The sequence below is a fragment of the Dyella sp. genome (assembly GCF_035685805.1).
Lineage (GTDB): Bacteria > Pseudomonadota > Gammaproteobacteria > Xanthomonadales > Rhodanobacteraceae > Dyella_A.
On the sequence record NZ_DASSAB010000017.1, the window covers coordinates 1 to 57671 of the forward strand.

General features: G+C 69.3%; 48 protein-coding genes (1 of these 48 running past the window's edge). 32 read left to right on the top strand and 16 right to left on the bottom strand.

Translation table 11 applies throughout. From position 1 onward, the window contains the following. The 3 genes from VFG40_RS03725 to VFG40_RS03735 all read right to left on the bottom strand — a co-directional run. Positions 1–1489 (bottom strand): formate dehydrogenase beta subunit (locus tag VFG40_RS03725; protein WP_324895048.1); only part of this gene is annotated, 1489 nt, incomplete at its 3' end. Further along, positions 1486–2007: a formate dehydrogenase subunit gamma gene (locus tag VFG40_RS03730; protein ID WP_324895050.1), complete on the bottom strand. Its 522-nt coding sequence runs from the start codon at positions 2005–2007 to the stop codon at positions 1486–1488. The genes VFG40_RS03730 and VFG40_RS03725, both read right to left, overlap by 4 nt. A 14-nt stretch (positions 2008–2021) precedes the next feature. Then, positions 2022–3680, bottom strand: coding sequence for an OFA family MFS transporter (locus tag VFG40_RS03735; RefSeq protein WP_324895052.1), 1659 nt, complete (start codon positions 3678–3680; stop codon positions 2022–2024). A 327-nt stretch (positions 3681–4007) separates the two neighbouring features. Here VFG40_RS03735 and VFG40_RS03740 point away from each other — a divergent pair, with 327 nt between their 5' ends. Next, entirely contained in the window at positions 4008–6239 is a 2232-nt protein-coding gene (locus VFG40_RS03740; RefSeq protein WP_324895054.1) for an NADP-dependent isocitrate dehydrogenase, read from the top strand. Between the two features lie 165 nt (positions 6240–6404). Beyond that, positions 6405–7493 (top strand): TraB/GumN family protein, encoded by a 1089-nt coding sequence (locus VFG40_RS03745; RefSeq protein WP_324895056.1) that lies wholly within the window; start codon positions 6405–6407, stop codon positions 7491–7493. An 8-nt stretch (positions 7494–7501) separates the two neighbouring features. Here the strand turns inward: VFG40_RS03745 and VFG40_RS03750 are convergent, their stop codons facing one another. After that, entirely contained in the window at positions 7502–8446 is a 945-nt protein-coding gene (locus VFG40_RS03750; RefSeq protein WP_324895058.1) for an aldo/keto reductase, read from the bottom strand. A gap of 204 nt (positions 8447–8650) precedes the next feature. On the opposite strand from VFG40_RS03750, the gene VFG40_RS03755 reads away from it, so the two are divergent. The 3 genes from VFG40_RS03755 to VFG40_RS03765 all read left to right on the top strand — a co-directional run bounded on the left by VFG40_RS03755 (position 8651) and on the right by VFG40_RS03765 (position 11431). Next, positions 8651–9763, top strand: a complete 1113-nt coding sequence (locus tag VFG40_RS03755) for an S-(hydroxymethyl)glutathione dehydrogenase/class III alcohol dehydrogenase (RefSeq protein WP_324895060.1) — start codon at positions 8651–8653, stop codon at positions 9761–9763. Between the two features lie 209 nt (positions 9764–9972). Then, the gene (locus VFG40_RS03760; RefSeq protein ID WP_324895062.1) at positions 9973–10884 is read left to right on the top strand and encodes a class I SAM-dependent methyltransferase; all 912 of its coding nucleotides are present in this window, start codon (positions 9973–9975) and stop codon (positions 10882–10884) included. A gap of 10 nt (positions 10885–10894) precedes the next feature. Beyond that, positions 10895–11431, top strand: coding sequence for a pseudouridine synthase (locus VFG40_RS03765; RefSeq protein ID WP_324895064.1), 537 nt, complete (start codon positions 10895–10897; stop codon positions 11429–11431). 189 nt (positions 11432–11620) lie between these two features. Here VFG40_RS03765 and VFG40_RS03770 read toward each other — a convergent pair whose 3' ends face one another. After that, positions 11621–12415 (bottom strand): TatD family hydrolase, encoded by a 795-nt coding sequence (locus VFG40_RS03770; protein WP_324895066.1) that lies wholly within the window; start codon positions 12413–12415, stop codon positions 11621–11623. Between the two features lie 249 nt (positions 12416–12664). On the opposite strand from VFG40_RS03770, the gene VFG40_RS03775 reads away from it, so the two are divergent. The 14 genes from VFG40_RS03775 to hrpB all read left to right on the top strand — a co-directional run bounded on the left by VFG40_RS03775 (position 12665) and on the right by hrpB (position 30375). Next, a complete protein-coding gene (locus tag VFG40_RS03775) occupies positions 12665–14263 on the top strand; it encodes a M4 family metallopeptidase (RefSeq protein WP_324895068.1) in 1599 nt (532 codons plus the stop codon). A gap of 98 nt (positions 14264–14361) precedes the next feature. Continuing rightward, on the top strand, positions 14362–16617 hold the full coding sequence (locus VFG40_RS03780; RefSeq protein ID WP_324895070.1) for an ESPR-type extended signal peptide-containing protein: 2256 nt from the start codon (positions 14362–14364) through the stop codon (positions 16615–16617). 190 nt (positions 16618–16807) lie between these two features. Beyond that, entirely contained in the window at positions 16808–18541 is a 1734-nt protein-coding gene (gene gspE, locus VFG40_RS03785) for a type II secretion system ATPase GspE (RefSeq protein WP_324895072.1), read from the top strand. 1 nt (position 18542) lies between these two features. Beyond that, positions 18543–19760 (top strand): type II secretion system inner membrane protein GspF, encoded by a 1218-nt coding sequence (gene gspF, locus VFG40_RS03790; RefSeq protein ID WP_324895074.1) that lies wholly within the window; start codon positions 18543–18545, stop codon positions 19758–19760. A 52-nt stretch (positions 19761–19812) separates the two neighbouring features. Continuing rightward, entirely contained in the window at positions 19813–20238 is a 426-nt protein-coding gene (gene gspG / locus VFG40_RS03795; protein ID WP_324895076.1) for a type II secretion system major pseudopilin GspG, read from the top strand. Positions 20239–20279: 41 nt separating this feature from the next. Further along, positions 20280–20759 (top strand): GspH/FimT family pseudopilin, encoded by a 480-nt coding sequence (locus VFG40_RS03800; RefSeq protein ID WP_324895078.1) that lies wholly within the window; start codon positions 20280–20282, stop codon positions 20757–20759. Further along, the gene (locus VFG40_RS03805) at positions 20756–21211 is read left to right on the top strand and encodes a type IV pilus modification PilV family protein (protein WP_324895080.1); all 456 of its coding nucleotides are present in this window, start codon (positions 20756–20758) and stop codon (positions 21209–21211) included. Before VFG40_RS03800 ends, VFG40_RS03805 begins: the two co-directional genes overlap by 4 nt. Next, complete coding sequence (locus tag VFG40_RS03810) at positions 21208–21876, top strand: type II secretion system protein GspJ (RefSeq protein ID WP_324895082.1); 669 nt, start codon at positions 21208–21210, stop codon at positions 21874–21876. Before VFG40_RS03805 ends, VFG40_RS03810 begins: the two co-directional genes overlap by 4 nt. After that, entirely contained in the window at positions 21873–22745 is an 873-nt protein-coding gene (locus tag VFG40_RS03815) for a type II secretion system minor pseudopilin (RefSeq protein ID WP_324895084.1), read from the top strand. The genes VFG40_RS03810 and VFG40_RS03815 overlap by 4 nt, the downstream gene beginning before the upstream one ends. After that, entirely contained in the window at positions 22742–23902 is a 1161-nt protein-coding gene (locus tag VFG40_RS03820) for a PilN domain-containing protein (RefSeq protein ID WP_324895086.1), read from the top strand. Before VFG40_RS03815 ends, VFG40_RS03820 begins: the two co-directional genes overlap by 4 nt. Next, positions 23899–24522, top strand: a complete 624-nt coding sequence (gspM, locus tag VFG40_RS03825) for a type II secretion system protein GspM (RefSeq protein WP_324895088.1) — start codon at positions 23899–23901, stop codon at positions 24520–24522. The genes VFG40_RS03820 and gspM overlap by 4 nt, the downstream gene beginning before the upstream one ends. Beyond that, positions 24519–25268 (top strand): hypothetical protein, encoded by a 750-nt coding sequence (locus tag VFG40_RS03830; protein WP_324895090.1) that lies wholly within the window; start codon positions 24519–24521, stop codon positions 25266–25268. The genes gspM and VFG40_RS03830 overlap by 4 nt, the downstream gene beginning before the upstream one ends. Further along, positions 25268–27574: a type II secretion system secretin GspD gene (gene gspD / locus VFG40_RS03835; protein WP_324895092.1), complete on the top strand. Its 2307-nt coding sequence runs from the start codon at positions 25268–25270 to the stop codon at positions 27572–27574. The genes VFG40_RS03830 and gspD overlap by 1 nt, the downstream gene beginning before the upstream one ends. A 287-nt stretch (positions 27575–27861) precedes the next feature. Further along, entirely contained in the window at positions 27862–30375 is a 2514-nt protein-coding gene (hrpB, locus tag VFG40_RS03840) for an ATP-dependent helicase HrpB (protein WP_324895094.1), read from the top strand. Between the two features lie 278 nt (positions 30376–30653). On the opposite strand, the gene VFG40_RS03845 is transcribed toward hrpB, so the two are convergent. Continuing rightward, on the bottom strand, positions 30654–31565 hold the full coding sequence (locus VFG40_RS03845) for a DUF2167 domain-containing protein (protein ID WP_324895096.1): 912 nt from the start codon (positions 31563–31565) through the stop codon (positions 30654–30656). A 207-nt stretch (positions 31566–31772) separates the two neighbouring features. On the opposite strand from VFG40_RS03845, the gene VFG40_RS03850 reads away from it, so the two are divergent. Beyond that, positions 31773–34442 carry a bifunctional diguanylate cyclase/phosphodiesterase gene (locus VFG40_RS03850; RefSeq protein WP_324895098.1) on the top strand — a complete coding sequence of 890 codons (2670 nt, stop codon included), beginning with the start codon at positions 31773–31775 and terminating at the stop codon, positions 34440–34442. A gap of 32 nt (positions 34443–34474) precedes the next feature. Here VFG40_RS03850 and VFG40_RS03855 read toward each other — a convergent pair whose 3' ends face one another. Next, positions 34475–35875, bottom strand: a complete 1401-nt coding sequence (locus VFG40_RS03855; RefSeq protein ID WP_324895100.1) for a M20/M25/M40 family metallo-hydrolase — start codon at positions 35873–35875, stop codon at positions 34475–34477. Between the two features lie 113 nt (positions 35876–35988). Here VFG40_RS03855 and VFG40_RS03860 point away from each other — a divergent pair, with 113 nt between their 5' ends. Both VFG40_RS03860 and VFG40_RS03865 read left to right on the top strand, forming a co-directional pair. Then, positions 35989–37251, top strand: coding sequence for a TIGR03862 family flavoprotein (locus VFG40_RS03860; protein WP_324895102.1), 1263 nt, complete (start codon positions 35989–35991; stop codon positions 37249–37251). A gap of 131 nt (positions 37252–37382) precedes the next feature. Next, complete coding sequence (locus VFG40_RS03865; RefSeq protein WP_324895104.1) at positions 37383–37598, top strand: hypothetical protein; 216 nt, start codon at positions 37383–37385, stop codon at positions 37596–37598. A 103-nt stretch (positions 37599–37701) separates the two neighbouring features. Here VFG40_RS03865 and dbpA read toward each other — a convergent pair whose 3' ends face one another. From dbpA to VFG40_RS03890, 5 genes are all read right to left on the bottom strand, one after another. Next, the gene (gene dbpA / locus VFG40_RS03870) at positions 37702–39096 is read right to left on the bottom strand and encodes an ATP-dependent RNA helicase DbpA (protein WP_324895106.1); all 1395 of its coding nucleotides are present in this window, start codon (positions 39094–39096) and stop codon (positions 37702–37704) included. Positions 39097–39156: 60 nt separating this feature from the next. Continuing rightward, positions 39157–42411: a hybrid sensor histidine kinase/response regulator gene (locus VFG40_RS03875; protein WP_324895108.1), complete on the bottom strand. Its 3255-nt coding sequence runs from the start codon at positions 42409–42411 to the stop codon at positions 39157–39159. 265 nt (positions 42412–42676) lie between these two features. Continuing rightward, the gene (locus VFG40_RS03880; protein WP_324895110.1) at positions 42677–43396 is read right to left on the bottom strand and encodes a pseudouridine synthase; all 720 of its coding nucleotides are present in this window, start codon (positions 43394–43396) and stop codon (positions 42677–42679) included. 149 nt (positions 43397–43545) lie between these two features. Then, on the bottom strand, positions 43546–44322 hold the full coding sequence (locus VFG40_RS03885) for an ABC transporter permease (protein ID WP_324895112.1): 777 nt from the start codon (positions 44320–44322) through the stop codon (positions 43546–43548). A gap of 91 nt (positions 44323–44413) precedes the next feature. Continuing rightward, complete coding sequence (locus VFG40_RS03890) at positions 44414–45364, bottom strand: ABC transporter ATP-binding protein (RefSeq protein WP_324895114.1); 951 nt, start codon at positions 45362–45364, stop codon at positions 44414–44416. 93 nt (positions 45365–45457) lie between these two features. Between VFG40_RS03890 and VFG40_RS03895 the strand changes: the two genes are divergently transcribed. Continuing rightward, a complete protein-coding gene (locus VFG40_RS03895; RefSeq protein WP_324895116.1) occupies positions 45458–46204 on the top strand; it encodes an FAD-binding oxidoreductase in 747 nt (248 codons plus the stop codon). 291 nt (positions 46205–46495) lie between these two features. Further along, positions 46496–46846: a fimbrial protein gene (locus tag VFG40_RS03900; RefSeq protein ID WP_324895118.1), complete on the top strand. Its 351-nt coding sequence runs from the start codon at positions 46496–46498 to the stop codon at positions 46844–46846. 25 nt (positions 46847–46871) lie between these two features. Here VFG40_RS03900 and VFG40_RS03905 read toward each other — a convergent pair whose 3' ends face one another. The 4 genes from VFG40_RS03905 to VFG40_RS03920 all read right to left on the bottom strand — a co-directional run bounded on the left by VFG40_RS03905 (position 46872) and on the right by VFG40_RS03920 (position 52042). Further along, positions 46872–47801, bottom strand: coding sequence for a fimbrial protein (locus VFG40_RS03905; RefSeq protein WP_324895120.1), 930 nt, complete (start codon positions 47799–47801; stop codon positions 46872–46874). An 83-nt stretch (positions 47802–47884) separates the two neighbouring features. Beyond that, a complete protein-coding gene (locus VFG40_RS03910; RefSeq protein WP_324895122.1) occupies positions 47885–50680 on the bottom strand; it encodes a fimbria/pilus outer membrane usher protein in 2796 nt (931 codons plus the stop codon). Next, complete coding sequence (locus VFG40_RS03915; RefSeq protein WP_324895124.1) at positions 50677–51417, bottom strand: fimbrial biogenesis chaperone; 741 nt, start codon at positions 51415–51417, stop codon at positions 50677–50679. The genes VFG40_RS03910 and VFG40_RS03915 overlap by 4 nt, the downstream gene beginning before the upstream one ends. An 85-nt stretch (positions 51418–51502) precedes the next feature. Further along, positions 51503–52042, bottom strand: a complete 540-nt coding sequence (locus VFG40_RS03920) for a fimbrial protein (RefSeq protein WP_324895125.1) — start codon at positions 52040–52042, stop codon at positions 51503–51505. Positions 52043–52399: 357 nt separating this feature from the next. Here VFG40_RS03920 and VFG40_RS03925 point away from each other — a divergent pair, with 357 nt between their 5' ends. The 8 genes in view from VFG40_RS03925 to VFG40_RS03960 are tightly spaced (at most 38 nt apart) and all read left to right on the top strand, a layout consistent with a single transcriptional unit that may run on beyond the window. After that, positions 52400–53338 (top strand): alpha/beta fold hydrolase, encoded by a 939-nt coding sequence (locus tag VFG40_RS03925; protein ID WP_324895127.1) that lies wholly within the window; start codon positions 52400–52402, stop codon positions 53336–53338. Positions 53339–53342: 4 nt separating this feature from the next. Beyond that, complete coding sequence (locus VFG40_RS03930) at positions 53343–53975, top strand: hypothetical protein (protein WP_324895129.1); 633 nt, start codon at positions 53343–53345, stop codon at positions 53973–53975. Further along, a complete protein-coding gene (locus tag VFG40_RS03935; protein WP_324895131.1) occupies positions 53972–54376 on the top strand; it encodes a hypothetical protein in 405 nt (134 codons plus the stop codon). The genes VFG40_RS03930 and VFG40_RS03935 overlap by 4 nt, the downstream gene beginning before the upstream one ends. Next, positions 54373–54573 (top strand): helix-turn-helix transcriptional regulator, encoded by a 201-nt coding sequence (locus VFG40_RS03940; protein ID WP_324895133.1) that lies wholly within the window; start codon positions 54373–54375, stop codon positions 54571–54573. Before VFG40_RS03935 ends, VFG40_RS03940 begins: the two co-directional genes overlap by 4 nt. 2 nt (positions 54574–54575) lie before the next feature. Further along, positions 54576–56162, top strand: a complete 1587-nt coding sequence (locus VFG40_RS03945; RefSeq protein ID WP_324895135.1) for an alpha/beta hydrolase — start codon at positions 54576–54578, stop codon at positions 56160–56162. Continuing rightward, positions 56159–56332, top strand: coding sequence for a hypothetical protein (locus tag VFG40_RS03950; RefSeq protein WP_324895137.1), 174 nt, complete (start codon positions 56159–56161; stop codon positions 56330–56332). The genes VFG40_RS03945 and VFG40_RS03950 overlap by 4 nt, the downstream gene beginning before the upstream one ends. Then, entirely contained in the window at positions 56329–57063 is a 735-nt protein-coding gene (locus VFG40_RS03955; RefSeq protein WP_324895139.1) for an ABC transporter ATP-binding protein, read from the top strand. Before VFG40_RS03950 ends, VFG40_RS03955 begins: the two co-directional genes overlap by 4 nt. 38 nt (positions 57064–57101) lie before the next feature. Beyond that, on the top strand, positions 57102–57671 hold the beginning of the coding sequence (locus VFG40_RS03960) for an ABC transporter permease (protein ID WP_324895253.1). It continues 639 nt past the right edge of the window; only the first 570 of its 1209 coding nucleotides appear in the window; it begins with the start codon at positions 57102–57104; its stop codon lies beyond the right edge, outside the window.

Genomic DNA, 57671 nt, shown 5'->3' on the forward strand with positions numbered 1-57671 from the left:
CCGGCAGGGGCGTCAGGCCGCCGAGGGCGCAGAGCGATCCGACCTTCATCGTATCACAGAGGTCGTTCAGCAGCTCCAGGTTCTCGGCCCGCCGCTCGCCGGCGACGATCCTGTCGATCACCTCCACGCCGCGGGTGGAGCCGATGCGGCAAGGCGTGCATTTGCCGCACGACTCAATCGCGCAGAACTCCATGGCGTAGCGGGCCTGGGCAGCCATGTCCACGCTGTCGTCGAACGCCACCAGGCCGCCGTGGCCGACCATGCCGCCGATGGCGGCGAACGCCTCGTAATCCATCGGCGTGTCGAAGCGCGATGGCGGAATATAGGCGCCCAGCGGGCCACCGAGCTGCACGGTCTTGAGCGGGCGCCCGCTGACGCTGCCGCCGCCGAAATCCACCAGCAGCTCCTGCAGGGTCACGCCGAACGCCTTCTCCACCAGCCCGGCATGCTTGAGATTGCCGGCCAGCTGGAACGGCAGCGTGCCGCGCGAGCGGCCCATGCCGAAGTCGCGATAGAAGGCGCCGCCCTTGTCCAGGATGATCGGTACCGACGCCAGCGTGACCACGTTGTTGATTACCGTGGGCTTGCCGAACAGGCCCTCGATCGCCGGCAGCGGCGGCTTGAAGCGCACCTGGCCGCGCTTGCCCTCCAGCGACTCGAGCAGCGAGGTTTCCTCGCCGCAGATGTAGGCGCCAGCTGCCATGCGGACTTCCAGATGGAAGCTCCTGCCGCTGCCGCGGATGTCGTTGCCGAGGTAGCCGCCGGCCTGCGCCGCGGCGATCGCCGCGTTCAGCGCGTCGCGGGCGTGCGGGTACTCGCAGCGCAGATAGATGTAGCCCTGCGTGGCGCCCACGGCGAGGCCGGCAATCGTCATGCCCTCGATCAGCACGAACGGGTCACCCTCCATCACCATGCGGTCGGCGAAGGTGCCCGAGTCGCCCTCGTCGGCGTTGGCCACGATGTACTTCTGGTCAGCCGGTGCGTCGTGGCAGGTCTTCCACTTGATGCCGGCGGGGAACGCCGCACCGCCACGGCCGCGCAGGCCGGAGTCGGTCACCGCCTGCACGATCTCTGCCGGCGCCATGCGCAGTGCGTTGTCCAGCCCGCGGTAGCCGCCGTGGTCGCAGTAGTCCGACAGGCTGCGAGGATCGACGATGCCGACGCGGGCGAAGGTCAGCCGCTCCTGCCTGGCCAGGTACGGGATCTGCTCGGTGGGGCCATGGCCCAGGGCATGCGCGCCGCCGTGCAGGAAGTCGGCGTCGAACAGGCTGGCCACGTCCTCGGCCTGCACCGGCCCATAAGCCACGCGGCCGGCGTCGGTGACCACCTCCACCATCGGCTCAAGCCAATACAGGCCGCGCGAGCCGTTGCGCACCATGGTGACATCGAGCCCGCGACGGCCGGCCTCGGCGGCAATGGCCGCCGCCGTGGCCTCGGCGCCCAGCGAGAGAGCGCCGGCGTCGCGCGGAACGTAGACGGTAAAACTCATGTGGCCTCCCGGGCCGTCTTCAGCCAGGCATCGAACCGCTCGGGGGTGACCCGGCCGTGCAGTTCCTCGTCCACCAGCATCGCCGGCGAGCAGGCACAGTTGCCCAGGCAGTAGACCGGCTCCAGCGTCACCGCACCGTCGGGCGTGGTTTCGTGGAAATCGATGCCGAGGCGCTGTTTAACATGCGTCTCGAGCGCAGCCGCGCCCATCGCCTGGCACGACTCGGCACGGCACAGGTACAGCACCTGACGCCCGCCGGGCTGCGTGCGAAAGAAATGATAGAAGCTGACCACTCCGTGCACGTCCGCCCGCGAGAGGTTGAGCTCGCGGGCGATCAGTGGAATGGCGCCCTCCGGTACGTGGCCCAGCGCCTCCTGCACACCGTGCAGGATCGGCAGCAGGGCGCCCGGCTGATCCTTCAGCCGGGCCGTCACTTCAAGTACCGCGGCGTGACTCTGTGGCGAGAGCCACTTGGTGTTTTCCTGCGGACCGGAATCCGCGCGTGCCGCGTGCTTCATGGGAATCAAGCCTTTCAGAACAGGGCAGCTGCCTTGGCCAGAGCGATGTACAGACCGATCAGGAACGGTACACCTACCGCCAGCCAGAAGATCACGCCTGCGACACCGAAGTCACCGCGTGCCGCCGTCTCGGCATTGCCGCTGCTGCCGGTCGCCTCGTGCTGCAGGGAGCGCTCGCGGGCGAGCTCGTCCTCGGTCATGAACACCGATTCCTTGACCGGCCGCACCAGCAGGTTGCAGATCAGGCCGACGAACAGCAGGCCGGCCATGATGTACAGCGTGCGGTCGTACACCAGCGTCTTGGCCACGCCGGCATCGAGCTGGGCCTGGCGGATCGCGGCGATCAGGAACGGGCCGAAAATGCCGGCCGCCGACCATGCCGTGAGCAGCCGGCCGTGGATCGCGCCCACCATCTGGGTACCGAACAGGTCCGCCAGATAGGCCGGCACCGTGGCAAAACCACCGCCGTACATGCTCAGGATCACGCAAATCGAGATGACGAACAGGCCGGCCATGCCCAGATGACCCCAGGTCGGCAGCAGGCAGTACACGATGATGCCGAGGATGAAGAACGTGAAGTAGGTGTTCTTGCGGCCGATCTTGTCCGACAGCGAGGCCCAGAACAGGCGGCCGAGGCTGTTGAACAGGCTGATCAGGCCGACCAGGCCGGCTGCCGCTGCCACCACCGCCGCCTTCTGCGCCGGCGTGAGGTCCGCCGCCGCCTCGGTCAGGCCGGCGAGCTTGCCGCCGAACACGTCCTGCAGCATCGGGCTGGCCATCGAGATCACCGCGATGCCGGCCGTCACGTTGAGGAACAGCACGCCCCACACCAGCCAGAACTGCGGGGTCTTCCACGCCCGGTTCAGGTGCACGTGGCGCTTGGTGATCATGGCGCTGTCGTTGGACGCCTTGGGCACCCAGCCGGCCGGCTTCCAGCCCGTGGGGGCCACGCGGAAACCCATCGCGCCCAACGCCATGATGATGACGTACAGCACGCCCATCACCATCAGCGTGGAGGCCACGCCCTGGCCACCGCCGGCCGAGAAATGCTTCATCAGCGCCACGGCCAGCGGAGCGCCCACCATGGCGCCACCGCCGTAACCCATGATGGCGAAGCCGGTCGCCATGCCGCGACGGTCCGGGAACCACTTGATCAGCGTCGACACCGGGGTGATGTAGCCCAGGCCCTGGCCGACGCCGCCGAGCACGCCGCAGCCGAGGTAGACCAGCCACAGCTGATGCATCGACACACCGATGCCGCCCACCACCAGACCGCCGCCCCAGCAGATGGCTGCGATCACGCCGGCCTTGCGCGGACCGGCGTGTTCAAGCCAGCCGCCCCAGAGCGCGGCGGAGATGCCGAGCATGGCGATGAAGGTCTCGAAGATGTGCGTCACCTGCGGCACCGTCCAGTTGCAACTGGTGGTGGTGAGCGCGCCCATGAAGCTCAGGCTGGAGCACATGGCCGGGTCGGCTTCGGTGAGCAACTTGCTCATCGGCAGCCAGAACACCGAGAAGCCGTACGCCATGCCGATGCACAGGTGGATCGCCAGCGCCGCCGGCACCACCCACCATCGGTTGTAGTTCGGCCCCGCAATGGTGCTTTCCCTTGCCAAGAATCCCGCCGAGCCCCCCCGGCCCGTGGTCTCGCCTGCCGCCGGCACACTGGCCATAAGCTTCTCCCCTGCTTGGTGGAAAAATGGGTGTGCGCGCCCGGATTCCCGACAGGGACGCGCAGCATCCGGATCATGGCGTCGCCCCCCGGGCCGTGCCACTCGACATAGGTCGCATCACCCGATGGCAGTGCGATGACGGGTGTCGTTACCTGCTGCGCCGCAGCAACGGCGCCGCGCCGGTGCCGAGCGGCTTCGCGTCACCACACCGATGATCCGGAGGCTGACCGGCGGCAGGGCCGGCCAGACTTGCGTAACCGCAGCCCAGCCTCCATGGTTTGCGGCTGACCCACGCCACCCACCACCACTGCGCAGGTTTCCAGCCCCATGTCCGATACCCCCAAGATCATCTACACGCTCACCGACGAAGCGCCATTCCTGGCCACGCAGTCGCTGCTGCCGGTCGTGCAGGCTTTCGCCGCAACGGCAGGCATTGCCGTGGAGACGCGCGACATATCGCTGGCGGGGCGGATCCTGGCGCAGTTCCCCGAGTCGCTGCGGGAGGACCAGCGCATTGCCGACGATCTGGCCGAGCTCGGCGACCTGGCCACCACGCCCGCGGCCAACATCATCAAGTTGCCCAATATCAGCGCCTCGGTGCCGCAGCTGAAGGCCGCGATCAAGGAGTTGCAGGCGCAGGGCTACGCGCTGCCGGAGTACCCGGACGAGCCGCACGGCGACGTCGAACTGTGGAACATCCGCGCGCGCTACGACAAGGTCAAGGGCAGCGCCGTCAACCCGGTGCTGCGCGAGGGTAATTCCGACCGCCGCGCGCCGCCTTCGGTGAAGAGCTACGCCCGCAAGCACCCGCACAAGATGGGCGCCTGGAGCAAGGAGTCGAAGAGTCGCGTGGCGCACATGGACGGCGGCGATTTCTACGGCAGCGAGAAGTCCGCCACGCTGGACAAGGCCGGCGTGCTGAAGATCGAGCTGCACGGCGCCGACGGCGCGGTCAGCGTGCTGAAGGAAAAGGTCGCGGTGAAGGCCGGCGAGATCGTCGACGCGGCGGTGATGAGCCGCGCTGCACTGGCGCGTTTCGTCCAGGCCGAGATTGCGCGGGTGAAGGACGAGGGCGTGCTGTTCTCGCTGCACCTGAAGGCGACCATGATGAAGGTCTCCGACCCGATCATGTTCGGTGTGGTGGTGGGCGAGTTCTACAAGGACGTGCTGGCCAGGCATGCCGCCGAGCTGGAGCAGATCGGCTTTGACCGCAACAACGGCATCGGCGATCTCTATGCGCGCCTGGGATCGCTGCCGGAAGATCAGCAAGCCGCGATCAAGGCCGATCTCGCCGACGAGTACGCCCGGCGCCCGGCGCTGGCCATGGTGAACTCCGACAAGGGCATCACCAACCTGCACGTGCCGTCGGACGTGATTGTCGACGCCTCGATGCCCGCGATGATCCGCGACTCCGGCAAGATGTGGAACGCCAAGGGCGAACTGCAGGACACCGTGGCGCTGATTCCCGACCGCAGCTACGCCGGCATCTACCAGGCAGTGCTGGACGATTGCCGCGCACACGGCGCGTTCGATCCGGCCACCATGGGCTCGGTGCCCAACGTGGGCCTGATGGCGCAGAAGGCCGAGGAGTACGGCTCGCACGACAAGACCTTCCAGATCGCCACCGCCGGCACCGTGCGCGTCACCGACGCTGACGGCCGCGTGGTGTTCGAGCACGCGGTGGAGGCGGGCGACATCTGGCGCATGTGCCAGACCAAAGACGCGCCGATCCAGGACTGGGTCAAGCTCGCGGTCAGCCGCGCCCGGCTGTCGAACACGCCGGCGGTGTTCTGGCTGGACGCCGACCGCGCGCACGATGCGCAGGTGATCGCCAAGGTCGAGCGCTATCTGAAGGATCACGACACCGCCGGTCTCGACATCCGCATCCTGTCGCCGGTGGACGCCATGGCGCTGTCGCTCGCGCGCATCCGCAAGGGCGAGGACACCATCTCGGTCACCGGCAACGTGCTGCGCGACTACCTCACCGACCTGTTCCCGATCATGGAGCTCGGCACCAGCGCCAAGATGCTCTCCATCGTGCCGCTGATGGCCGGCGGCGGCCTGTTCGAGACCGGCGCGGGCGGCTCGGCGCCCAAGCACGTGCAGCAGTTCGTCGAGGAGGATTACTTGCGCTGGGATTCGCTGGGCGAGTTCCTCGCGCTGCAGGCGTCGCTGGAGTTCGTCGGCGAAGCCACGGGCAACGCCCGCGCCAAGGTGCTGGCCGACGCGCTGGACCGTGCCAACAGCCAGATCCTGGACCACAACCGCTCGCCGGCCCGCAAAGTGGGGCAGCTCGACAACCGCGGCACCCATTTCTATCTGGCCCAGTACTGGGCGCAGGCACTGGCCGGGCAGGACGAGGATGCCGCGCTCAAGGCCACTTTCGCGCCGCTGGCCCGGGCGCTGGTGGAGCGGGAGGCGACCATCATCGCCGAGCTCAACGCTGCCCAGGGCAAGCCGGTGGATATAGGCGGCTACTACCACCCGGATCTGGCGCGCGTGCGCGAGGCAATGCGCCCCAGCCGCACCTTCAACGAGGCGTTGGCCGCGCTGGGCTGAGCTCGGAAAAGGGCCAGCAAAAGGGAGCGCCTGCGGGCGCTCCCTTTTTCATGGGGTAAGGCCGGAGCCGGGATGCGGATCGTCGGCCCAGCGGAACCTGCGTATCGCGCGGCGGTCGGAGCTGTTCCCGTCGCCAGCGCGGGTTGCGACCTGAAAGGACATCTGATGCCCACTCCCATTCGCGCGCTCGCACTCGCCACGTTGCTGCTGGTTCCGCTGCTCGCGCGCGCGCAGACAGCGCCGGTACCGGCGGGCAGCGTGACCGAACTGGACGCGGTGACGGTGAACGGAGTGCAGCCCGGCCCGGGCCTGTGGCAGGTGCGGCGGGGCGGTCACGTGCTGTGGATCCTTGCCACGCTCTCGCCGCTGCCGGAGAAGATGCAGTGGCAGACGGCGGACGTTGAACAGGCCATCGCGGACTCGCAGGTGGTGCTGGGCTCGCCGGGGGCGAAGCTCGATACCGAGGTGGGCTTCTTCGGCAAGTTGTTCCTGCTGCCGTCGCTGCTCAAGGCGCGGAAGAATCCGGACGGCGCACGGCTGGTCGATCTGGTCAGTGCCGACGACTACGCCCGCTGGCAGGTGCTGAAGGCGAAGTACATCGGCCGCGACGGCGGCGTCGAGCGCTGGCGGCCGCTGTTCGCCGCCCTGGAGCTGTACCGCAAAGCGCTGAAGAAGAGCGACCTGGACAGCAAGGCCAGCGTCACCGACACCGTACGCGACCTGGCCCGCCGCCACGACATACCGCTGATCAACGTGACCTACCACCTGAAGGTGGACGATCTGCGCGGCGCAATCAAGGCGTTCACCCGCAGCGGTCCGAACGATCTGGAATGCTTCCACCGCGCGGTGAGCGGCCTGGAAACCGAGCTGCCGCTGATCCGCGCACGGGCCAACGCGTGGGCCACCGGCGACCTCGACGCGCTGCGCGCGTTGCCGGCCGATGGTGCGCGGCAGGCTTGCCTGGAGGCGATCACCGAAGCCGGCTTCGCGCGCCAGCTGGGGCTGGCCGATCTCCCCGCGCGGGTGCGTGACACCTGGCTGTCCGCGGCGGACAAGGCACTGCTCGACCATGCACAAAGCTTCGCCGTGCTGCCGCTGGAGGCGTTGATCGGGCCGCAGAGTGCGCTGCCGGGCTTGCGTGCACGCGGCTACACCGTGACCGCGCCCGACGAGGTGCCGGCGCCGGATGATGCCGACACCGGCGGCATGGCCCCCGCGGCGTCGACCGCCGCGACAGCGCCGCCGGGGCGCTGAGGCGGGAGCTAGGCGCTGGCGCGGTCCAGTGCCGCGATCTCTTGCGGCGACAGCACCAGCTGCGCTGCACCGAGCAGTTCGTGCAGCTGTTCCACGCTGGTGGCGCTGGCGATTGGCGCGGTGATGCCGGGACGGGCCATCAGCCAGGCCAGCGCCACCTGCGCCGGCGTGGCGCCGTGGGCGCTTGCGGCAGCATCGAGCGAGTCGAGGAGCTTCAGGCCGCGCGGCGTGAGGTATTTCTTCACCGCGCCGCCGCGCGCCGTGCTCTTGGCAAGGTCGGCCTCGCCGCGGTACTTGCCGCTGAGAAAGCCGCTTGCGAGCGAGAAGTAACTGATCACGCCGAGCTGTTCGCGTTGCACCAGCGGTTCCAGCGCGGTTTCGTAGCCGGCACGGTCGGCAAGGTTGTATTCCGGCTGCAGGCTTTCGTAACGCGGCAGGCCATGCTCGCGCGACACCGCCAGCGCTTCAGCCAGGCGGTCGGCCGAATAGTTGGAGGTGCCGATCGTGCGTACCTTGCCCTGTTCGATCAGCCGCGCGAATGCGCCCAGCGTATCGGCCAGCGGCACGCTGGCATCGTCCTCGTGCGCCTGGTACAGGTCGATGCAGTCCACCTGCAGGCGCTTGAGCGACCCCTCCACCGCCTGCTGGATGTTCACCGGCGACAGCCCCGGCTGTTCGCTCCATTTGGCCACCTTGGTGGCGATCACCACCTGCTCGCGCTTGCCGCTGCGCTTGAGCCACTTGCCGATGATCGTCTCCGATTCGCCGCCCCGGTTGCCCGGCGCCCACGAGGAATACATGTCGGCGGTGTCGATGAGGTTGAAGCCGGCATCGACGAAAGCATCGAGCAGCTCGAACGAGCGCGCCTCGTCGACGCTCCAGCCGAAGACGTTGCCGCCGAAGGCGAGCGGGGCGACTTGGAGTGGGGAACGACCCAGGGTGCGTCGCTGCATGGCAGACCTCTCTCGTCAGGATGGCAATCTCTGTACGTGGGTGCCGGGCGCGGTCGATCAAGCGCAGCCCGGCCCTGACCAAGGTCGATGGTCGCAACGCCGCGTGGGGCGCAGACGGCTTGCTAGACTTCCAGGCCGCGCCGCGCGGCTCGTCCCGCGACATCGGCCGGCCCCGCATTTACCCCACTCCGAGGAAACATCCCCATGAAGTCACGCGCCGCCGTCGCCTGGGAAGCAGGCAAGCCGCTGAGCATCGAACAGGTCGACGTGCAGGGACCGAAGGCCGGCGAGGTGCTGGTGCGCATCGTCGCCACCGGCGTGTGCCACACCGATGCCTACACCTTGTCCGGCGACGATCCCGAGGGCGCGTTCCCGGTGATCCTGGGCCACGAGGGCGGCGGCATCGTCGAGGAAGTGGGCGAGGGCGTCACCTCGCTTAAGGTGGGCGATCACGTGATCCCGCTGTACACGCCCGAGTGCGGCGAGTGCGAGTACTGCCGCTCGGGCAAGACCAACCTGTGCCAGAAGATCCGCGTGACCCAGGGCAAGGGCCTGATGCCGGACGGCACCTCGCGCTTCTCGGTCGACGGCAAGACCATCCTGCACTACATGGGCACCAGCACGTTCTCCGAGTACACCGTGCTGCCGGAGATCTCGCTGGCCAAGATCAATCCCGCCGCGCCGCTGGACAAGGTGTGCCTGCTCGGCTGTGGCATCACCACCGGCATCGGCGCCGTGCTCAACACGGCCAAGGTGACGCCCGGCTCCAGCGTGGCCGTGTTCGGCATGGGCGGCATCGGCCTGTCGGTGGTGCAGGGCGCGGTGATGGCCAAGGCGGCGCGGATCATCTGCGTGGATCTGAACCCGTCCAAGTGGGAAATGGCCAAGGCGCTGGGCGCAACCGACTTCGTCAACCCGAAGGACTACCCGGACACCCCGATCCAGCAGGTCATCGTCGACATGACCAACGGCGGCGTCGACTACTCGTTCGAGTGCATCGGCAACGTCCACGTGATGCGCTCGGCGCTGGAGTGCTGCCACAAGGGCTGGGGCGAGTCGGTCATCATCGGCGTGGCCGGCGCGGGACAGGAGATCTCCACCCGTCCGTTCCAGCTGGTCACCGGCCGCGTGTGGCGCGGTTCGGCCTTCGGCGGGGTGAAGGGCCGCAGCCAGCTGCCGGGTTACGTCGAGCGCTACATGCAGGGCGAGATCAAGATCGACGAGATGATCACCGAAGTGATGCCGCTGGAGGACATCAACCGCGCTTTCGACCTGATGCACCAGGGCAAGGTGATCCGCTCCGTGATCAAGTACTAATCAACCGCCCGGCCTGCGCGGCTGCGGGCGTCGCGCGGGCAAGGTGGTTCCTCGCTAGAATCCGCCGAGCGGGTTTCGGCGCCGGTCCGGCGCATGTGCCCGCGTCCGAGCCTGGCAACGGCACGTATCTGCACATTGTCGTCACCCTGGCGCCGGCAGCGTGCGCGGCGGGGTAGACGCTACCGGCGTCATTCAACACGGAGCCATCCATGACATCACGTTTCCCGGGCAGCTGGCTGGCCGCCGCTGCATGCACCGTGGCGCTCGCCGCACCGGCCAGTGCGCAGGGGGTGGCCGATGCCGGCGCATCGGCACAGGATCAGCCGGCCGATCAGCTGGTGCCGCCTACCAGCGCGCAGGACTTCACCGCCGACCAGCTCGATCGGGTGCTTGCCGGCCGCTGGCGTCCGGATGTCGAGCGAGCGCGCGATCGTTATCGCCACCCCAAGCAGACGCTGCAGTTCCTGGGCGTGCGGCCGGACCAGACGGTGGTGGAAATCACCCCGGGCGGCGGCTGGTACAGCGCGATCCTGGCCCCGCTCCTGCGCGACAACGGCCAATACGTTGCCGCGGTGGCCGCGCCGCCGCCGGGCAAGCCTGGAAGCACCAGCCTGCAGCGCCGCTTCGCCGCCGACGCGACTGCCTACGGCCGGGCCACCATCGTCACCTTCGATCCGAAGGCTCCGGTGCTCGGCGCCCCGGGCAGCGCCGATGTGGTGCTGACGTTCCGCAACGTGCACAACTGGGTGATGGCCGACACCGCCCCGGCGATGTTCAAGGCCTTCTACAACGTGCTGCGCCCGGGCGGCGTGCTCGGCGTGGTCGACCACCGTGCCGCCGACGGCACCGCACTGGCCAAGGTCAAGTCCAGCGGTTACCTGCCTACCGCCAGCGTGGTGAAGCTCGCGACCGACGCCGGCTTCACCCTGGAAGGTACGAGCGAAATCAACGCCAATCCGGCCGACACCAAGGATTACGCCGAGGGGGTGTGGACGTTGCCGCCGACGCTCACGCTGGGCGATGTGGATCGGGCGAAGTACCAGGCCATCGGCGAGTCCGACCGCATGACGCTGCGCTTCGTGAAGCCGGATGCACCGGCGGCGTCGTCGTCGGTGCAATGATCCGCGGGACGTGCTGATCGCGTTGAACAAGCCGTATGGCGTGCTGTGCCAGTTCACCGACCAGGCCGGCCGCCGCACCTTGGCCGATTACGTTGCGCAGAAAGGCGTCTACGCCGCCGGCCGTCTTGATCAGGACAGCGAGGGACTGCTGCTGCTCACCGATGACGGCGCCCTGGCGCACCGGCTCACCGACCCTGGGCACAAGCAGCCCAAGACCTACCTGGTGCAGGTGGATGGCGCGATCACCGATGCGGCGATAGCCGCGCTGCGCCGCGGCGTGGCGCTGAAGGATGGCCCCACGCTGCCGGCCGGTGCCGAGCACGCTTGCGAACCGGACTGGCTGTGGCCGCGCGATCCGCCGGTGCGCTTTCGCCAGACGATCCCGACCAGCTGGTTGCGCCTCACGCTGCGCGAGGGCCGCAACCGGCAGGTGCGCCGGATGACCGCGGCGGTCGGCTTTCCCACCTTGCGACTGATTCGCGAACGGATCGGCGACCACGCGCTGGACGCACTGCCGCCGGGGCAGACCCGCGTGCTCACCGCCTGATGCGGTACATGCGTAGCCGCCACGTGGCTGCTGCTTGTCAGGTCGCGGCGACGCAGCACCATGCCACGGCAGCGCCGGGCGACGCGCTCGAACCCGCCGCGTCGATGGAGGCGCGCCGCGCCGCCCTTGCTTTACTGATGCGCGCTGACGTCGCCCTGTCGCGCCTGGCGTAGTCTTGCCGGCCGGTCGCTAAGACTGCGGAGACAGGCCGAAAAACCTCTCTGCCGTGGCCGTGGTGTGCGCGGCGAGCGCCTCGAAGGACTCACCGCGATCACGAGCTATTTCTTCGGCGATGTGCCTCAGGTACATCGGCTCGTTGCGGCGGTGCGCAGGCAGCGGGCGCACGGTGCGCGGCAGCAGGTAGGGCGCATCGGTCTCGATCATCAGCCGGTCCGCGGGAATGTCCCTGACCAGTTCGCGCAGATGGGTGCCGCGGCGCTCGTCGCAGATCCAGCCGGTGATACCGATGTGGCAGTCCAGCGCGAGATAGTCGCGCAGCGCCTCGGCGGTATCGGTAAAGCAGTGCACGACCACGGCCGGCACCTTGTCCCGGAAACGCCTGAGCAGCGCAAGGAAGTCCCCATGCGCGTCCCGCTGGTGCAGGAACAACGGCTTGCCCAGTTCGGCGGCGATCCGCAATTGCCGCTCGAACACCTGGCGCTGCACGTCCGGCGGCGAGTAGTTGCGGTGATAGTCCAGGCCGGTCTCGCCCACCGCACGCACCTGCGGATGCACGGCCAGCTCGCGCAGCAGCGCGTCGGTGGCGTCGTCGTAGTCCACCGCATGATGTGGATGCACGCCGGCCGTGGCGTAGAGCACGCCAGGATGGGCCTGCGCCACGGCCAACGCGTCACGGCTGGCAGGGCCACTGGCGCCGGTCACCACCATCCGCGCCACGCCGTGTGCCTGCGCGCGCGCCAGCACGGCGTCGAAGTCATGGGCGAAGGATTCGTGGGTGAGGTTGGCGCCGATGTCGAGCAGCATCGCGATTCCTGGGACAGGCAAATACCCGGATTGTCGCAAGCTCCCGCGCGCGTGGCGATGCACACGCCATAACGCGCGCGCACCGCTTTACCCCATAGGCATCTTTCGCGTTGACCGTTTGCGGCGGTGCTCCCTAGTGTGACCGCGGTCACTATCTCTCCGGGGGGGAAGGCAGTGACCGCACGCTCCGGTTGCGTGCCCGGCCCAAGGTCGGGGCGCCCGGTTCCGAATCCGTTGGGGGACATTTCCATGCTTCAGAAGAAACTCATTGGCGCCATGCTGGCCGTGCTCGGCGTGGCCGGTACGTCCGTTGCCGGCGCCGCCGGCATCAGCCATATCGAGGCCGGCCGCCTGGGCCGCCTGTCGGCCGCGCCGCTGGCTAGTCGCCTCGGCCTGGGTGCCAATACCAGCCTGATCCGGCGCGAGGCCCTCGCCACCCATCGCGGGACGGTGAAAACGCGCGAGCAGCAGACTTTCCGGGGCGTGCCCGTGTACGGCAGCCACCTGGTGGTGGAGCGCGATCGCGCCGGCAACGTGCTGGCGGTCAAGGGCCAGGCGCAACGCGACCCGGGCAAGCAGCTCGCCTCGGTCGCTCCGCGGCTCACCGCAGTGCAGGCGCAGGCCGCCCTGAAGCGACACATGGGCCAGCTCGCCACGCCGGGTGTGCGCAATGGCGAGGCCACGCTGTTCGTCTATCCCAAGGCCGGCGGCGCCGTCACGCTCGCCTACCGCACCTCCTACCTGGTGCCGGTGAAGGGCCACATGTCGCGGCCGACCGCGATCGTCGATGCCAACACCGGCGCGGTGATCCGCCAGTGGGAAGGCCTCACCACCGGCCGCCTGCCGCCCGGCGGCAGTACCGCACCGGTGGACGTGCTGGCCACGGGTCCCGGTGGCAACGAGCTTACGGGCGCGTATTTCTACGATGGCTCCGGCCCGGGGCTGGAGAAGCTCGACGCGCAGAAGTCGGGCAGCACCTGCTACCTCAAGAACGGCGACGTCGCGACCTACAACCTCGCCGGCGGCCAGCGCGTGGTGCAGTGGTCGTTCGGCTGCGTCGGCAGCGACCCCTCGCGTTACGTCAGCAGCGGTGATGCCATCAACGGGGCGTACTCGGCGATCAACGACGCCCATCACTTCGGTGGCGTCGTGCAGAACATGTATCGCGACTGGTTCGCGGAGCCCGCGCTGACCACCGACGGCAGCACCCCGATGCAGCTGTCGATGTGGGTGCACTACGGCACCAACTACGAGAACGCGTTCTGGGACGGCCGTGAAATGGTGTTCGGCGATGGCGATCAGTATTTCTATCCGTTCGTGGTGCTGGACATCACCGGGCACGAGATCAGCCACGGTTTCACCGAGCAGCATGCCGGGCTGGAATACACCGCGCAGTCCGGCGGCATGAACGAGGCGTTCTCGGACATGGCCGGCGAGGCAGTGAAGTTCTACGACCGCGGCAGCAATGACTTCATGACCGGTGCCGACATCGTCAAGCCAGCCACCGTGCCGCTGCTGGGCCTGGCCGCGCTGCGCGACATGTGCACGCCCAGCAACGATGGGTACTCGATCGACACGGCTTCCCAGTACTACAGCGGCATCGACGTGCACTACTCCAGCGGCGTCTACAACCGCGCGTTCTGCACCCTGGCCAGGACCGCCGGCTGGGATACGCGCAAGGCGTTCGAGGTGTTCCACGATGCCAACGCCCTGTACTGGGGTCCGAACGAGACCTTCAACAGCGGCGCTTGCGGCGTGGAATCGGCGGCCAGTGACCGCAGCTATCCGGTCGCCGACGTCACCGCGGCGTTCACTGCCGTCGGCGTGAGCTGCACGACCGCGCGATAAGCGCTCCCGCCAATCAGGTCCGCCGGCTTCGGCCGGCGACCCACCCCATTCAATGACCGCCCGTCGACGACGGGCCGGTCGGCTGCGAGGAATTTTCCATGAACAAGATCTATCGCAAGGTGTGGAACCGCGCTCTTGGCGCGGTCGTGGTGGCCAGCGAGCTGGCGCGCTCCGGCGGCAAGGGGCCGCGTCGCCAGCGGCTTGCTGCGGCGGTCGGCGCCGTGCTCGTCGGCAGCGTGCTCGGCATCGCACCGGTCGGCGGCCTGCACGCCCAGCAGGCGCCCGACGCCTGCGTACTCGCTTCGGGTTCGCAGACCGTCCCGACCGATGATGACACCGTGTCGTGCGGCAGCAACCAGACCGTGACCGGCACCGGCGCCACCGCGCTGGGGGCCAATGCGGTGGCTACTGGCTTGCAGGCGCTCGCGCTGGGCCAGGGCAGCAATGCGCTGGCCGACTACACCACCGCGCTGGGCGGCGTGTACACGGTGGACGGCGTGGCCTACGCCACCGAAGCCAGCGGCATCGGCGCCAGCGCCTTCGGCGCAGGCGCGGGCGCGGACGGTGCCAACAGTGCTGCGGTCGGCGCGCTCTCCTACGCCACCGGCGACAACGCCTTCGCGGGCGGCTACAACGCGGGTGCCGACGGCTACAACAGCGTGGCGCTGGGTGCCAACGCGCAGGCGTCCGACCGCGGCAGCATCGCCATCGGTGGTGGCGATCCCGATCCGGACAACGGCTTCCTGGCGACCGAAGCCACCGGTGAGGGTGCCATTGCGCTCGGTTCCGTGGCTGCGGCCGAAGGGCGCGGTGCCATGGCGCTCGGCTACCAGTCTGCGGGCATCGGCGACAACGCCACCTCGGTCGGCAACGGTGCTTTCTCGATCGGCGCAGGCGCCACGTCGCTGGGCGGCGCCGCCTACTCCGGGGCGGATTCGGCCACGGCGCTCGGCACCAATGCCGTTGCCACCGGCCTCAGTGCCACCGCGCTCGGCGCCGACAGCGCCGCGGACGGCAGCTATGCCGTGGGAATCGGCAGCCAGGACTCCAATGGTTACGGCGGCGCGACCACCCAGCAGTCGGTGGCCATCGGTTTCAACAGCGGCACGCTGGGTACGGCGGCCACGGCCGTGGGTGGCTACAGCGTCGCGGTCGGCTTCCTTTCCACCGGGCTCGGCTACAGCGCAACCGCAGTAGGCGATTTCTCCCTCGCTGCGGGCGTGGGAGCGACCACCAATGGTGCCGATTCAGTGGCACTGGGTGACGCCGCACAAGCGGACGCGGATTACAGCGTCGCTCTCGGCGCAGGCTCCTACGCCGATCAGGCCAACACGGTGTCTGTGGGCGACGTCGGCCTCGAGCGCCGGATCGTCAACGTCGCCGCCGGTGTGGATGGCACTGACGCGGTGAACATGGATCAGCTGGCGGCGTACGGGATCCGGATCGACGACATCCAGGCACAACTGGATGCCCTCGCCGACGCGGCGATCACCAATGAATATGCTGCTATCGACGGCGCAGGTGATGGCAGCGATCCGGCCTCGGTAGGCACCGGCAGCAAGGCCGTGGCGATCGGCTCCAACGCCCAGGCCGATGGTGACCACGGCACTGCCGTGGGCGGCGACAGTTATGCAGCCGGTCCCAATGACACCGCCATCGGTGGCAATGCGAAGGTCAACGCCGACGGCAGCACGGCCGTGGGTGCCAACAGCACCATCGCAGCCAACGCGACCAACGCCGTGGCGGTGGGCGAGAGTGCATCGGTGAGCGCACCCTCGGGTACGGCGGTGGGCCAGGGTGCGTCGGTGACGGCGGCCAACGCGGTGGCCCTGGGCCAGGGCTCGGTGGCCAATCGTGCCAATACCGTGTCCGTGGGTACGGCAGCCAGCCAGCGCCAGATCACCAACGTGGCGGCCGGCACGCAGGCAACGGATGCAGCCAACGTCGGCCAGGTCGACGAGGCGCTCGCCACCGCCAAGACGTATGCCGATGCCGGTGACGTGCAGACGCTGAGCGCGGCCAAGGCCTATGCAGACCAGAAGTTCCTCTCCACCGGCGTGAGCCAGGCTGACTTCAACAGCTTCCGCAACGACGTCAACGATCGCTTCCGCACCGTCGATCGCCGGCTGGACCAGGTCGGTGCGATGGGCGCGGCCATGTCGCAGATGGCCTTCAGCACGCAGGGCATCAACCAGCCGAACCGTCTCGGCGTGGGCGTCGGCGGCTACGGCGAGCGCGCCGCGCTGGCCGTGGGCTACTCGCGCCAGGTGGCACCTAACGCCAATGTCACCTTTGGTGGCGCGGTGAGCGGCGGCCAGGGCAGCGCAGGCGTGGGTCTGGGCATCGGCTGGTAAACCGCCGCCGTAACGCCCATACGGGCAGCAGGCCGGTATCCGTGAGGATATCGGCCTGCTCGTTTGTGAACCCTGTCCGGCCGATCGCCTGCCGCGACAGGCCGAATGTGCTAACAATGCCGCCCTTGGTTGGCGCGGGGGCAACGACCGGACACGCAATCGGCGCAATGGAGTCAATCGGGGTGGGTGTATGTCGGCAGTAGTGAGCGCGACGGCGGAAGCAGGACAAGGCGACATCCACGACCGCGAAGCGGCCGTCTGCGCGCTGCTGGTGTCGCGCGGCTCGCTCAAGGACGGTGACCTGGCCCGCGCGCGGCGGCTGCACGAAGAGGCGCCCGAGGGCACCCTCACCGGCCTGATGGCCCGTCTCGGCCTGGTGTCCGAACGCGACCTGGCGCTGGCCTGGTCTGAACTGTTGAATGCGCCGCTGGTATCCACGCGCGACGCGCCGGATCTTCCGCCGGCCGAGCTGGACGTCTCCATCCGGTTTCTGAAGCAGCAGCACGTGGTGCCCATGCGCCACGGTGACGATGGTCTGGCCCTGATCGTCTCCGACCCGGCCGACCCTTACCCGCTCGACGCCGTGCAGCTGGCTGCCGGCAAGCCGGTGTCGCTGTACATCGGCCTGCGCTCGGAGATCGACGACCTGATCGAGCGCTACTACGGCCAGGGCCGTTCGGCGATGGGCTCGATCGTGGAGAACATGGACGGCAGCAACGCCGAAGAAGAAGACGTGGAGCACCTGCGCGACCTCGCCTCCGAGGCCCCGGTGATCCGCCTGGTCAACCTGATCCTGCAGCGCGCGGTCGAGCAGCGCGCGTCGGACGTGCACATCGAGCCGTTCGAGAACCGGCTGAAGGTGCGTTATCGCATCGACGGCGTGCTGCATGAAGTGGAGGCGCCGCCATCGAGCTCGACTGCGGCGGTGATCTCGCGCGTCAAGATCATGGCCAAACTCAACATCGCCGAGCGCCGGCTGCCGCAGGACGGGCGCATCCAGCTGCGCGTGCAGGGCAAGGAGCTGGACCTGCGCGTGTCCACTGTGCCGACCGCGTTCGGCGAGTCGGTGGTGATGCGCATCCTGGACCGCGAGTCGGTGGTGTTCGATTTCGCCTCGCTCGGCTTCACCGACAACTTCCAGCAGCGCTTCGTCGACGTGCTGCAGCGGCCGCACGGCATTCTGCTGGTGACCGGCCCCACCGGCTCGGGCAAGACCACCACGCTGTACACCGCGCTGTCGCAGATCAACACGCCTGACGTGAAGATCATCACCGTCGAGGATCCGGTCGAGTATCAGCTCGAGGGCATCAACCAGATCCAGGTGAAGCCGCAGATCGGGCTGGACTTCGCCGGCGCGCTGCGCTCGATCATGCGCCAGGATCCGGACGTGATCATGATCGGCGAAATGCGCGATTTGGAAACCTGCCGCATCGCGATCCAGTCCGCGCTCACCGGCCACCTGGTGCTGTCCACGCTGCACACTAACTCGGCGTCCGGCGGCGTCACCCGCCTGCTCGACATGGGCGTGGAAGATTACCTGCTCGGTTCCACCGTCAACGGCATCCTCGCGCAGCGACTGGTGCGCCGGCTGGATCCGGAAACCGCGACTGCGTACGAGCCCTCGCCCGAGGTGATCGCCGAGTTCGAGCTGGAGAAATACACCAGCGAACGCCCGATCCGCCTGTGGAAACCCGGCGTGAGCGCTGCCAACCCCACCGGCTACCGGGGCCGCCGCGCGATCATGGAATTCCTGGTGATGACGGACCCGCTGCGCCGGCTGATCATGCAGCGCGCCGACGCCGGCGAGATCGAGCGCGTGGCGCGTGCCGAGGGCATGCGCACCATGTACGAGGACGGTGTCGCCAAGGCGGTGGCGGGCGTGACCACGCTGGAGGAGGTCCTGCGCGTGACGCAGGAAGGCTGACGTGGCGCAGTTCCGCTATCGCGCCGTCAGCGATGCTGGCGACATGCTGCAGGGTCAGATGGAGGCCGCATCGGTCGAGGACGTGATCGCCCGTCTGCAGGACCAGGGCCACACGCCGCTGGAGGCGCAGGCGGCCGACGCGGCCGACGGCGGCAGCGGCCTGGCCGCGCTGTTCGCGCGGGGCCCGTTCACCGGCGACCAGCTCGCGCAGTTCACCCACCAGCTCGCCACCTTGCTGGGCGCCGGCCAGCCGCTGGACCGGGCGCTCGGCATCCTGCTGGAGCTGCCCGAGGGCGAGCGGGCGAAGAAGCTGATCGAGCGCGTGCGCGACCGCGTGCGCGGTGGCACCACGCTGTCGCAGGCGCTGGACGAGGAGCACGGCGTGTTCCCCAAGCTCTACGTGTCGCTGGTGCGCGCGGGCGAGGCGGGCGGTTCGCTGGAGGAGACGCTGCGCCGGTTGGCCGATTATCTGGAGCGCGCCCAGCAGCTGCGCGGCAGCATCGTCAATGCGCTGATCTATCCGGCCTTCCTGCTGGTCGGCGTGCTCGGCTCGCTGGTGCTGCTGCTGGCCTACGTGGTGCCGCAGTTCGTGCCGATCTTCCAGGACATGCAGGTGCCGATTCCGCTGATCACCCAGGCGGTGCTCGGGCTGGGCAACCTGATCCAGGGCTGGTGGTGGCTGATCGCGCTGGTGCTGGTCGGCGGGGCGTTGCTGTGGCGTGCGCGCCTGCGCGACCCGGACGCGCGGCTGGCATGGCACGCGAAGCTGCTCGGCATGCGCCTGATCGGTCCGCTGCTGCTGAAAGTGGAAACCGCACGCATCGCCCGCACGCTGGGCACGCTGCTGAAGAACGGCGTGCCGTTGCTGTCCTCGCTCACCATCGCCCGCCAGGTCACTGCCAATCGTGCGCTCGACGCTGCGCTCGCCAGCGCCGCCGAGCAGGTCAAGGGTGGCGCGGGTCTCGGTTTTGCGCTGTCGCAGGCGCAGCGTTTCCCGCGGCTCGCGCTGCAGATGGTGCAGGTGGGCGAAGAGGCCGGCCAGCTCGACACCATGCTGCTGAAGGTGGCCGACACCTTCGAGCTGGAGAGTCGCCGCGCGATCGACCGCCTGCTCGCCGCGCTGGTGCCGGCACTGACCATCGTGATGACGGTGATGGTGGCCTTCATCATGGCCGCGATCCTGCTGCCGCTGCTCAGCCTCACCAGCAACATCCAGTAGCCGCGCATCGCGTTCTCCCGGTTCCGTTTCCCGTACGACAAGAGGTCATCCCATGCAATCCCGATCGCTCCCCTCACCGCGCCGCAGCGCCGGTTTCACCCTGCTCGAGATGCTCGCCGTGATCGTGCTGATCGGCATCATCGGCGCGGTGGTCGTGACCCAGGTCGGCAAGAACGTGGACAAGGGCAAGTACGGCGCGGGCAAGGCCCAGCTCACCACGCTCAGCCAGAAGGTGGAGAACTACGCGCTCGACAACGGCACGCCGCCGCGCCAGCTGCAGGATCTGGCCAGCAAGCCGGCCAACGCAGCCAACTGGCAGGGGCCCTACGCCAAGGGGTCCGACCTGAAGGACCCGTGGGGCCACGCCTTCGGCTACAAGTATCCCGGCGAGCACGGCAGCTTCGACCTGATCTTCTACGGGCAGGACGGCCAGCCCGGCGGCGAGGGCTTCAACAAGGACGCGGGCAACTGGGAGTGATGGGCTCCCGCAGCGGGTACTGAGGTGTAACGGTGTGCATCATGCAAGCCGCTGCCACGGTCCGTGCCGGTCGCGCAGGCGGCCGGCACGCGGGCGGTTTCACCCTGTTCGAGATGCTGGCGGTGATCCTGCTGATCGGCATTGCGGCCGCGGCGGTGTCGGTGTCGGTATCACAGGGGCTGGGCAGCGCACGGGTCAGCGCCGCCAGCGGCGAGCTGGCCGCGGCGCTGCGAGCTACCCGTGCCAAGGCAATCGTGCAGCAGTCGGAAACGCATTTCGACGTGGACACCCGCGCGGCCACCTACCGCGCCGCCGACGGGCGCAGCGTGGCGCTGCCCGGTGGCATGAGCGTCAGCATCACCAGCGCGAAGGAGGACCAGGTCGACCGCTCCACCGGGCGCATCCGGTTCTTCCCCGACGGCAGCTCCACCGGCGGTCACGTCACGCTGCAGCAAGGCAAGCGGCAGTGGCGGGTGAACGTGGCATGGCTCACCGGTGCGGTAAGCGTGGAGCAGCCATGAGCCGGGGCCGGGTCCAGCGTCTCGCCGCGGCGACGCGCAGCGGGCAACGCGGCTTCAGCCTGATCGAGGTGATCGCTGCGCTGCTGCTGCTGGCGATCACCTTCACCGCGCTGATGAAGGTTGCCGGCGGTGCGATCGGGCTGACCCAGCGGGCGGCCCAGCGAAGCGAGGCGGCCATGTGGGCGCACAGCCTGCTGGACAGCGCTTTTGTCACCGAGCCGGTGCGTCCGGGCACGCGCTCGGGTGCCTTCGACAAGAGGTTCCACTGGCAGTTGCAGGTGACCCCCTGGAGCGCGTCGGGCAAACCTTCGCCGAACGCCGCGCTGCAGCTGTACCAGCTCGACCTGGACGTGATGTGGCAAGGCGGCGGACACGACTACAGCGCGCACTTCCGTACCCTGCGGCTGGCCAGCGCGCCCGCCGGCGCTGCGCCGGGCGGGGTGGGGCCATGAAGCGCGCCGACGGTTTCAGCCTGCTGGAAGTGCTGGCGGCACTGGTGCTACTGAGCCTGCTGCTGCTGGGCGTCTACTCCGGCGTGCGCACCGCCGCGCACAGCGTGCGTTCGGGCACGGCGGCGGTGGAGCGGCTCGATCAGGTGCGCTCGGCGCAGCAGCTGCTGCGGCGTGAACTGGCGCAGACGATGGTTGCGCCGATCGGCCACGACGCCAATGGCGACAGCGTGTTCTTCAAAGGCACGGCGCGCGAGATGAGCTTTGTCGCGCCGCTTCCCGGTTACCTGGACAAGCTCGGTCCGCAATTGCTCACGCTGTCGCTGAAGGATTCCGGCAAGGGCGAACTGCGCCTGGAGCTGCAGCTGGCGATGTTGCCCCCCGACGGCAAGCCGGCCAAGGCGCTGGGCAAGCCGCAGTTGTTGCTGGACCACATCAAGAGCGGCAGCTTCCAGTACCGCGGCGTGGACGCGCGCGGCCAGCCGGGCGACTGGCAGGACCGCTGGCCGGATGGACGCCTGCTGCCGCAACTGGTGCGCGTCGAGCTGGTGCCGCTGGGCACCACGCCGTGGCCGCAGTTGCAGGCGCCACTGCGCATCGATCCATCCAGCGGCCTGATGCTGCAGGGGCCACTGCAGCGCCTGCGTGGACTCGGGGGCATGCCGTGAGCCGGCGCCCGATGCCTTTGCGCCGGCGCCAGCGCGGCGTGGCGTTGCTGGTCGTGCTGTGGGCTTGCACGCTGCTGGCGGTGCTGCTGGGCGGCTATGCGGTGATGGCGCGAACCGAGGCGCTGCAGGCCCGCTACGCCTTTGCGCGGACCCAGGCGCAATACGCCGCCGAAGCCGGTGTGGCGCGGGCGATCTACGCGTTGCAGGATCCGCAGACAGCCCTGCGCTGGATCCCCGACGGGCGCCCCTACCGCTTCGTCTTCGGCGATACCACGGTGCAGGTCGAGGTGATCGACGAAAGCGGCAAGGTCGACCTCAATGCGGCCGCGCCGGAGGTGCTTGTCGGTTTGTTCACCGCCGCGGGCATGCAAGCCGCCGATGCGCGGGCGCTGACCGATCGGGTGGTGGCGTGGCGCAGTTTCGGCACCACGGTCGGTCCCGATCCCGCCGATGCGGCCTATGCCTCGGCCGGGCTGGACTATGGCCCGCGGCACGGCCCGTTCGCCAGCATCGAGGAGCTGCGCATGGTGCTGGGCATGCCGGCGCGGATCTACCGGACGGTTGCCCCGGAGGTCACGCTCTGGTCCGGGCGGGACGCGCCGAACCCGGCCACCGCGCCGCCGCTGGCGCTGGCGGCGATACCCGGCATGGACGCCACCGCGATCCGCCAGGCGCAGCAGGCCCGCATGGCGCTGGACCCGGCCACGGCGATGGCGTCCGGTGGCGGGGTGACGCATAGTATTCGTTCGCAGGCCACGCTGGCCGACGGCACCAGCGCCGTCGTGCGGACCACCATCCGCCTGCGCGGAATGCGTGCCGGTTCCCAGCCCTACGCGGTGCTGCGCTGGCAGGAGGGAGACGGGCAATGAACACGACAGCGCAGTCGATGCGCCCGCTACTGGATCGTCTGCGGCGGGCGTGGCGCAGCTCGCCGCTACCGTCGTTCCTGGCGTGGTGGGGCGGCGAGCTGCGCGCGCTGCTGCCGGCAGCGATGCAGCAGGCGCTCGATGGCGGCACCCGCTGGCACCTGCTGGAGCTGCGCCAGGGCAACTGGTGGCTGCGCCCGGCCGGCCAGCCCGAGCCGCTGGCGCACTGGCCCGATGCGGCCGATCCGGCGCTGCAGCAGCAGACCCTGCGCCAGGCACTGGCCGCCGTGGACCCGCAGGATCTGCGCCTTGCGCTGTGCCTGTCGGCGTCGGCGGGGCTGCGACGCACCATCACGTTGCCGCTCGCGGCGCGGGACAACCTGGCCCAGGTGGTGACGTTCGAGATCGATCGCCAGACGCCGTTTCGCGCCGAGCAGGTGGTGGTGGACGTGCGCGAGCTGGCGCAGGGCGCCGGCGAAGGTCGCTTCGCCGTGGAGCTGATCGCGCTGCCGCGCAGCACGCTCGACCCGCTGCTGGAGCGCCTGGCGGCGCTGCGCATGCAGGTCGACGCGGTGGACCTCGCCGCCGGTGACGGCCGCGTCGGCGCCAACCTGCTGCCGCCCGCGCAACGCCCGCGCCGGCGGGATCCGCGGCGGCAGCTGAACCTGGCGCTGGCCGCTGCCTGCGTGGTGCTGGCGGCGCTGGCGCTCGGCCAGTGGCTGCACAACCGGCAGCTGGCGCTGGCCGCCATGCAGGCGCAGGTCGAGGCCATGCGCGGCGAGGCGCAGCAGGTCGCCGCGCTGCGCCAGCAGCTGCAGGACAACGCCGGCGCGGCGGGTTTCCTGGCGCAGAAGAAAAAGGATTCCGTCCCGGTGCTCGCCCTGTTGCTGGACATGACCCGACGCCTGCCCGACACGGCGTGGCTCGAGCGCTTCAGCCTCGATGCCAGCGGCGCGATCGGGTTCCAGGGCCAGAGCGTGCAGGCCGCCAAGCTGGTGGACGCGTTGAAGGACTCGCCACTGATCCGCGACGTCGGTTTCCAGGGCTCGATCCAGCCCGACCCCGGCACCGGCAAGGAGCGCTTCTACATGGTCGGCAAGGTGCGCACCCAGGCCCCGGCCGCTGCAACGGCACCCGCACCGTCGGGCAGCGCGCCATGAGGCGGCTGGTGATGAAACCGCGCGACAGCCGGCTGGCCGCCATTGGCCTGCTGGTGCTACTGGTGGTGCTGGCGTACTTCGCGCTGCTGCACTGGTGGTTCGTGGCGCCGCTGCGGCAGATCGATGCCGAGATGGCCGACCTGCGCGACACCCAGAGCCGCTACGCTGCGGCGATCGCACAGAAGCCTGCGCTGGAGAAGCGACTCGCCGCGCTCGGCGCCGGCCAGGCCGCCAGCAGCGCGTTCCTGCCCGAGGATGATCCCAATGCGGCCAGTGCCGGGCTGATGCAGCGGGTGGTCGACGTGGCCGCCGCGCACCCGCGCAACGGCGGCTGCGAGGTCACCCAGAAAATGCCGCTGCCCGAGCCGCCCGCCGAAGACGGCGAGCCCTATCGCAAGGCCGCCGTAAGCATCAGCCTGCGTTGCGACATCGAACCGCTCAGTGCGGTGCTGCACGACCTGGAGCAGGGCACGCCGTACCTGTTCGTGGGCGACCTCAGCATCTTCCGCAATCCGGTGATCACCCAGCAGAACGCGCAGGCGCCGCTGGAAGTGCAGTTCACGCTGACCGGCTACGTGCGCCCGTCGCGAACCATGCCTGTCGCGGGAGCCGCCCCGTGAAGGCCGCCACGCAACGACGCATGACGCCGATGCTGGCGCTGCTCGCACTGGCGTTCGCCGCGGTGCTCGCCATCCTGCTGTTGGGAGTGGGCGAGGGCGTGCGCTGGAGCCCACCGCATGCACCGGCCAGCCTGCCGCCCGGCGGCAGCGCCGCCGCCCTGCCGCCGCCACAGCCGCTGGAACAGTTCGCGCTGGTCTGGCAGAAGCCTTTGTTCAGCCCGGACCGCCGCCCTTCCGCCGTGGCCGACGCCCAGGGCGCGGTGGGCGACCTGGCGCTGACCGGCGTGATCATCACGCCCGGCCTGCGCATGGTGCTGGCGCACGACAAGAGCAACAATCGCGACCTGCAGATCGTCGAAGGCAAGTCCACCCCGGACGGCCGCTGGACGCTGGTCGAGGTACACCCGCGCGCGGCCGTGTTCGACGCTCCCGATGGCCGGATCGAGCTCAAGTTGCCTGCCGGTGCCCCGTTCGAAAAGACCGGCCCGCACGACATGCAGCCGGGTGCGGCCGAGATGCAGCGACACGAGGGCACCAGCCTCGGCGGCGACGATGACGACGCCCCGGAAGACGATCCCAACCCGCCGCAGTCCCCGCGCATGGGCCTGAGCCCCAACGCCGGCCGCGCCCAGCGACCGCGGCAAACCCAGGCACAGCTGCAGGCGGAGCGCATCCGCCAGCTCAATGCCGTGATCCAGAAACGTCGGGCCGAGCAAGCTGCCTCGAACCCGCAAGGAGCTCGTTGATGGTCCGCACGTCCAAGCATCCCCTTCTACGCGTCATCGCCGTTGCCGGCGTGGTCTGGCTCGCGGGCTGTGCCAGCGCGCCGCCGCCGCGTGACGACGGCGCGCTGCAGCGCGAGGCGATGGCCGGCACCGAAAAGCCGGCCCCGCCGCCGCTGCCGCTCAACGCCGCGCTTGGCAAGGCCGAGCCGACTGCGTCTTCGCCGCAGATCAGCACCGGCAGTGGCCGGTTCATCCAGCCCAGCGCGCTGGCCAACCCGCGTCCGGCGGCGCAGGGCGACGGCGCGGTCACATTCAATTTCGAGAACCAGCCGGTGCAGGCGGTGGTCAAGGCGGTGCTCGGCGATCTGCTGAAGAAGAACTACACCATCGCCCCCGGCGTGGAAGGCAACATCTCCTTCGCCACCGCCGAGCCGGTGGACTCCAGCCAGGCGCTGCCGATCCTGGAGATGCTGCTGTCGTGGACCGGCAACGCGCTGGTCAGCGGCAGCGGCGGCTACGTGGTGATGCCGGCCAAGGACGCCGCCTCGGGCAACCTGGTGCCCGGGCTGGGCGCCAGCGCGCCCACCGGCGGGCTGCAGGCGCGCCTGTTTCCGCTGCACTACATCGGCGCGGCCGAGATGCAGAAGCTGATCAAGCCGTTCGCGCGGCCCGACGCCGTGCTGCTGATGGATCCGGCACGCAACCTGCTGGTGATGTCCGGCACGCCGCAGGAGTTGGCCAACTACGCACGCACCGTGCGCACCTTCGACGTGGACTGGCTGCGCGGCATGTCGGTGGGCGTGTTCTCGCTCGAGCGCGCCAGCGTCACCGACCTGATGCCCAAGCTCGACAGCCTGTTCGGCAAGGACGGCAATACGCCGCTGGCGGGCATGCTGCGTTTCATCCCGATCGAACGCACAAACGCGCTGGTGGTGATCTCCACCCAGCCGGACTACCTGCGCGAAGTGGGCGACTGGATCGCCCGGATCGACCGCGGCGGCGGCAACGAGCCGCAGCTGTTCGTCTACGACGTGCGCAACATCAAGGCCTCCGATCTCGCCCACTACCTGGCGCAGATCTATACCGACAACGCCGGCGGCAGCAGCGGCAGCGGCGGCGAAGTCGGGCCGGGACTGACCAGCTCGATGCTCGGCAATACCGGCGGTGCCGGCAATGCCGCCATGGGCAGCAACGCCGGCAGCTTCGGCAGCAGCGGCATGGACAGCGGCGGCGGCTCGCGCGACGGCGGCGGGCTGGGCGGCGGCACCGGCGGGCTGGGCGGCCAGACCGGCGCCGGCGGCAGCACCGGTGGCAGCGGCAACGGCGGCGCGCTGATCAACAACGTCAGCGGCAACGCCGGCGCTGGCGACCAGCAGTACAGCTCCAGCGACGGCAGCATCCGCATCGGCTCGGTCGATGCCAACAACCAGCTGCTGGTCCGTGCGCGCCCCTCGCAGTGGGCCGAGATCGAAGACGCGATCAAGCGCCTGGACAACGTGCCGCTGCAGGTGCAGATCGAGACGCGGATCCTGGAGGTGAGCCTCACCGGGAACCTGCAGTACGGCGTGCAGTGGTACCTGCAGGGCCTGGCCGGGGGTACCCAGAATGACGACGGCAGTTTTACTCCGGGTAACCCGGACAATCCGCGGCAGGGCGCATTGGGTCTGGGCGGCAATCTCTACAATGCTGGCAAAGATGCGCTGTTCTACTCCTTCGTCAATTCCAACCTCCAAGTCGCCCTGCACGCGATGGAGTCCAGCGGTAACACCAAGACACTCTCGGCGCCATCGATGGTTGTCATGAACAACCAGGTGGCGCATATCCAGGTGGGCAACCGGGTGCCGGTGAACAAGACCAGCGTCAACATCGGCATCGGTTCGGGCATCCAGAACGACGTGGAGTACCTCGACACCGGCGTGATCCTGAATGTGCAACCGCGAGTCAATCCTGGTGGTCTCGTCTACATGAACGTGGGCCAGCAGGTGAGCCAGGTGGATCGCACCGCCGAGCTGGTCAACGGCAATCCGACCATTTCGCAGCGCGAGTTGGCGACCCAGGTGGCTGTGCAGAGCGGGCAGACCGTGCTCCTGGGTGGCCTGATCCAGCAAGATGAGGCCGACGGCAACAGCGGCGTCCCGGTGCTCAACCGCATCCCGGTGCTCGGACGGCTGTTTGGCACCACGACGCGCAACCACAACCGTACCGAGCTGATCGTGCTGATCACCCCACGCGTCATCAGCAGCAGTGACGACGCCCGCCGCATCACCGACGAGTACCAGCAGAAGTTCGAGTCACTGGCGCCGCTTCGCGCCAAGCCGCAGCCGTAAATGCATCGGCGGCAAGCAGCTGCTGTCGCGGGGTTCCATCTCCTGCCACGGTAACGAAGGGGAGGCCGGCTCTTGGACGATGCTCCGGCGCCGGCTCGGGCTCGACCGGGCGGCATTGCGCGCGGGACGGAATCCCGTCGCCGCATCCTGGAGCCGAGGAGTCGCGCCTGAAGGCCTGTCTTGAGGGCTCCACCTCCTGCGGCAACACGCTTACACGAGCTCCGTGAGCGGGCGGAGCTTCCGCTTCGGACGAGGACCGCACTCGTCCAGCCCGTATCATCCCTGCGATGACGCCGCCTCCCGCCTTTCCGATCACCCCGCTGCTGCCCGAGATCCGCGATGCGCTCACGGCGCATCCGCGGCTGGTGCTGGAAGCGCCGCCCGGCGCCGGCAAGACCACCCAGGTGCCGCTGGCGCTGCTCGACGCGCCGTGGCTCGCCGGGCAGAAACTCCTGATGCTGGAACCGCGCCGCATCGCCGCGCGCGCCGCCGCGCAGTTCATGGCGCAGCAGCTCGGCGAGCCGGTGGGGCAGACGGTGGGCTACTCGATCCGCTTCGAGTCGCGCACCAGCGCGGCCACGCGCATCGAGGTGGTCACCGAGGGCATCCTCACCCGGCTGATCCAGGACGATCCGGAACTGACCGGCATCGGCGCCATCGTGTTCGACGAATTCCACGAGCGGCATCTGGCCGGCGACCTCGGTGCGGCGCTGGCGCTGGACGTGCAGGCCACGCTGCGGCCCGAGCTGCGCCTGCTGGTGATGTCGGCCACGCTGGACGGCGAGCGCATCGCGCAGTGGCTGGACGCGCCGCGTCTCAGCAGTCCCGGCCGCAGCTTCCCGGTGCGCATCGAGTACCCGCCGGCGCGCACGCAGGAGAGCGTGGAGCATCACGTCGCGCGCATCGCGCGGCAGGCGCTGGCGGAGAACGACGGCGACGTGCTGGTGTTCCTGCCCGGCCGGCGCGAGATCGCCCGCGCGCAGACCGTGCTGGCCGCCACGCTCGACGAGGCGGTGGAGCTGGTGCCGCTGCACGGTGAGCTCGGCCTCGCCGAGCAGCAACTGGCGCTGGCGCCGGCCGAGCCCGGCACCCGCCGCGTGGTGCTGGCCACCAACGTGGCCGAGTCCAGCGTGACCTTGCCGGGCATTCGCGCGGTGATCGATGCGGGCCTGGCGCGCGAGCCGCGTTTCGATCCCAACTCCGGCTTCACCCGACTGGAGACGGTGACCATCTCGCAGGCCTCGGCCGACCAGCGCGCCGGTCGCGCCGGCCGCGTGGCCGAGGGCACGGCGTATCGCCTGTGGCCCCAGAGCAAGCGGCTGGAACCTTCGCGCACGGCGGAGATCGCGCAGGCCGAGCTGTCCGCGCTGGCGCTGGAGCTGGCCGCGTGGGGCATCACCGCAGCGAGTGCCGCCGACCTGCCGTGGCTCGATCCGCCGCCGGCCGGTGCGCTGGCGCAGGGGCGCGAACTGCTGGGGCTGCTCGGCGCGCTGGATCGCGACGGCCGCATCACCGCGCTGGGCCGACGCATGCTCGAACTCGGCGCGAGCCCGCGACTGGCCGCCGCCGCGCTGCGCGCCCCGTCCGAGCGCCTCGCTCTGGTCGCCGACCTGCTGGCGCTGATGGACGCACGCTCACCGCTGCGCGGGGAGCTCGCGCGCAGCGACGATTTCCGCACCCGCGTGGGCGCGCTGCACGTGTGGCGCGATCGTCGCGGTGGCGGACGCATGGAAGCCGACGTGGGCGCGCTGGCGGCGATCGAGCAGGCGGCCAAGGGCTGGCGCCGACGCCTGGACGTGCGCACCGCGGCCACGGGCGTGCCCGACAGCCACGCGGTGGGCGACCTGCTGGCGCACGCGTTTCCCGACCGCATCGCCTTTCGCGATGCGAATCAGCCGCTGCGCTACACGTTGGCCAACGGCCGCGGCGCGCGCCTGCACGAGCAGACCGCCCTGCTGGGCGAGCCGTGGCTGGTGGCGCTGGACCTGCGCCACGAGGCGCGCGACAGCCTGATCCTCGCCGCCGCGCCGCTCGATCCGCGCCAGCTCGAGCGCGACTTTCCCGCCGCGTTCGTGCGCGAACGCGTGCTGCGCTGGAACGAGGCGCGCGGTGCGGTGGAGGCGTTCGAGGAGCAGCGCTTCGGCGCCATCGTGCTGGAGCGGCGCAGCGTGCCGGTGCAGCCAGCCGACGCGCTGCCCGCGCTGCTCGCCGCGGTGCGCAGCCGCGGGCTCGACGCGCTGCCGTGGAGCGACTCGGCGCGCCGCCTGCGCGCACGCATCCAGGCCTTGCGCGAGTGGATGCCCGAACTGGCACTGCCCGACGTCAGCGACGCGCACCTGCTGGCCACGCTGGAGCAGTGGCTGGCGCCGCATCTGCAAGGCAAGCGCGGGCTCGACGCGCTGGCCGGCGAATCGCTGTCGCAGGCGCTCGCTGCGATGCTCGACTACGAGCAGCGCCGCACGCTCGACGCGCAGGCGCCCGATCAACTCACCGTGCCCAGCGGACAGAGCCGCCGGCTCGAGTACGCGCCGGGCGAGCCGCCGGTGCTCGCGGTGAAGCTGCAGGAACTGTTCGGCCTCGCCGACACGCCGCGGATCGGCGGCGGCCGCGTGCCCGTGACGCTGCACCTGCTGTCGCCGGCGGGTCGGCCGATCCAGGTCACGCAGGACCTGAAGGGCTTCTGGGAGCGCACCTACCCGGAGGTGAAGAAGGAGCTCAAGGGCCGCTACCCGCGCCACCCTTGGCCGGACGACCCGTGGAGCGCCACGCCCACCCATCGGGCCAAGCCGCGCGGCACCTAGGCAGCTCGCTCCGCCAGGCGCAGGCGTCGCGGCTTTCCTCCGCAGGCGCGAAGTCGCCGCAAGCGTTCTTCAGGGCGATCGATCCGGCACCGCCATGGTCCGTCATGCAACGTCGGCGGCGGCGACCCGAAGCGCGCTCGACGGGGCCGTCAGGCCGTCCGCCTGCTCTCGAACAGACGGTGGTCCGTCCGACGCCGCGCAACGACCCTCCGGCGACCTGTCGAGCACGATGCGGGGACGTCCGATGGATCAGCGCACGCCCCAAGGCAACGCTTCGCTTACGCCTGCTTGCGGCGGAACAGCTTCTTGAACAGACCCGCCACGGCAGCGAGGCCGAGGATCAGGAACTTCTTCAGCGCCAGCAGCATCAGCCCGAGCTTGGCGAACAGTCCGGCCTTGGCCGCGATGCCGCCGGCGACCAGCGCGCCGATGCCGTAGGCGGCGAGCTTGTCGGTGCTCTTGTCGAAGTCGACGTAGCGCTGGCCGGCGTCGAAGTCGGTCATCGCCAGCACGTCGGGCATGTCCGCCTTGACCTTCGCCAGTTGATCGATGGGCGCCACCGCGTTGAGCGACAGGTAGCCCTGCCGGCCCAGTACGCGAATGTCGTAATTGAGCGAATGGCCGCTGTCGCCGTTCTGGCTGAAGATCAGATCGCGCGCCCAGTAAAGCTTGTGGCTGGCGGTGTCGTAGTGCGGCGGCTCGGCCCAGCCGGCCAGTTCCACTTCGGGAAAGCCCTGCTTGCGCCGTTCCGCGTTCTCGTCGTGCGCGCTCTCCTGCATGTCGCGCAGCATCTTGTCGTAATCGATGCCGGCGGCATCGGCATCGGACACATAGCCTTCGGACACGTAGGTCACCACCACCGCCCAGCTGTTGTCGTCCAGCAGCACGTGCGGATCGTCGCTGGGCAGGATCATGCCCAGCACGTCCTTGTCCGGCGGGTTGTTCCACAGTTCGCCGAGCACGCGCTGCGCATCGTGCGCGTTGAGGAAGCCGTAGCCCGGCTTCAGCGCAAGGTGCGCGTGCGCACCGGGAACTGCCACTGTGCCGCTGGCCGGGTGCAGCGAAGCGATGAAGCGCTCGGTTTGCGCAGCGGCCGTATCCGCGGGGCCAGCCGCGCGGGCGACGGCCAGCGGCAGGCAAAGCAGTGCGGCCAGCGCCAGGCGCGCTGGCGCGGTGAAGCGAGATGTCATGTGGATCCCCTGTGGCGTTCGTTCCATCGACGCGCGGCGTTCCCGCTGCCGCGCGGGCGCTCCCCTCGGCGCGTCCCGCCGACGTTGTAGCAGAGCATGCAAACGGTGCCCAGCATCGACGCGGCTCCCTCCAAAAACCGTACTGCACGTGCGGTCCGGATGTGCTCAGATAGCCGCCACCTGCCTCTGGGTGTCACGGATCCCTGATTGAGCCAGCTTCCCGCCGCCGCGCAACCGCCCGATCCGCCCGCCGCCGACGCGCGTGCGCCGAGCCCGTCGGGCCGGGCCTACTCGTGGCTGTGGGTGCTGCTGACGCTGGCGCTGGGCGTGGCGCTGACGCTGGTGCTCCATCACCAGCAACGCGGGCGGCAGAAGGCTGCCACCGCCGCCGCGCTGGCCGAGCTGGCCGACAAGAACTATGCCTCCCTGCAGGCAAAGCTGGCCTCGTCGGAGCTGCTGATGCGGGCCATCCAGACGCTCTACATCGCCTCGGATGACGTGACCGAAACGGATTTCGAGCACTTCTACGCCAACCTGCAGCCGCGCCAGATGTTCCCCAGCATGCTCTCGCTGGCTTACGCCGAGCGCACCTACGGGGCCGACGGCGAGCACTACATCACCCGGCGGGTGGCGCCGCAGGTCGGTAACGAGCGCGTGCTCGGGCTGGACATCACCCTGCAGGCCCGCAACATGGATGCGCTGGTGGCGGCGCGTGACAGCGATCGCCCGGTGATGTCCGCGCCGTTCGAACTGGTGCAGCGGGGGGGCGACGGCGAGCCGATCCAGGGGGTGACCATGCGCCTGCCGATCTTCAGCGAGGGCCCGCCGCCGCGCACGCCGATCGAACGCAGTGCGCGACTGGTGGGTTCGATCGGGGTGGCGTTCCGGGTGTCCGACCTGATCGGTAGCGCCTTTTCCAGCGACGCCCTGCAGCGGCTGCACGTGCGGGTGGAGGACGTCACCGACGGTACCGCTCACATGCTGTTCGATTCGCTGCCCGGTCAGGCGATGCTCGTGCTGCCGGAGTTCAGCCGCGACCTCAGCTACGGCGGCCGCCTGTGGCGCGTGTCGATCGGTTACCGGCCGCAGCCCCCCGGCCCGCTGGCGTGGTCCGAATCGCTGCTGCCCTCGGGACTACTGATCAGCGTGCTGCTCGCCCTGCTGGTGTGGTCGGTGGCCGGCACGCAGCGGCGGGCGGTGGAACTGGGCTGGCGCATGAGCCGGCGCTACCGCGAGAGCGAGGAGCGATTCCGCGCGCTCAACGAACTGCTGCCGGCGCTGGTGCTGCTGGCCGATGCCGGCGACGGGCGTGTGACCTACGCCAACCAGGCCTCGCGCGACCGGCTCGGCGAGAACCTGCTCGGGCGCGAACTGCACGAACTGTTCGAGGATCCCCAGATCCGCCGCCAGCTGTGCGACCCGGTCAGCGGTGGTGCGACCCATCTCGAGGCGGTGCTGCACAACCAGAGCGGCCAGCGCTTCTGGGCCAGTGTCTCGGTGGCGCAGGTCGAGCTGGACGCCGTGCACAAGCTGCTGCTGGTAGCTGCCGACGTCAGCGAACAGCGCCAGCTCAACGACCTGCTCAGCTACCAGGCCAGCCACGATGCGCTGACCGAGTTGTACAACCGGCGCGAGTTCGAGCGGCGCCTCGCCGACGTGCTGGTGGCCGTGGCGGGCGGCGCGCCCGCGGCGGCGCTGCTGTACATCGACCTGGACCAGTTCAAGCTGATCAACGATACCTCCGGCCACATGGCCGGCGACCAGCTGCTGGCCCAGCTGGCGATGACCATGCGCGAGCACCTGGCAGCGCACGACGTGCTGGCCCGCCTGGGGGGCGACGAGTTCGGCGTGCTGCTGCCCCGCGCGGGGACGCGCGAGGAGGCCGAAGCAGTGGCCGAGCAGCTGCGCCGGCGCATCGACGGCTACGTGTTCATGTGGGAGCAGCGCAGCTATTCCATCAGCGCCAGCGTCGGTGGCGTGATGATCGACCACCGCGGCATGCAACTGCACGAGCTGTTCGCCCAGGCCGACACGGCCTGCTACATGGCCAAGGAGCTCGGTCGCAACCGCGTGCATTTCTATTCCGAGCACGATGACGAGACCGCCCGCCGCCGCAGCGAAATGGACTGGGCCAACCGGCTGCGCTGGGCGGCGGAAGAGCGCCGCCTGCTGTTGATGTACCAGGAGTTGTGGCCGCTCGCTCCACAGGACGGCGACGGCGCCCGGATCGAGCTGCTGCTGCGGTTCCGCGACGAGAACGGCCGCCTGGTGGTGCCCGGCGCCTTCATTCCCGCAGCCGAACGCTACGGCCTGATGCCGGTGATCGACCGCTGGGTGATCGAGACGGCGCTGTCGCACTTCGACCAGCTGCACCCGGCCGGCGCGGCCCTGCAGCTGGCGACGATCAACCTGTCCGGTGCCAGCGTGGAAGACGAGGCGCTGGCCGATCGCATCATCGAGCTGCTGACGATGCACCGGGTGGACCCCGCGCGGGTGTGCTTCGAGATCACCGAGACGGTGGCGGTACGCAACCTGTCGCAGGTCGCACGCTTCATGCAGCGACTGCGCGCGGTGGGTTGCAAGGTGGCGCTGGACGACTTCGGCGCCGGCATGTCCTCTTTCGGCTACCTGAAGAACCTGCCGGTCGACATCATCAAGATCGATGGCAGCTTCATCCGCGACATGCTCGAGGACCCGGTGAGCTACGCGATGGTGCGCGCGGCCACCGACATCGGCCACCGGATCGGTCTGATCGTGGTGGCCGAGTGGGTGACCAGCGACGTGGTGATGCAGGCGCTGCGCGAGCTGGGCGTCGATCTGGCGCAGGGTTTCTCGCTGCACGTGCCCGAGCTGGTGCCGTTCCAGCGCGACGGATGATCAAGCCGGGCCGGCGCGAACGCCGGCGCGGATCACTGCGCGGCGGCCTCCGGTGCCTGCCGCTCGAAGCTGCCGGACGGGCCGGGGAATACCACGGGGCTCTCGTAGCCGTCGGCCGAGACCGCCGACACGCCGAAGAACCAGTCGTCGATCACCACGTCATCGATTACCGCCTTGTCCACGTCGCCCACCGCGCGCGCGTATTGCCAGCGCGGCGCCGTCGTGTCGCGCCAGTGCACGCGGTAGCCGGCGGCGCCGGGCACCTTGCGCCAGCTCACCGTGGTGTCGGTGGCCAGCGCGCCCTCGGTGGTCACGCCCGTGGGCGGCGCCGGCGCGTTGGCCACCGCGGCCATGGTCACGGTGTTCAGCGCGGTGACGCGGGCGAGGTAGCGGAAGTCGATGCCGTCGAGGGTGTCGCCGTAATGGATGCCCCGATCCTGATCCGTATTCCCGGTGCGCAGATCCTGATGCTGCCTGGTGTAGTCCTCGTGGCCTTCGCTGACGCGGATCGCCGGATAGCCGGCCTTGAGGAATTCCACTTGGTCGCCGCCGCGGCCGTAGCGGTCGGTGCGGTAGATCATCTTCACGCGGAAGTCGGGCAGGTACTGGTCGGCGATCGATGCCATGTAGCGCGCCACGCTGCGCGAGGGCGAATCCACCTCGCCGCCGAAGTAGTTGCGCACGCGCGCCTGCTTGGCCGTCTCCGTGCTGCGGGTGCCTTCGCTGAACACGCGCACGGTAGTGTTGTCGCGCGCGCCGTTCTGGCCGCGGCTGTTGCCGACTATGTCGTTGTTGAGATCGGCCTCCACCTGCCAGCCCTGCGCCACTGCGTAATCGGCCAGCACCTTGCCGCCATACAGGCCCTGCTCTTCGCCGGAGAGTGCGGCGAACACCAGCGTGGCGCGGTTGTCCTGCTTGCTCAGCAGCCGTGCCGCCTCCATCAGCGCGGCCACGCCGGACGCGTCGTCGTTGGCGCCGGGGGCGTCGCTGGTGGAGTTCATGATGTCGGTGACGCGCGAGTCCAGATGCCCGCTCATCACGATGACGCGTTTGGGATCGCTGCTGCCGCGCTTGATCGCCACCACGTCCATCACTTCCACTGGCTTGGGCGCGCGCTCGCCGGTGAACATCTGCGAAGGCGTCACCACCTCGATGCAGCCACCGCAGTCGCGCGAGATCGCCTCGAACTGCGCCTTCACCCAGCGCCGCGCGGCGCCGATCCCGCGCTTGTCGGATGTCGTATCGGACAGCGTGTGGCGGGTACCGAAGCCGACCAGATGCGCGATGGTGTCGTGCAGGCGCGCCTCGCTGGGCGCGCCGGCCAGCGCGTGCAGCGCGGCGTGCTCGCGCGGTTGCACGGCATCTTGCGCCGCCGTGGCGCCGCTGGCGGCGGCGAGCAGGGCGACGGGAAGCAGAAGTCGGAGTCGGGGCATCGGCGGAACCTCGGGTGATCGCTCGGGAGGAAGGCGCGGCGTGCGCATCGCCCGAGTATGCGCAGCGCGCGCGCCGCGCACCACTCGACCTTCGGCATGCGACCATGCGCGGCATGACCGACTCCTCTCTTCCGCGCGCGGCCGTGATCGGCGGCGGGCCGGCCGGCCTGATGGCCGCCGAGCAGCTGCGCGCCGCCGGCATCGCCGTGGACCTCTACGACGCGATGGGCTCGGTGGGCCGCAAGTTCCTGCTCGCCGGCAAGGGCGGCCTCAACCTCACCCACGGCGAAGCGTTCGACGATTTCGTCGCCCGCTACGGCGATCGCGCGAACGAGGTGGGTGCCTGGCTGCGCGAGTTCGATGCCGAGGCCCTGCGTGCGTGGGCGCGCGGGCTCGCCGTGGAGACCTTCGTCGGCAGCTCCGGCCGGGTGTTCCCCGCCGACATGAAGGCCGCGCCGCTGCTGCGCCGCTGGGTGCGCCGCTTGCATGCCGACGGCGTGCGCTTCCACATGCACCACCGCTGGCTGGGCTGGCAGGACGACGGCGCCCTGCGCTTTGCCACGCCGACCGGCGAAACCACCGTACGCGCCGATGCCACCGTGCTGGCGCTCGGCGGCGGCAGCTGGCCGCAACTGGGATCGGATGGTGCCTGGATGGCCGCACTGCAGGATGCCGGCGTGGCGACGGCGCCGTTGGTGCCGGCCAACTGCGGCTTCGAATGCGCCTGGAGCGAGCATCTGGCCAGCCGCTTCGCGGGCGCGCCGCTCAAGGCGGTGGTGGCGCAGTGGCACGACCGCAACGGCTGGCGGCACCAGCGCCAGGGCGAATGCGTGATCAGCGAGTACGGCATCGAGGGCAGCCTGATCTACGCCATCGGCCCGGCGCTGCGCGAGCAGATCGCCGCACGCGGCGAGGCCCTGCTCAAGCTCGACCTCGCGCCCGGTTATCCACTGGACACGCTGGTGTCGCGCCTCGGCGCGCCGCGCGGCAAGCACAGCATCGGCGACTGGATCCGCCGACGCGCGGGGCTCGATGCGGCCAAATGCGCGTTGGTGTTCGAAGTGGCCGACAAGGCCACGCTGGCCAACCACGTGGCGCTGGCCGGGTTGATCAAGGCGCTGCCGCTGCGCCTGCGCGCGCCACGGCCGATCGCCGAGGCGATCAGTACCGCCGGCGGAGTACGTTTCGATGCCATGGCACAGGAGCACCTGATGCTGCGCGCGCGCCCCGGCGTGTTCTGCGCCGGCGAAATGCTCGACTGGGAAGCGCCCACCGGCGGCTACCTGCTCACCGCGTGTTTCGCCAGTGGACGACGCGCCGGCAACGCGGCCGCGCAATGGCTGGCGGATCGGCACGGGCCGCCCGCGGCTGCCTGAACCCTTGGCTGCGGGACTGGTGGCCCCGGCACATCGGCGTTAGGCTCGCTGACGGGTGAGGTAAAGCCAGGGCAGCATGCCGGTTCGCGACGTCAGCGGCATCAGGCCCAATCCGATGAAGAGGTGAGGTCATGAAAAGTCGTTCGATGTTCGCTGCGTTCGCCGTGACGCTGGCAGCCGCCGCCACGGTGGCGATCGCACTGCCCGCGGTGGCCGGTACGGCCGGTCATGCGTCGTCGGTCACGGTGCGCCCACTGGCGCTGCGCGAGATGCAGCCCTACGCCGCGGCCGCTGCCCTGCCGCAGTCGGCGGTGGTGGAGATGCCCGCCTGCAGTACCTGCCACTGACGAGCGTCCTGCTGCCGGCCCATCGCCGGAGCGCTGCATAAGACCAGGCCCGCTGCGGCGTCACCGCGGCGGGCCTTTTTCATGGCCGTCGGCGCGCCGCCCGCTAGCCCAGCGAGCGCACCCGGAAGTTGCGTCCCTTGATCCGGCCCGCGCGCAACCGCTCGAGCGCCTTGTTCGCCAGGTCGCGGCTGATCGCCACGTAGGCGCGGGTGGCGAAGACGTCGATCTTGCCGATGTCCTTGGCCGCCAGGCCGGCATCGCCGGTCAGTGCGCCGAGGATGTCGCCGGGGCGCAGCTTGTCCTGCCGCCCGGCATCGATCACCAGCGTCTTCATCGGAGCCAGCTGCAACAGCTTGCCCCGCGCCGGGCCGATCTTCAGCGCCTGCCAGGGCAGCGCACTGGCCAGCACCTGTTCGATGTTGTCGGCCTTCGGCTTTTCGCGGGCGGTGACGAGGGTGATCGCCAGTCCGGTCTCGCCGGCACGGCCGGTGCGACCGATGCGGTGGGTGTGCGTGTCCGGGTCGTGCGCGATGTCGAAGCTCACCACCAGCGGCAGCGCGACGATGTCCAGCCCGCGCGCGGCCACGTCGGTGGCCACCAGCACGGCGCAACTGCGGTTGGCGAAGCGCACCAGCACTTCGTCGCGGTCGCGCTGTTCCATGTCACCGTGCAGGGCGAGCGCGGAGAAGCCGCGGCGGTCCAGCTCCTGCGCCACGGCGTCGACGTCCTTGCGCATGTTGCAGAACACCAGCGCCTGTTCGCGTGCGGCTGCGCCACTGCGCTCGGCGGTGAGCAACTGCGCCAGCGCGTCCAGCTTCTGCGCCGGCTCGACCATCACGAAGCGCTGCTCGATCGCCGGCGCCTGCGAGGCGGGCGTCTCGATGGTCACGTCGACCGGGTCGCGCTGCACGCGCGCGCTCACTGCGCGGATCTCCTGCGCGTAGGTGGCCGAGAACAGCAGCGTCTGGTGGTGCTTGGCGATGCGCCCGACGATGTCGTCGATCGCCTCGGCAAAGCCCATGTCGAGCATGCGGTCGGCCTCGTCCAGCACCAGCACCTTGATGCCGCCGCCGTGCAGGCTGCCCCGCTTGAGGTGCTCCTGCACGCGCCCGGGGGTGCCCACCACGATGTGCGGATCGTGCGACAGCGACGCCAGCTGCGGACCCAGCGGCATGCCGCCGCACAGCGTGAGCAGCTTCACGTTGGGGATATTCGCCGCCAGTTTGCGGATCGCCTTGCTGACCTGGTCGGCCAGCTCGCGGGTGGGGCACAGCACCAGCGCCTGCAGGCGGATGGTTTCCGGATCGATGCTCTGCAGCAGCGAGAGTCCGAACGCCGCGGTCTTGCCCGAGCCGGTCTGCGCCTGGGCGATCACGTCGCGCCCGGCGAGCATGGGCGGCAGGCTTTGCGCCTGCACCGGGGTCATGGCGGCATAGCCAAGGGCCTGGATGCTGGCGAGCAGGGCGGGCTTGAGGGGGAGGTCGGTGAATGCGGTCATGCGCCATGATCGCATCTGCGCCGACCCCGCGGGCGGACCTCCGCTCGGGCTGCGCTTCGCTCAGGCGTTGCGGGCGGCCTGCGCACTGAAGAGCGCGTCCAGCGCATCGCGCACGTCGTCCGAGCCGAACGGCTTGGTCAGGATGCGCGTGCGTTCGTCGGGGCTCACGCCGCGCACGTGTACTTCGCCGGTGGCAAACAGCACCGGCAGCTCAGGTGCAGCCTCGCGCAGGCGTCGCGCGAGCTCGACGCCGGACATGTCCGGCAGGCCCACGTCGGTGAGCAGCACGTCGGCCGGTTGCGTCGCCTGCAGCGCGATCGCCTCGCCCGCGTCGGCGGCCTCGGAGACGCGATGTCCGCGCGCCTGCAGCATCTCCGCGATCAGGCTGCGGATCATCCAGTCGTCTTCGCAGACCAGGATGTGCAGGGGCCGCGCCGCCTGGTGCAGCTTGCGCGGCGCGGGGGCAACCGGTTTCGCCGCACGGATCGGCTGTCCGGGACCGCCCAGCATCTGCCGCAGCCGACGCGCCAGCGCCTCGCGGGTGTAGGGCTTGCTGAGCAGCTCGATGCCCTCGCTGAGTCGCCCGCCGTCCATGATGGCGTTCTGGGTGTAGCCGGAGGTAAACAGCACCGCCAGTTGCGGCAGCAGCAGCCTCGCGGCGGCCACCAGCTCCACGCTGCGCATCGGCCCGGGCATGACCACGTCGGTGAACAGCAGGTCGATCCGCGCACCGCCCTCGATGATCGCCAGCGCGCTGGCCGCATGGCGGGCCTTCAGCACGCGGTAGCCGAGGTCGCGCAGCATCGCGATCACCGTGTCGCGCACGGCATCGTCGTCTTCCACCACCAGGACGGTTTCGGTGCCACCGACCACCGGTCCGGTGTCGGGCGGAGCGGTGGGGGCGTCCTCGGGCCGTTTGCAGCGCGGCAGGTAGAGCCGGATCGTGCTGCCCTGGCCCGGCGTGCTGGCGATCTTCACGTGCCCGCCGGACTGCTTGACGAAGCCGTAGACCATCGACAGCCCCAGCCCGGTGCCGCGGCCTTCGGGCTTGGTGGTGAAGAACGGCTCGAACACTTTTTCGATCACCTCGGGGCTCATGCCGCAGCCGGTGTCGGAGATGGCCAGCACCACGTACTCGCCCGCGGCGGCGTCCCCCTGGGCCAGCGCGTGGGCCTGGTCCAGCACCGCGTTGCCGGCCTCGATGGTGAGCCGGCCCAGCCCGTTCATTGCATCGCGCGCGTTGATCGCCAGGTTGAGCAGGGCGTTCTCCACGTTGCCCGGATCCACCTCGGTGTTCCACAGGCCGTCGGCCACCACCGTCACCACGTCCACGCCCTCGCCCAGCGTACGGCGCAGCATCTCGTGGGTGTCGCGCAGCAGCTTGCCCAGGTGCACCACCTTCGGCGCCAGCGGCTGGCGCCGTCCGAACGCCAGCAACTGCTGCGCCAGCCGGGAGCCGCGCGCCACGCCGCTCATCGCGTTGCGGATGCGCGTCGTGATGCGCTCATCCTCGCCGGCCTCGCGTTCGAGCAGCTGCAGGTTGCCGCTGATCACCTGCAGCAGGTTGTTGAAATCGTGCGCGATGCCGCCGGTGAGGTTGCCGATCGCCTCCATCTTCTGCGCCTGGCGCAGCGCGTCCTGGGTGCGATAGAGCTCGGCACTGCGGCGCGCCACGCGCTCCTCCAGTGTGGCGGTAAGGTGGGTGAGGGCGGCTTCGGCGGCCTTGCGATCCTCGATGTCGGTATTGGTGCCGATCCATTGCTTGACCGCGCCGAAGCCGTCGCGCAGGGGGACGCCGCGCACCAGGTGCCAGCGGTAGGCGCCATCGGCCCGGCGCAGCCGGCATTCGGTCTCGTAGACGTCGGCGTGCTCGAGCGCGAGGCGCCACGCGCTGGCGACCCTGGCCATTTCGTCCGGGTGGATCAGCGCCTGCCAGCCGCTGCCTTCCAGCGAGTTCAGCCGCGCACCGCTGTAGATGTAGGCGCGGTCGTTGAACCACTCGACCTGACCGTCGGGCCGCGCCGTCCACACCAGGTTGGGCATCGACTGGGCGATGCTGCGCAGGCTTTCCTCGCTGTCGCGGATCGCCTGCTCGGCCTCGTGGCGGGCGGTGATGTCCATGAACAGCGCCACGAACCGGTCGTCGCCGATGGCCCGCACGCGCACCTCGAACCAGCGCTCGCCGAGCCGCCGTGCCTGCACTTCGAACTGCGCCGCCTGGCCGCTGTCCAGCACCGCCGCATAGCGGGCGATGGTGTCGCCGGAGACATCGGGGTTGAGGTCTCGCATCGAGCGGCCGAGCGTGTCGTTCACCGACAGCCCGGTCTGCGCCTCGAACGCCGGATTGAGCTCGATGAAACGGATGTCCGTCACCTGGCCATGCGCGTCGCGGATGGCCTCGCCGATCGCGAAGCCTTCGCGCATCTGGCCGAACAGCTCGCGCCAGCGCATCTCGCTCGAGGCAAATGCCTGCTCGGAGAGCTTGCGGTCGGTGATATCGAACACCACGCCGAGGTAGCGTTTCGAGCCGTCCGTGCGCTGCAGGACCTCGCCGCGCCGGGCCAGCCAGCGCACCTCGCCGGTGGCCGGGTCCAGCCGCCGGAACTCGGCGTAATGCAGCGGATTGGACCAGTTGCGGCGGGACGGGCCGGCCGCGCCGCGGTCGTCCGGATGCATCAGGGCGAGCAGGCGCCCTTCCTCCACCGGCTCGCCGTCCGGCAGCCCCCAGATGCGGCGGTACTGCTCCGAGGCCTCCAGCTGTCCGGTCTCCGGGTACCACTCGAACAGGCCCACGCCACCGGCGCGCTGCGCAATCGCCAGCCGCTGCGCCGTCTCCACCCGGTCGGTGACGTCGCGCACCACCGCCAGCGCCAGTCGCGGCTCACCGCTCTCGTCACAGACCGGGCTGTAGTCGATCGACAGCCACAGGTCCTCCGGTTCCCCGGAGCGCTGCAGCACCATGTTGATCTCGTGGTAGGTCAGCGTCTCGCCGGCCAGCACGGTGCGGATCACGTGCGCGTTGAAATCGGCGACCTCCGGCCACGCTTCCATGGCGCTCATGCCGAGGATCTCCGGGTGGCGTGCACCGGCGAACGCCGCGTAGGCGGCGTTATAGATCAGCGTGCCCTGCTCGCCGCACAGCAGCACCATCGGCAAGCCGCCGCCAAGCACCGTGCAGACGCTGATCCGCAGGTAGGCCGGCCACTGCGCGATCGGGCCCAGCGGCGTGCGCGACCAATCCTTGCGGCGGATCAGTTCGCCCAGTTCGCCGGCGCGCTTGAGAAACTCCGGTTCGCCGGTGACACCGCTACTCATCCACGTTTCCTGCTCGAAGTGCGGCCGAGCCGCCGGGCTGATTTGCCGGATAGTAACGCCTCACCGGCACCCGCCGTGTGCACGCGAAGTGGTCGCGCGGACGCGTGCTCGCGGCCCGTCCGGGCCGGCGATCCGTGCGCGGGGTCGAGGCGGGCGCGGCCTCCGTCGCACGGAGGCTTTGCGCATTGCGGACGTCCCGGCGACAACGCGCGGCGGCTGCCGTGCCTCGTATCGGCCGCAGTGATGGGTCAGCGGCGGGGCGCGCTCACCACTGCGTGCGCTGAGGCAGCAGCCCCTTCAGCTCCGCATCGGTGAGATTGCGCCACTGGCCCGGCTTGAGGTGGCCGAGCTTGATGTTGTCGATGCGCACCCGGCGCAGTTGCGTTACCCGGTAGCCGAACGCCGCCGCCATCAGTCGGATCTGCCGGTTCAGGCCCTGGGTCAGCACGATGCCGAAGCCGAACCTGGCGATGCGCCGCACGCGGCAGCGCTGGGTCATCTGGCCGTGGATGCGCACGCCCTTGCTCATGCCGGCGAGGAACTCGTCGGTGACCGCCTTGTTCACCGCCACCAGGTATTCCTTTTCGTGGTGGTTCTCCGCGCGCAGGATCTCGTTGACGATGTCGCCGTTGCTGGTCAGCAGGATCAGCCCTTCGGAATCCTTGTCCAGCCGGCCGACCGGGAAGATGCGCTGCGGGTGGTCGACGAAGTCGACGATGTTGCCGTCCACACTCTGGTCGGTGGTGCAGGTGATACCCACCGGCTTGTTCAGCGCGATATAGACGGCCTTCTTGGCCGACGGTGTGGCCGCCAGCACGCGCGCCTTGACGACCTCGCCGTCCACTCGCACCTCGTCGCCCTCCAGCGCCTTGGCGCCGGTGGAGACGACCTCGCCGTTGATGGTGACGCGCCCGGCGAGCAGCAGCTCGTCCGCCTCACGGCGCGAGCACAGGCCGGCTTCGCTGATGTATTTGTTGACACGCATGAGGGAGGGCCGGGGAACGGGGAACGGGGAACGTCAGGATTGCGGAGAAGGTGGCTCAGGGAAGCGATGGGACGGGGCAAGGCTGCGGCCTGGATGGCCGCCGCTATCTGCAGGTTCCCCGCTTCCTGTTCCCCGTTTCCCGCTGTCAATCAGGACCGCAACCCCACGCCGCGCTTGAGCAGCTGCAGCGCAAGGATCGACAGCCCCGCCACGAAGCCGATCATCACCACGAACGCGATACCCACGTCGACGTCGCTGATGCCGAGCACGCCGAAGCGGAAGGTGTTGACCATGTACAGGATCGGGTTGGCCCGCGACAGCGCCTGCCACGGCTCGCCCAGCATCTTGATCGAATAGAACACGCCGCCGAGGTAGGTCAGCGGGGTCAGCACGAAGGTCGGCACCAGCGCGATGTCGTCGAACTTCTTCGCATAGATCGCGTTGACAAAGCCGGCCAGCGCGAAGATGGTCGCGCCCAGCACCACCGAGGCCAGCGTGATCAGCGGATGCATCAGGTGCAGCGAGGTGAAGAACAGGGCGATGCCCAGCACCAGCGCGCCGACCACCAGGCCGCGCGCCACCGAGCCGGTGACGTAGCCGAGCAGGATCACCCAGTTCGGCATCGGCGAGACCAGCATCTCCTCCACCGAGCGCTGGAACTTGGCGCCGAAGAACGAGCTGGAGATGTTGGCGTAGCTGTTGTTGATGATGCTCATCATCACCAGCCCGGGCACGATGTACTGCATGTACGTGAAGCCGCCCTCGATGGTGCCGATGCGGCTGCCGATGAGTTTGCCGAAGATCACGAAGTACAGCGTCATCGTGATCACCGGGGGAATCAGCGTCTGCGTCCAGATGCGCACCACGCGCATGATTTCGCGGCGGGTGATGGTGTAGAGCGCCACCAGGTTGGCTGACGAGTTCATGCGTGGGTCTCCGCTGAGGCGAGTGCGGCCGGCACGGCGACAGGCGCCGGCATTGCCGTAAGGGTGCGAGAAGGGCAGCGCGCGATAGCGATCAAGCGGCTTTCTCGCCGGTGTTGCCGATCAGGCGCAGAAAGAGTTCTTCCAGCCGGTTGGCCTTGTTGCGCATCGAGCGCACGGTGATGCCGAGCGCGTTGAGCGCGTGGAACAGCGCGTTGAGATCCTGCTTGCGCGACATCTCCGCTTCCAGCGTGTGATCGTCCACGCGGCGCAGCACGATGCCCGGGTGCTGCGGCAGCTCGGCCGGCGCGCTGTCCACGTCGAGCACGAAGGTCTCCACGTCCAGCGTGGCCAGCAGGCGCTTCATGGTGGTGTTCTCCACGATCGTGCCCTTGTCGATGATCGCGATGTTGCGGCACAGCGACTCGGCTTCCTCCAGGTAGTGCGTGGTGAGGATTACCGTGGTGCCGGCGGCGTTGATGCCGCTGACGAACTGCCACATCGAACGGCGGATCTCGATGTCCACACCCGCGGTGGGCTCGTCCAGGATCAGCAGCTTCGGCTCGTTCATCATGGCGCGGGCGATCATCAGGCGGCGCTTCATGCCGCCGGACATCATCCGCGCCTGATCGAATGCCTTGTCCCACAGGCGCAGTTCCTTCAGGTACTTCTCCGCGCGCTGGGCGGCGATCTTGCGCGGGATGCCGTAGAAGCCGGCCTCGTTCACGCAGATGTCGAACGGGCGCTCGAACTGGTTGAAGTTGATCTCCTGCGGCACCAGGCCGATCAGCTGCATCGCCTCGCCGCGCTGCTTGTTGACCGACACGCCGAACACGTGCGCGTCGCCATCGGTGGAGTTCACCAGCGAGGAGAGAATGCCGATCAGGGTCGACTTGCCGGCGCCGTTGGGGCCGAGCAGGGCGAAGAAGTCGCCCTGCTGCACGGTCAGGCTGACGCCTTTGAGCGCCTGCACGCCGTTGCCGTAGGTCTTGCGCAGGTTGTCGACCACCAGAGCCGGCACGGAAGAAGGGATTGGGCTGGACATGGGCTGCACCGTAGGGGCCAAGCCGCCTATTATACGTGGCTCACTTGTGTCGCCCGGTGGTACCGGGTGCACTCACCGTTTCCCGGGAGTCCCATGGCCGACCATTTCCAGCTTCGTCTCGTCGACAGCCGCATGCTGGCGCCCACCGTGCGCCACCTGGTGTTCGAGCGGGTGGATGGCGAGCCGCTGGCCTTCGTGCCCGGCCAGTTCCTGCAGATCCATTTCGCCTACGACGACGGCACCGCCACCAAGCGCAGCTACTCGGTTGCCACGGTCGGCGACGGCAGCTCGCCGGTACGGCAGATCGAGATCGCGGTGAGCTACGTGGAAGGCGGCGCGGCGACGAAGCTGCTGGGCGGGCTGGCGCACGGCGGCACGGTGGAGGCCAGTGGCCCGTACGGCCGCTTCTGCCTGCAGGCGGGCGACAGCCATCCGCGCTACCTGTTGCTGGCTACCGGCACCGGGGTGACCCCCTACCGGGCGATGCTGCCGCGGCTGGCCGAGCTGCTTGCCGCCGGCGAGCGCGAAGTGGTGCTGCTGTACGGCGCCCGCAGCGAGGCGGAGCTGCTGTACGACGACGAGTTCACTGCCTTCGCTGAGTTGCACCCGGGCTTCACCTACCTGAGCTGCCTCAGCCGGCAGCCGCGCCAGGCCGCCCGCGCCCACGATCGCGTGGGCCATGTGCAGGCGGCGCTGCCGGAGCTGGCCCCTGCCGCCGAGCGCGACATCGCCTATCTCTGCGGCAATCCCAACATGGTCGACGCGGCGTTCGGCGTGCTCAAGGAGCTGGGCCTGCCGGTGCCGCAGATCCGCCGCGAGAAGTACATCTCCTCGCGCTGACGCGTTCCACCCCCGGCCGGGCTCGTCCGTGCGCCCGTGGCGCGGGCGTACGGCCCCGGCCCGACGGCCCCCGGCGGCCGGTTTTCCGGCACCCGGTGTGTCCGCGCCGGGAACCCGGCGCATGAAGCGTGCGCCAGCGCCCGGCGGCGGCGAGCCCGGGCGGTATCGATCGATTGTGTGATCTGCGTCGCACTTGCGGCGATTGGCCGGGCGGAGCCTATCAAGGCGCGACGGTGCGGGCCGAAAACCCCTTCGGATACCCGCCAACCCCGCGGTGTCGAGGGTTTCGCCATGATCGTCACGCTCCGATTGCCGCTGGTCCGATACCTCTGCGCCGTCGCGCTCGCCGCCAGCCTGCCCGTGGCCGCCCAGGCCGCGCAGGGGGAAATCCGCTTTGCCGGGGCCGTGGTGGCTCCCACGTGCGCCGTCGATACGGCACAGGAGCGTTCCGCCGCGGCGCGACCGGCGGGCGCGCTCGAGCGCTGTGGCAGTCGCGCGGGCGAGGCGCCGCGCAGCTATCGCCGTGACAGCGTCGCACTAGGTGATGCGCTGCATGGTGATCCGCTGCTGAGCTACTTCGCCAGCTATGCCGTCAACGCCGGCGCGCCGACAGCCACCGTGGTGGTGCGCACATACGACTGAGCGGGTACGCGCCGGGCACGCGCCGCTACTGATAGGACAACGTGAACGTTGCCGTGGCGCTGACGTTGCCGGCGCCCACGTTGCTGCCGGTCTGCAGGTATCGAGCGACGTAACCCACCGACAGGTTGCCGTTTGGCGTCGCGCCAAGCACCCGCGGCGCGCCAAAAGTCACCGGCGTGCTGTCCGTGGCGTTCACCAGTTGCACGCCGATCCCGCTCGCGCCACCTGCGCTGGGCGCGATCACGCCGGTCTTGCCGGGGACCGGGCTGGCCGTGTCCAGCGTGATGCGCACGGTGGCGCCGCTGGAGCAGGTCAGCCCGATCTGGAACGGGGTGCTGCCGCTCACCGAGTCTGGCCCGCTGAACGCGCCGGTGGTTACCGTCGGAAGGACCACGTCGATGCTGGTGGTGTTCACCTGGCAGGCCGGCGCGGTGAAGGTGAGTGTGTTGGCCAGATTGATCACGGCATCGACGATGAAATTGTTCGGCTTGCCGGCCTTGAAGCTGGCGAGCCGACTGCCGAGCAGCTGGCTGCCGTCGGTGATCGCGCCCGTCTTGACCAGTTCCAGCGTGACCGCGTCATTTTCATACCAGGCGCTGGAGCCGCTCAGGTCGAAGTAGTCGTAGGGACGGATGTAGCTGCCGTTCTGCAGCACCCGGTAACCGATGCCCGCTACCCCGGTGGGAAAGGTGATCTCGCCGGTGGCGGGAGTGGGCCCCGCATCGTTGATCAGCCCCCAGCGGTTGTTGTTGCCGTTGCAGTTGAAGTCGACCCGGTGGTTGATGCCGGTTGCCGCGGAGGTGTACAGCACGCTGTTCACGGCGATCGAGGGATCGTTGACGATCGTTGTCGGCACGCGAACGGTGTAGGTGCCCTGCGTCTCTCCCGCCGCGAAGTCGCAGCCGGCGCGGACGCCGGCCGGTGCGAGCGCCAGCAGCAGGGCCGCCAGCGCCATGCGTGAGGCGCGACTGCCAGAGGAGGCCGCGACGACGGCCGAAATGGCGCCTGTGCGGCGGCGTGCAGGCCTGCTGGAGCTGTTCATCGGGACGTCTCCGTGGTTGACGCGGCCAGATCCGGCAACGCGACGCAGACCACATTCTGGATGGTGTCGGCGATCGCACCGCTGCGCGCCGGGGCTTCGGGCGCGTGATAGGCAAAGGTGCATCGGTGCGGGCCGTCGCTGTCGCCCTGCCACTGCACCACGGCGCGGCCGGCGTCACGGGTGACCCGCGCCATCACGCGCCCGGCCTGGCCGACGACTCCGATCACCTGGCCCTGTTCGTCCTCCACCTGCGCTCCGAACGGCAACGTGGCGCCATTCTCCAGCCGCGTCTGGATCAGCACGAAGCGGCCGCTCTCGCTGTCGAACGTGACCCGCACCACCGCTCCGGCGCGCGGAGCCACCTGCACGCTGGTGTGGTCCAGCTGCACGTCCAGCGGCAGTCCGGTAGGGTCGATGCTGATGGTGTCCAGCACGAACGGCGTCACGTACGGCACCAGCGCGTAGCCATCGCGGCCCACGCGCACTCCCGGTGCGGTGCTGATCGCCGCGCCGGCAGCGCCGGGCGCCTCGATCAGCGCCACCGTGTCGCCCAGCGGCTGGCTGAAGATGATGCCGCCTGGATGGGCCACCACGCCGCCGGACACGTTGAACGAGGCCTGCGAATAGCCACTCCCGGCGCCCAGTCCCGCATTCACCTGCACGTGGCTGCCGCGATAGCCGGCATCCACGCTGGCGGTGCTGCCGGACGCGCCGGTGGTCCCGGCCAGTTCGGTGCTGTCATGGGTGGCGGTCAGCCCGTAGTTGAAGCGGCCGTCGGCGCCGGCGGTGCCGCTGAGGGTGGCCTGTTCCTGCATGCCGCCGGCGGTGTCGTGGGCCAGGCTGCCGGTGAGCACGGGCATGTGCTCGGTGTGGCCCAGCGGCAGCGTCAGACTCAGCGCGAAGCGGTTGTCGCTGCGGCCGAACGGATCGCGCTCGCGGCTGGCCGACAGGTTGTAGTTCATGCGCCCGAGCGAGTTGTTGTAGCCGATCTGGAACTGGGTGTCGGAGCCGCCGCGGTTCCAGTACTCGCGGCGCGAGCCGCTCACGTACAGCGCGCCGCCGCGCTCGCCCAGCTGCTGGCTGAGGGTGAGGCTCAGGTTGTCGCGCTGGCGATCCACGCCATTGGCCGCCTGCAGGTCGCCCGGATCACCGCCGGCCAGCGCTGCCTGCTGCGCCGGGGTGAGCAGCCCGGAGACCGGCACGCCGTTGATCGACTGCGGATAGACCGGGTCGGCGGTTGCGAACACCGGCAGCCCGCGGCGCGCCAGTTCGCGGGCGCGCGCGGCGTCGCCCAGCGACAGGAAGCCGCTGGTGGAGTAGCGATAGGCCGCCACCGAGAGCGAGGTGCCGGTTTCGGCCAGCGTCTTGCTGTAGCTCAGCCGCACGCTCTCGCCCGACAGCGTCCCGATGCCGGGGATACGCGCGCGTGCCGCGGTGACATCCAGCGCCAGCGCGCCGTAGGACGTATTGAGCGCGCTGCCCAGCAGGCCGGCGGCATAGCCGCGCGACGCGTTGATCCCGCCGTAGCCGGTGAGCAGGTTGCTGATGCCCCGCTGCAGCGTGGCCTGGAACAGGCCCGGGTGGTTGCTGATGAAGTTGTCGCGCAGTTGCCCGGCGGCGACACTGAAACGGTTCACTCCCGGGCGCAGCAACTGCGGTACCGACGCGTACGGCACGGTGAACGAGTGCACGCGGCCATTCGCTTCGGTCACGCTGACTGCAAGGTCGCCGCCGTAGCCGGTGGCGTACAGGTCGCTGATCACGAACGGGCCCGGCGCCACCGTGGTCTGGTAGATCACCATGTCGTTCTGGCGCACCGTGACCCGCGCGTTGCTGTCGGCCACGCCGCGCACGGTGGGCGCATAGCCGCGCAGCGACTGCGGCAGCATGCGGTCGTCGGTCGCCAGCTGCACGCCGCGCAGACCGATGCTGTCGAACACGTCGCCGCTGGTCCACGCGTCGCCCAGCGTCAGCTGCGCACGCAGGCTCGGGAAATCGCGTCGTGCGTAGGTGTCGATGCTTTGCCAGTGGTGGGTGGCCCGTGCGCCGGCGATCGACGACTGCCAGCTCAGCGAGGAGTCGTGCCGGAAGTGCCAGCGCCCCACGTTCAGGCCGGCGTTGAGACCCAGGAACGATGAGGTCTGCGCCTCGCCCTGGCTGGTCGTGCGGTAGCTGTTGAGGTTGTAGTTGAGGAGCCCGGCGGTGACGCCGGAGTCCCAGTATTTGGGGTCGACGTAGCCGCGGGCCTGCTGCCCCAGGAACGCCTGCGGCACGCTGACATCCAGCCTCAGGTCGCCCATGTTGAAGTCGATCGAGGCGCCGGGAATCAGCTGCGCGATGTCCACGCAGGCCGCGCCGTCGGCCAGCGCGGCCTGCGCCTGCGGCGACAGGTCCGGCGGGCGCAGGCCGAGCTGGTCGAGCAGGGCCTGGGTCACGCAGGCAACCGCGCTCGCCCCGGCGGTCGGGGCGGCAAAGCGCACATTGCTGCGTCCCACCGGGCGCTCGTTGAGGAACACGTCCACCCGGTAGCTGCCGGCGGGAATGAAGTCGCCGCGCTCGAAGCGGGCCAGGTCGGTGGTGTTCTGCCCTGCGCCGGAGAGCATGCTGCGATCGAATGTGGCATCGATGGTGCCGCTGTCGACGCTGGCGCTGCCTTCGGCGTCGACGGCGATGGCGGCCGGGGCTGCGCCCGCCGCAGTGCACAGCGCCATGCCGATCCAGCTGCAGAGCAGCAGGCGGCGGCCCACGTGCCGCGCCGTCGGGGCGCAGTCGCGGGCGAACGCCTTGCTCACGGCGAGATCGCGCCCTTGTAGGAGGCGGCGGCACCAAAGTCGTTGATGATCGTGTAGTCGACCACGCTGCCCGCGGCCGGCGTGCCCGCCAGATCCTTGACCGGAACGCGCAGCGACGCGTTCGGCGCAACCATGCCGCTGCCGCCTGCATACACCTTGCCGCCGGAAGCGACGGAAACTGCGCTGAAGGTGATGTAGTACGGCGAACTGTTGCGCGCCTCCAGCGCGACCGCGTCGCCATCGCGCACCGCCGTCCAGGTCAGTTGCTGCGCCGCCGTGGGCACGTCGCCGGCAAGTCCGGCCGGACGAAAAAACAGCTTCAGCCGCGAGCGCACAGCGAACTGCAGGGTGTTCTGCTCCTCGCCGGGACGCGCCACCGGCTTGGGCGGGATCTCGAGCACGTTCAGCCAGAACAGCGACTCGCGGTCCGGCGGCAGCGGCTGGCCGGTGTAGATGATGCGGATGCTCTGGCCCTTGCCGGCGTTCATTCGCGCCAGCGGTGGCGTCACCAGGAACGGCACCTTGGCCGTGTCCGGCGTCGACTTCGGATCACCGTCGTCGATCCACGCCTCGACCAGGGCGGGCTGGGTGCCCTCGTTGTTCAGCCGCACGGTGACCTCGCCGCCGGCCGCCGGGAACACCACGCGGGTGCCGGCGATCACGACGCTGGCGTGTGCGGGCGCAATACCGAGCAGCGCGACCAGGGCCACGCCCGCGGCGTAGAGCAGGCTTTTCATGAGCGGTTCCAGACGATCATTGCGTCGCGGCGATCGGCGCAAGCGCGGGCGGCAGCCTCCACGGCTGCCGCGGCGCCGTCCCGCCTCAGAGGTAGGTCAGGGTGAAGCTGACGCTCGAGCTGACCAGGCCGGGCGTGGTGGTCGCAGCGGTGGAGATGTACTGCGCCTTCATCGCGGTCGAGCCGTTGCCGGACGTCACGTTGATCGTCGGCGCACCGGCCTGGGTGGACGTGTTGATTGCCGCATCGCTGCTGTTGAGCAGCTGGATCTGCACGTTCGAGCCGCCGCTGGTGGCGTTCTTCAGGTTGCCGGTGCTGGTGTCGACGTTGGCGCCGGAGAAGGCCATCTTGGCGCTGGTGGTGTTGGTGTCGCAGCCGGCCAGCGAGACCGAAAACGCCGTCGCACCGGCGACGGTGCCGGCGGCCGAGCCGAAGGCGGCCGTCATCACGGTGGGCAGCGCGACGGTGGTGCCGCTGTTGCCGTTCACGCTGACGGTGCAGGTGTCGGCCAGCACCTTGCCGGTGATGTTGATGGTGCCGCTGTTGGCAGCGTGGATTGGAGCAGAAGCCAGCACGCCAAAGGCGGCAACCATGGCGGTCGAGAGCAGCGTCTTGTTCGTCAACATGAAATTCCCCTTGGGATCAATTCGATTTAAATCAGTGTGTGGGTCGATGGCAGCGGCACCGCCCGTCCCTGACGAGCACCGCAGCAAACCGTGTGCCAACTCTCCGCCGCACAAGGTGAAGCGTCAAAAACCCGTCAATTCGGCCACTTGAGGCACGTCCACGGTGCCCTCGGTCGTAAAAACCTGCTGTAAATTGCGACACATAGCGTCACATTTTGCAAACAAGATCACATTCCTGCCCTCAAGTTCAGTGGAGCCCAGCCGTTATTCCTGTCGGCTGTAAAGGACGCTTGACACGCGCCTCGGGTCGGCCTAGCCTTCGTGTCAAGGTCGCTTGACAACGAAGGGAGAGGGGACATGAACACGAGGACGAAGCTCGCCACCGTTTTGGCGTCGCTACTGGCCTTGGCCGCGAGCGGTGCGCCGTCGGTGCAAGCCAAGACCGCGATAGCGACGCCGTCAGCGGCGCTGCATGTGCAGCAGCACGGCGACAGCGGGCGCCCGGTGATCCTGGTGCCGGGCCTGGGCGGTGGGGCATGGGTGTGGGCCGGGCTGCTGCCGCACCTGCAGGCCGATCACCGCGTGTACGTGGTGACGCTGCCGGGCTTCGACGGCACGGTAGCGCCGGCCGGGGGCAACTTCACCCAGCAGGCCGAGGACGCGCTGGTGGATCTCATCCGCACGCGCCACCTGGCCAAGCCGGTGCTGGTCGGCCACAGTCTTGGCGGCACCCTCTCGCTCAAGCTGGCCAGCGATCATCCCGAATTGGTGGGCGGCGTGGTCGCGGTCGACGGATTGCCGGTATTCCCCGGCACCGAGAACATGACCGCGGCGCAGCGCCCGGCGATGGCCGCGGCCATGCAGGCGCGCATGCAGGGATTGACGCCGGCCCAGTTCGAGGCGCAGCAGGTCGGTTTCATGCAGGCGATGGGCGTGATCGACCCGAAGCAGGCCGAGCGCTATGGCAAGCGCAATGCCGCCAGCGACCCGAAGGCCGTGGCGCAGTACATGGCCGAAGACCTGACACTGGATTTCCGCGATGCGCTGGCCCACGCCAGCGTGCCGCTGCTGGAGATTTCGCCTTACAACGCGCCGGACTACGCCAGCGGTGCGATGGCCATGAGCGAACAGCAGAAGGCGGACTACTACCGCAGCCTGCTGGCGAAAGCGCCGCAGCTGAAGGTGGTTTCGATCGCACCGGCACGTCACTTCGTGATGTTCGACCAGCCGGAAAAGCTCGAAGCCGCGCTGGATGACTTCATGGCGCGCCTTCCGCCGCCGACCACGGAGCGCTGAGCCGATGGCGCGCTTCACCCACCGGCAGTACCAGCGCCACGTCAGCGTGACGATGGTGGTCTACGTCTGCGCAATGCTTCTGGTGTGGCCACTGACCCGCAGCACGCCGGAGCTGTGGATGAAGGCACTGCTGGCGTGCATCCCGGCTATCCCGATGCTCTACGTGATCGCGCTGCTGGCACGCAAGATCCTCGGCAGCGACGAGATGGAGCAGCGTGCGCACCTGCTGGCGCTGGGCGTGGCCACGGGGGTCGTCGGCGCCATGAGCATGGTCGGCGGACTGCTCGCTGCGGCCGGCGCCGTGCCGCTTGAGGGAAGCATCCTGATATGGGTGTTTCCGGTGCTGATCATCAGCTACAGCATCAGTCACTGGTGGATCCTCACCCGGCGTTTTGGCGGCTCCACCGAGTGCGACGACGGCGCGTCGCGGCCCGTGCTCAGCTTCCTGGTGCTGATGTCGCTGATCATGGGCATCGTGGCGCTGGTGTCGTGGTGGCAGGGGCGCCTGGACGACACGCGCCTGGGCATGCTTGCGGGCATGGCCGTATCCGTGGCGGCCATGTCCGCGTTCTGGATGATCCGCGGCTTCTGGCGCCGCAAGCAGGCCCGCCGCCAGGCGCTTGAGGATGTCCGATGATGCGCGCCATCCAGAAGCGCTACCTGCGCGAGATGCTGGCGGCGACCATGGCGTACGTCGCCCTGATCATGCTGTTCGCCATCGGCATTCACCACCTGAAGGTTCCCGTGTTACGCATCGTGCTGGCGCTGCTGCCGTTGCTTCCGGTGCTGGCGATGATTCGCGCCATGGTGCGCCTGCTGCGCGACGAGGACGAACTCGAGCGGCGCATCGACCTGGAGGCGTTCGCCATCGCCTCCATGCTCACCGGGTTCGGCTTTTTCAGCGTCGGGTTGCTGCTCAGCGTGAACGCCTTCCCCAGGCCGCCGGCGTTCCTGGTGGCGATCCTGGTGCTGCCGGCGGTGTTCGGCAGCTACGGCCTGGCCAAGTGGTTCGTGGCGCGCCGGTACGCCAACGCATGAACAACCACGTACGTGACCTGCGCGGGGAGCAGGGCTGGTCGCAAGCCGACCTGGCCGAGCGGCTCGACGTGTCGCGCCAGACCATCAACGCCATCGAGACGGGCAAGTACGATCCGAGCCTGCCGCTGGCCTTCAAGATCGCCCGGTTGTTCGGGCGATCGATCGAATCCATCTTTGAACCGGGGAGCAGCTTGTGAGCATGAAACCCAGAGCCCGCATGGGCATGATCGTGGCCATCGCGGTGGCGATCTTCGCCGGCAATCGCGTGGCCCATCACCGTCAGGCCGAACCCGATGCGGCCGCGCCGGCGCCTGCAGCCGGTGCGTCGCCGGCAACCGCGGCGGCGACACCCGTCACCCCGGCCAAGCCGGCCACCTGGAAACTCGGCTCGCTTACCTTGAGCGCCTGCGAGCTGGGCCAGCCGAACAGCGGCCGTACCACGGCGGCGTGGTGCGCCCCGTTCGAGGTGCCGGAAAACCGCGATGATCCCGACAGCCGCCGCATCACCCTGCGCCTGGCCGTGGTGCGCTCCAACGCCGAAGTGGCGGAGAAGGACATGCTGGTGTTCCTCGCCGGCGGCCCCGGCCAGGCGGCGACGGAGAATGCGCCGGCTGCTTTGGCCGCGCTCGACCCGCTGCTGGCGCATCGCAACCTGCTGCTGCTGGATCAGCGCGGCACCGGCGGCTCCAATCCGCTCAGCTGCAAATCGGAGGAGAAGCCGGCCACGCCCGATGCGAATCTCGAAGACGATCCGGCCAAGCTGAAAGCCGAGGTGGCGCGCTGCCTGGCCGAGGTGGAAAAGAATGCCGACCCGCGCTTCTACACCACGACGGTGGCCGCCCGGGATCTGGAAGACGTGCGCAAGGCGCTGGGTTCGCCCACCTTCGACCTGGTGGGCGTGTCCTACGGCACGCGCATGGCGCAGCAATACGCGATGCATTATCCGAACGCCGTGCGCTCGATCGTGCTGGACGGCGTGGTGCCGAATCAACTTGTGCTGGGCGAGGACTTCGCGCGCAACCTGGATGACGCGCTGAAGGCGCAGTTCGCCCGCTGCACCGCCGACGCCGAATGCCACAAGCGCTTCGGCGATCCGTACCAGACGCTGTACCAGCTGCGCGACGCGCTGCGCGCCAACCCGCACACGGTGAGCTTCCGCGATCCGCAGAGCTACCAGACGGTGAAGCGCAACCTCAGCGAGTTCTCGCTCGCCAGCGTGGTGCGCATGTTCGCCTACTCGCCGCTCACCGCCGCGTTGCTGCCGCTGTCGATCGACGCCGCCGCGCACGGCGATGTCGGCCCGCTGCTGGGGCAGGCCAAGCTGCTTTCGGGCGATCTGGCCGACACCATGAACGGTGGCATGCAGTCGTCGGTGATCTGCAGCGAGGACGCCGACCTGTTCACGCCGCGGCCGCAGGATGCGAACACCATCCTGGGCACCCGCATGACCGACGCCCTCGCTACCGTGTGCAGCGTGTGGCCCCACGGCACCCGGCCGAAGGATTTCCACGACGCCTTCACCACCGCCACACCGGTGCTGCTGCTTTCCGGCCAGTACGACCCGGTGACGCCGCCGCGCTACGGCGAGCAAGTGCTCAAGGGCCTGAGCAATGCGCGCCATCTGGTGGCTACCGGCCAGGGCCACAACGTGATCGGTGCCGGCTGCATGCCCAAGCTGGTGAAGCACTTCGTCGAGGATCTGACGCCGAAGACGCTGGACGCCACCTGCCTGGATCGCCTGCAGCCCACCCCGATGTTCATCGACTTCAACGGAGCCACCCCATGAACCGGCAGCAAACGCTGCTCGTTGCCGCGCTGTGGGCAACGGCCATCCTCGCCTCGGCCGCACTTCATGCGCCGGCCTTTCTTTCCCTGATCCTGCTTCCGACGCTGGCGGCGGTTTCGCTGCAGCCGGCGCGTGCGCGGGCATGTCTTACCAGGAGCACCACGCCATGATCGAAGTACGCGATCTGCACAAGGCTTTCGGCGCGGTGAAAGCCGTCGACGGCGTCAGCTTCGCCGCCCGCGACGGCGAGATCACCGGCCTGCTCGGCCCCAACGGCGCCGGCAAGACCACTACGCTGCGCATGCTCTACACCCTGATGGCGCCGGACCGCGGGCAGGTGCTGGTGGACGGCATCGACGCGGCGGTCGATCCGCTGTCGGTGCGTCGCCAGCTTGGCGTGCTGCCCGACGCGCGCGGTCTGTACAAGCGCCTCACCGCGCGCGAGAACGTCGACTATTTCGGCCGCCTGCAAGGCCTGCCAGAAGACGAACTGCGCATGCGCCGCGAGGCGCTGGTCAAGGCGCTGGAGATGGAGGACATTGCCGACCGCCGCACCGAAGGCTTTTCGCAGGGCCAGCGGGTGAAGACGGCGATCGCCCGGGCGCTGATCCACGATCCGCGCACCGTCATTCTCGATGAGCCCACCAACGGCCTGGACGTGATGGCCACCCGCGCGCTGCGCCAGTTCATGCACAACCTGAAGGCCGAGGGCCGCTGCGTGCTGTTCTCCAGCCACATCATGCAGGAGGTCGGCGCGCTGTGTGATCGCATCGTGGTGATCGCGCGCGGCCACGTGGTGGCTGACGCCACCCCGGACGCGCTGCGCGAGCAGACCTGCGAAGCCAACCTCGAGGATGCCTTCGTCAAGCTGATCGGCAGCGAGGAGGGCCTCGCCGCATGAACACGCCCATCAACCGCACATCTGCCCCAAGCCACCCGATGAAACCCAAGACGATCACGCCGGTGCGCCGTGCGCGCGCCGTGCTCACCGTGTTCCTGAAGGAAGTACGCGAAAACCTGCGCGACCGGCGCACCCTGATGAGCGCCTTCCTCACCGGCCCGCTGCTGACGCCGCTGATGTTCGTGATGCTGATCAACTTCACCATCAATCGGGAACTGGACAAGGCCGAAGCGCCGCTGAAAGTGCCGGTGATCGGCGCCGAGTACGCACCCAACCTGATCGCCGCGCTGAGGGAGGGTGGGGTGGTGCCGCAGGCGCCGGTGGCTGATCCCGAGGCCACGGTGCGAAACCAGAACGCGGACGTGGTGCTGCGCATCCGGGCCGACTATCCCAAGTCCTGGCGCGCGGGCGAGCCGGTGCAGTTGGAGCTGATCTATGACTCCTCGCAGCGTGATTCGAGCACGCCGGTGGAGCGCGTCAGCGGGCTGGTCGAGAAGTACGCGCGCATCCAGGGCGCGATGCGGCTGGTGGCGCGCGGGCTCTCGCCGGCCACCGCCACGCCGGTGGTGGTGGCCAAGCGCGACCAGGCCACGGCGCAGTCGCGCGCG

Coding starts and splice junctions, on each gene's coding strand:
- VFG40_RS03730 (WP_324895050.1), bottom strand. CDS start 2,007: ATGAAGCACGCGGCACGCGCGGATTCCGGTCCGCAGGAAAACACCAAG.
- VFG40_RS03735 (WP_324895052.1), bottom strand. CDS start 3,680: ATGGCCAGTGTGCCGGCGGCAGGCGAGACCACGGGCCGGGGGGGCTCG.
- VFG40_RS03740 (WP_324895054.1), top strand. CDS start 4,008: ATGTCCGATACCCCCAAGATCATCTACACGCTCACCGACGAAGCGCCA.
- VFG40_RS03745 (WP_324895056.1), top strand. CDS start 6,405: ATGCCCACTCCCATTCGCGCGCTCGCACTCGCCACGTTGCTGCTGGTT.
- VFG40_RS03750 (WP_324895058.1), bottom strand. CDS start 8,446: ATGCAGCGACGCACCCTGGGTCGTTCCCCACTCCAAGTCGCCCCGCTC.
- VFG40_RS03755 (WP_324895060.1), top strand. CDS start 8,651: ATGAAGTCACGCGCCGCCGTCGCCTGGGAAGCAGGCAAGCCGCTGAGC.
- VFG40_RS03760 (WP_324895062.1), top strand. CDS start 9,973: ATGACATCACGTTTCCCGGGCAGCTGGCTGGCCGCCGCTGCATGCACC.
- VFG40_RS03770 (WP_324895066.1), bottom strand. CDS start 12,415: ATGCTGCTCGACATCGGCGCCAACCTCACCCACGAATCCTTCGCCCAT.
- VFG40_RS03775 (WP_324895068.1), top strand. CDS start 12,665: ATGCTTCAGAAGAAACTCATTGGCGCCATGCTGGCCGTGCTCGGCGTG.
- VFG40_RS03780 (WP_324895070.1), top strand. CDS start 14,362: ATGAACAAGATCTATCGCAAGGTGTGGAACCGCGCTCTTGGCGCGGTC.
- gspE (WP_324895072.1), top strand. CDS start 16,808: ATGTCGGCAGTAGTGAGCGCGACGGCGGAAGCAGGACAAGGCGACATC.
- gspG (WP_324895076.1), top strand. CDS start 19,813: ATGCAATCCCGATCGCTCCCCTCACCGCGCCGCAGCGCCGGTTTCACC.
- VFG40_RS03800 (WP_324895078.1), top strand. CDS start 20,280: ATGCAAGCCGCTGCCACGGTCCGTGCCGGTCGCGCAGGCGGCCGGCAC.
- VFG40_RS03805 (WP_324895080.1), top strand. CDS start 20,756: ATGAGCCGGGGCCGGGTCCAGCGTCTCGCCGCGGCGACGCGCAGCGGG.
- VFG40_RS03810 (WP_324895082.1), top strand. CDS start 21,208: ATGAAGCGCGCCGACGGTTTCAGCCTGCTGGAAGTGCTGGCGGCACTG.
- VFG40_RS03820 (WP_324895086.1), top strand. CDS start 22,742: ATGAACACGACAGCGCAGTCGATGCGCCCGCTACTGGATCGTCTGCGG.
- gspM (WP_324895088.1), top strand. CDS start 23,899: ATGAGGCGGCTGGTGATGAAACCGCGCGACAGCCGGCTGGCCGCCATT.
- gspD (WP_324895092.1), top strand. CDS start 25,268: ATGGTCCGCACGTCCAAGCATCCCCTTCTACGCGTCATCGCCGTTGCC.
- hrpB (WP_324895094.1), top strand. CDS start 27,862: ATGACGCCGCCTCCCGCCTTTCCGATCACCCCGCTGCTGCCCGAGATC.
- VFG40_RS03845 (WP_324895096.1), bottom strand. CDS start 31,565: ATGACATCTCGCTTCACCGCGCCAGCGCGCCTGGCGCTGGCCGCACTG.
- VFG40_RS03855 (WP_324895100.1), bottom strand. CDS start 35,875: ATGCCCCGACTCCGACTTCTGCTTCCCGTCGCCCTGCTCGCCGCCGCC.
- VFG40_RS03860 (WP_324895102.1), top strand. CDS start 35,989: ATGACCGACTCCTCTCTTCCGCGCGCGGCCGTGATCGGCGGCGGGCCG.
- VFG40_RS03865 (WP_324895104.1), top strand. CDS start 37,383: ATGAAAAGTCGTTCGATGTTCGCTGCGTTCGCCGTGACGCTGGCAGCC.
- dbpA (WP_324895106.1), bottom strand. CDS start 39,096: ATGACCGCATTCACCGACCTCCCCCTCAAGCCCGCCCTGCTCGCCAGC.
- VFG40_RS03875 (WP_324895108.1), bottom strand. CDS start 42,411: ATGAGTAGCGGTGTCACCGGCGAACCGGAGTTTCTCAAGCGCGCCGGC.
- VFG40_RS03880 (WP_324895110.1), bottom strand. CDS start 43,396: ATGCGTGTCAACAAATACATCAGCGAAGCCGGCCTGTGCTCGCGCCGT.
- VFG40_RS03885 (WP_324895112.1), bottom strand. CDS start 44,322: ATGAACTCGTCAGCCAACCTGGTGGCGCTCTACACCATCACCCGCCGC.
- VFG40_RS03890 (WP_324895114.1), bottom strand. CDS start 45,364: ATGTCCAGCCCAATCCCTTCTTCCGTGCCGGCTCTGGTGGTCGACAAC.
- VFG40_RS03895 (WP_324895116.1), top strand. CDS start 45,458: ATGGCCGACCATTTCCAGCTTCGTCTCGTCGACAGCCGCATGCTGGCG.
- VFG40_RS03900 (WP_324895118.1), top strand. CDS start 46,496: ATGATCGTCACGCTCCGATTGCCGCTGGTCCGATACCTCTGCGCCGTC.
- VFG40_RS03905 (WP_324895120.1), bottom strand. CDS start 47,801: ATGGCGCTGGCGGCCCTGCTGCTGGCGCTCGCACCGGCCGGCGTCCGC.
- VFG40_RS03915 (WP_324895124.1), bottom strand. CDS start 51,417: ATGAAAAGCCTGCTCTACGCCGCGGGCGTGGCCCTGGTCGCGCTGCTC.
- VFG40_RS03920 (WP_324895125.1), bottom strand. CDS start 52,042: ATGTTGACGAACAAGACGCTGCTCTCGACCGCCATGGTTGCCGCCTTT.
- VFG40_RS03925 (WP_324895127.1), top strand. CDS start 52,400: ATGAACACGAGGACGAAGCTCGCCACCGTTTTGGCGTCGCTACTGGCC.
- VFG40_RS03930 (WP_324895129.1), top strand. CDS start 53,343: ATGGCGCGCTTCACCCACCGGCAGTACCAGCGCCACGTCAGCGTGACG.
- VFG40_RS03935 (WP_324895131.1), top strand. CDS start 53,972: ATGATGCGCGCCATCCAGAAGCGCTACCTGCGCGAGATGCTGGCGGCG.
- VFG40_RS03940 (WP_324895133.1), top strand. CDS start 54,373: ATGAACAACCACGTACGTGACCTGCGCGGGGAGCAGGGCTGGTCGCAA.
- VFG40_RS03945 (WP_324895135.1), top strand. CDS start 54,576: ATGAAACCCAGAGCCCGCATGGGCATGATCGTGGCCATCGCGGTGGCG.
- VFG40_RS03950 (WP_324895137.1), top strand. CDS start 56,159: ATGAACCGGCAGCAAACGCTGCTCGTTGCCGCGCTGTGGGCAACGGCC.
- VFG40_RS03955 (WP_324895139.1), top strand. CDS start 56,329: ATGATCGAAGTACGCGATCTGCACAAGGCTTTCGGCGCGGTGAAAGCC.